General features: G+C 62.1%; 59 protein-coding genes and 1 tRNA gene. 34 read left to right on the forward strand and 26 right to left on the reverse strand.

Going from position 1 to position 54923, the window contains the following annotated elements; translation table 11 throughout:
• Window positions 1–304 precede the first annotated feature (304 nt).
• Window positions 305–472 (reverse strand): hypothetical protein, encoded by a 168-nt coding sequence (locus tag NKI79_RS27645; RefSeq protein WP_352806034.1) that lies wholly within the window; start codon window positions 470–472, stop codon window positions 305–307.
• Between the two features lie 158 nt (window positions 473–630).
• On the opposite strand from NKI79_RS27645, the gene NKI79_RS27650 reads away from it, so the two are divergent.
• The 6 genes from NKI79_RS27650 (at window position 631) to NKI79_RS27675 (ending at window position 3891) form a co-directional block, all read left to right on the forward strand.
• Window positions 631–706: transfer RNA gene (locus NKI79_RS27650), tRNA-Thr, on the forward strand.
• 1006 nt (window positions 707–1712) lie between these two features.
• Window positions 1713–1952 carry a hypothetical protein gene (locus NKI79_RS27655; protein ID WP_352649911.1) on the forward strand — a complete coding sequence of 80 codons (240 nt, stop codon included), beginning with the start codon at window positions 1713–1715 and terminating at the stop codon, window positions 1950–1952.
• A 31-nt stretch (window positions 1953–1983) separates the two neighbouring features.
• Window positions 1984–2109 (forward strand): hypothetical protein, encoded by a 126-nt coding sequence (locus NKI79_RS27660; RefSeq protein ID WP_302894114.1) that lies wholly within the window; start codon window positions 1984–1986, stop codon window positions 2107–2109.
• A gap of 147 nt (window positions 2110–2256) precedes the next feature.
• On the forward strand, window positions 2257–2655 hold the full coding sequence (locus NKI79_RS27665) for a GFA family protein (RefSeq protein ID WP_352508546.1): 399 nt from the start codon (window positions 2257–2259) through the stop codon (window positions 2653–2655).
• A gap of 265 nt (window positions 2656–2920) precedes the next feature.
• Window positions 2921–3118, forward strand: a complete 198-nt coding sequence (locus NKI79_RS27670) for a hypothetical protein (protein ID WP_084641813.1) — start codon at window positions 2921–2923, stop codon at window positions 3116–3118.
• Between the two features lie 134 nt (window positions 3119–3252).
• Window positions 3253–3891, forward strand: coding sequence for a cupin domain-containing protein (locus NKI79_RS27675; protein WP_352806038.1), 639 nt, complete (start codon window positions 3253–3255; stop codon window positions 3889–3891).
• A gap of 64 nt (window positions 3892–3955) precedes the next feature.
• On the opposite strand, the gene NKI79_RS27680 is transcribed toward NKI79_RS27675, so the two are convergent.
• Window positions 3956–4522 (reverse strand): DUF2569 family protein, encoded by a 567-nt coding sequence (locus NKI79_RS27680; protein ID WP_352806041.1) that lies wholly within the window; start codon window positions 4520–4522, stop codon window positions 3956–3958.
• A gap of 135 nt (window positions 4523–4657) precedes the next feature.
• On the opposite strand from NKI79_RS27680, the gene NKI79_RS27685 reads away from it, so the two are divergent.
• Window positions 4658–4858, forward strand: a complete 201-nt coding sequence (locus NKI79_RS27685) for a DUF2905 domain-containing protein (protein ID WP_254817120.1) — start codon at window positions 4658–4660, stop codon at window positions 4856–4858.
• A gap of 55 nt (window positions 4859–4913) precedes the next feature.
• On the opposite strand, the gene NKI79_RS27690 is transcribed toward NKI79_RS27685, so the two are convergent.
• Window positions 4914–5528, reverse strand: a complete 615-nt coding sequence (locus NKI79_RS27690) for a TetR/AcrR family transcriptional regulator (protein WP_254817119.1) — start codon at window positions 5526–5528, stop codon at window positions 4914–4916.
• A gap of 91 nt (window positions 5529–5619) precedes the next feature.
• On the opposite strand from NKI79_RS27690, the gene NKI79_RS27695 reads away from it, so the two are divergent.
• The 6 genes from NKI79_RS27695 (at window position 5620) to NKI79_RS27720 (ending at window position 11412) form a co-directional block, all read left to right on the forward strand.
• Entirely contained in the window at window positions 5620–6726 is a 1107-nt protein-coding gene (locus tag NKI79_RS27695) for a polyamine ABC transporter substrate-binding protein (protein WP_352806046.1), read from the forward strand.
• A 13-nt stretch (window positions 6727–6739) separates the two neighbouring features.
• Window positions 6740–7582 carry an ABC transporter permease gene (locus NKI79_RS27700; RefSeq protein ID WP_352806049.1) on the forward strand — a complete coding sequence of 281 codons (843 nt, stop codon included), beginning with the start codon at window positions 6740–6742 and terminating at the stop codon, window positions 7580–7582.
• A 2-nt stretch (window positions 7583–7584) separates the two neighbouring features.
• On the forward strand, window positions 7585–8367 hold the full coding sequence (locus NKI79_RS27705) for an ABC transporter permease (RefSeq protein WP_352806052.1): 783 nt from the start codon (window positions 7585–7587) through the stop codon (window positions 8365–8367).
• Entirely contained in the window at window positions 8364–9428 is a 1065-nt protein-coding gene (locus tag NKI79_RS27710) for an ABC transporter ATP-binding protein (RefSeq protein WP_352806055.1), read from the forward strand. The genes NKI79_RS27705 and NKI79_RS27710 overlap by 4 nt, the downstream gene beginning before the upstream one ends.
• Before the next feature lie 2 nt (window positions 9429–9430).
• A complete protein-coding gene (locus tag NKI79_RS27715) occupies window positions 9431–10189 on the forward strand; it encodes an MBL fold metallo-hydrolase (RefSeq protein ID WP_352806057.1) in 759 nt (252 codons plus the stop codon).
• Between the two features lie 449 nt (window positions 10190–10638).
• On the forward strand, window positions 10639–11412 hold the full coding sequence (locus NKI79_RS27720) for an NAD kinase (protein ID WP_352649923.1): 774 nt from the start codon (window positions 10639–10641) through the stop codon (window positions 11410–11412).
• 74 nt (window positions 11413–11486) lie between these two features.
• On the opposite strand, the gene NKI79_RS27725 is transcribed toward NKI79_RS27720, so the two are convergent.
• A complete protein-coding gene (locus NKI79_RS27725) occupies window positions 11487–12143 on the reverse strand; it encodes an outer membrane protein (protein WP_352477471.1) in 657 nt (218 codons plus the stop codon).
• 68 nt (window positions 12144–12211) lie between these two features.
• On the reverse strand, window positions 12212–12508 hold the full coding sequence (locus tag NKI79_RS27730; protein ID WP_352806061.1) for a hypothetical protein: 297 nt from the start codon (window positions 12506–12508) through the stop codon (window positions 12212–12214).
• Here NKI79_RS27730 and NKI79_RS27735 point away from each other — a divergent pair.
• The gene (locus NKI79_RS27735; RefSeq protein ID WP_352477469.1) at window positions 12495–14090 is read left to right on the forward strand and encodes a DEAD/DEAH box helicase; all 1596 of its coding nucleotides are present in this window, start codon (window positions 12495–12497) and stop codon (window positions 14088–14090) included. The two genes, NKI79_RS27730 and NKI79_RS27735, sit on opposite strands and share 14 nt — an antisense overlap.
• A gap of 45 nt (window positions 14091–14135) precedes the next feature.
• Here the strand turns inward: NKI79_RS27735 and NKI79_RS27740 are convergent, their stop codons facing one another.
• On the reverse strand, window positions 14136–16148 hold the full coding sequence (locus NKI79_RS27740) for a BTAD domain-containing putative transcriptional regulator (protein WP_352477468.1): 2013 nt from the start codon (window positions 16146–16148) through the stop codon (window positions 14136–14138).
• Between the two features lie 252 nt (window positions 16149–16400).
• Between NKI79_RS27740 and NKI79_RS27745 the strand changes: the two genes are divergently transcribed.
• Complete coding sequence (locus NKI79_RS27745; RefSeq protein ID WP_352578265.1) at window positions 16401–16565, forward strand: YjiS-like domain-containing protein; 165 nt, start codon at window positions 16401–16403, stop codon at window positions 16563–16565.
• A gap of 25 nt (window positions 16566–16590) precedes the next feature.
• On the opposite strand, the gene NKI79_RS27750 is transcribed toward NKI79_RS27745, so the two are convergent.
• Window positions 16591–17484 (reverse strand): LysR family transcriptional regulator, encoded by an 894-nt coding sequence (locus tag NKI79_RS27750; RefSeq protein WP_352477465.1) that lies wholly within the window; start codon window positions 17482–17484, stop codon window positions 16591–16593.
• A gap of 119 nt (window positions 17485–17603) precedes the next feature.
• On the opposite strand from NKI79_RS27750, the gene NKI79_RS27755 reads away from it, so the two are divergent.
• Complete coding sequence (locus NKI79_RS27755) at window positions 17604–18488, forward strand: NmrA/HSCARG family protein (protein WP_352806064.1); 885 nt, start codon at window positions 17604–17606, stop codon at window positions 18486–18488.
• Between the two features lie 47 nt (window positions 18489–18535).
• On the forward strand, window positions 18536–18808 hold the full coding sequence (locus NKI79_RS27760) for a DUF2798 domain-containing protein (protein ID WP_023679921.1): 273 nt from the start codon (window positions 18536–18538) through the stop codon (window positions 18806–18808).
• Between the two features lie 90 nt (window positions 18809–18898).
• Here NKI79_RS27760 and NKI79_RS27765 read toward each other — a convergent pair whose 3' ends face one another.
• The 7 genes from NKI79_RS27765 to NKI79_RS27795 all read right to left on the reverse strand — a co-directional run bounded on the left by NKI79_RS27765 (window position 18899) and on the right by NKI79_RS27795 (window position 26360).
• Window positions 18899–19546, reverse strand: coding sequence for a YiaD family glycine zipper/OmpA-like lipoprotein (locus NKI79_RS27765; RefSeq protein ID WP_254817106.1), 648 nt, complete (start codon window positions 19544–19546; stop codon window positions 18899–18901).
• Between the two features lie 174 nt (window positions 19547–19720).
• A complete protein-coding gene (locus tag NKI79_RS27770; RefSeq protein WP_352477463.1) occupies window positions 19721–20089 on the reverse strand; it encodes a GFA family protein in 369 nt (122 codons plus the stop codon).
• 195 nt (window positions 20090–20284) lie between these two features.
• Window positions 20285–20671: a hypothetical protein gene (locus NKI79_RS27775; protein WP_352477462.1), complete on the reverse strand. Its 387-nt coding sequence runs from the start codon at window positions 20669–20671 to the stop codon at window positions 20285–20287.
• 457 nt (window positions 20672–21128) lie between these two features.
• Window positions 21129–22260, reverse strand: a protein-coding gene (gene prfB, locus NKI79_RS27780) for a peptide chain release factor 2 (protein WP_352451084.1) whose coding sequence is annotated in 2 segments (ribosomal slippage) — window positions 21129–22193 and window positions 22195–22260 — 1131 coding nt in all. Because the reading frame shifts where the segments join, the coding sequence is not laid out codon by codon here.
• A gap of 166 nt (window positions 22261–22426) precedes the next feature.
• Window positions 22427–24883, reverse strand: a complete 2457-nt coding sequence (locus NKI79_RS27785) for a penicillin-binding protein 1A (RefSeq protein WP_352508562.1) — start codon at window positions 24881–24883, stop codon at window positions 22427–22429.
• 30 nt (window positions 24884–24913) lie between these two features.
• A complete protein-coding gene (locus tag NKI79_RS27790) occupies window positions 24914–25096 on the reverse strand; it encodes a hypothetical protein (protein WP_352806067.1) in 183 nt (60 codons plus the stop codon).
• Window position 25097: 1 nt separating this feature from the next.
• Window positions 25098–26360, reverse strand: a complete 1263-nt coding sequence (locus tag NKI79_RS27795) for an N-acetylmuramoyl-L-alanine amidase (RefSeq protein WP_352806070.1) — start codon at window positions 26358–26360, stop codon at window positions 25098–25100.
• 668 nt (window positions 26361–27028) lie between these two features.
• On the opposite strand from NKI79_RS27795, the gene NKI79_RS27800 reads away from it, so the two are divergent.
• Window positions 27029–30007, forward strand: coding sequence for an Rne/Rng family ribonuclease (locus NKI79_RS27800; RefSeq protein WP_352806072.1), 2979 nt, complete (start codon window positions 27029–27031; stop codon window positions 30005–30007).
• Window positions 30008–30103: 96 nt separating this feature from the next.
• Here NKI79_RS27800 and NKI79_RS27805 read toward each other — a convergent pair whose 3' ends face one another.
• Both NKI79_RS27805 and NKI79_RS27810 read right to left on the reverse strand, forming a co-directional pair.
• The gene (locus tag NKI79_RS27805) at window positions 30104–31069 is read right to left on the reverse strand and encodes a glutaminase (protein WP_254817099.1); all 966 of its coding nucleotides are present in this window, start codon (window positions 31067–31069) and stop codon (window positions 30104–30106) included.
• Window positions 31070–31080: 11 nt separating this feature from the next.
• Window positions 31081–32229: a pyridoxal phosphate-dependent aminotransferase gene (locus NKI79_RS27810; protein WP_352806075.1), complete on the reverse strand. Its 1149-nt coding sequence runs from the start codon at window positions 32227–32229 to the stop codon at window positions 31081–31083.
• Window positions 32230–32374: 145 nt separating this feature from the next.
• Here NKI79_RS27810 and NKI79_RS27815 point away from each other — a divergent pair, with 145 nt between their 5' ends.
• The 6 genes from NKI79_RS27815 (at window position 32375) to aat (ending at window position 37723) form a co-directional block, all read left to right on the forward strand.
• Window positions 32375–33769: a M48 family metalloprotease gene (locus NKI79_RS27815; protein ID WP_352806076.1), complete on the forward strand. Its 1395-nt coding sequence runs from the start codon at window positions 32375–32377 to the stop codon at window positions 33767–33769.
• 70 nt (window positions 33770–33839) lie between these two features.
• Complete coding sequence (locus NKI79_RS27820; RefSeq protein WP_352806079.1) at window positions 33840–34643, forward strand: DsbA family protein; 804 nt, start codon at window positions 33840–33842, stop codon at window positions 34641–34643.
• Between the two features lie 164 nt (window positions 34644–34807).
• Window positions 34808–35242, forward strand: coding sequence for a type II 3-dehydroquinate dehydratase (aroQ, locus tag NKI79_RS27825; RefSeq protein ID WP_031211260.1), 435 nt, complete (start codon window positions 34808–34810; stop codon window positions 35240–35242).
• A gap of 26 nt (window positions 35243–35268) precedes the next feature.
• Complete coding sequence (gene accB / locus NKI79_RS27830) at window positions 35269–35727, forward strand: acetyl-CoA carboxylase biotin carboxyl carrier protein (RefSeq protein ID WP_352477448.1); 459 nt, start codon at window positions 35269–35271, stop codon at window positions 35725–35727.
• 19 nt (window positions 35728–35746) lie between these two features.
• Complete coding sequence (gene accC / locus NKI79_RS27835) at window positions 35747–37090, forward strand: acetyl-CoA carboxylase biotin carboxylase subunit (protein ID WP_352477446.1); 1344 nt, start codon at window positions 35747–35749, stop codon at window positions 37088–37090.
• Window positions 37091–37105: 15 nt separating this feature from the next.
• Window positions 37106–37723 carry a leucyl/phenylalanyl-tRNA--protein transferase gene (aat, locus tag NKI79_RS27840; protein ID WP_292662502.1) on the forward strand — a complete coding sequence of 206 codons (618 nt, stop codon included), beginning with the start codon at window positions 37106–37108 and terminating at the stop codon, window positions 37721–37723.
• A gap of 96 nt (window positions 37724–37819) precedes the next feature.
• Here aat and NKI79_RS27845 read toward each other — a convergent pair whose 3' ends face one another.
• From NKI79_RS27845 to NKI79_RS27855, 3 genes are all read right to left on the reverse strand, one after another.
• Complete coding sequence (locus NKI79_RS27845) at window positions 37820–38170, reverse strand: hypothetical protein (RefSeq protein ID WP_352806131.1); 351 nt, start codon at window positions 38168–38170, stop codon at window positions 37820–37822.
• Between the two features lie 88 nt (window positions 38171–38258).
• Entirely contained in the window at window positions 38259–38741 is a 483-nt protein-coding gene (locus NKI79_RS27850) for a DUF2155 domain-containing protein (protein ID WP_352739736.1), read from the reverse strand.
• A 156-nt stretch (window positions 38742–38897) separates the two neighbouring features.
• Window positions 38898–39296, reverse strand: coding sequence for an NADH:ubiquinone oxidoreductase subunit NDUFA12 (locus NKI79_RS27855; protein WP_254817092.1), 399 nt, complete (start codon window positions 39294–39296; stop codon window positions 38898–38900).
• 253 nt (window positions 39297–39549) lie between these two features.
• On the opposite strand from NKI79_RS27855, the gene NKI79_RS27860 reads away from it, so the two are divergent.
• The 5 genes from NKI79_RS27860 to NKI79_RS27880 all read left to right on the forward strand — a co-directional run bounded on the left by NKI79_RS27860 (window position 39550) and on the right by NKI79_RS27880 (window position 44563).
• A complete protein-coding gene (locus tag NKI79_RS27860) occupies window positions 39550–40710 on the forward strand; it encodes a helix-turn-helix transcriptional regulator (RefSeq protein ID WP_352739734.1) in 1161 nt (386 codons plus the stop codon).
• Between the two features lie 207 nt (window positions 40711–40917).
• Entirely contained in the window at window positions 40918–42318 is a 1401-nt protein-coding gene (locus NKI79_RS27865; protein WP_352806083.1) for an ArnT family glycosyltransferase, read from the forward strand.
• Between the two features lie 94 nt (window positions 42319–42412).
• Entirely contained in the window at window positions 42413–42712 is a 300-nt protein-coding gene (locus NKI79_RS27870) for a hypothetical protein (RefSeq protein WP_352646745.1), read from the forward strand.
• 146 nt (window positions 42713–42858) lie between these two features.
• Complete coding sequence (locus tag NKI79_RS27875) at window positions 42859–44070, forward strand: hypothetical protein (protein WP_352806086.1); 1212 nt, start codon at window positions 42859–42861, stop codon at window positions 44068–44070.
• Between the two features lie 151 nt (window positions 44071–44221).
• Window positions 44222–44563, forward strand: coding sequence for a hypothetical protein (locus NKI79_RS27880; protein ID WP_254817087.1), 342 nt, complete (start codon window positions 44222–44224; stop codon window positions 44561–44563).
• A gap of 16 nt (window positions 44564–44579) precedes the next feature.
• Here NKI79_RS27880 and NKI79_RS27885 read toward each other — a convergent pair whose 3' ends face one another.
• The 4 genes from NKI79_RS27885 to NKI79_RS27900 all read right to left on the reverse strand — a co-directional run bounded on the left by NKI79_RS27885 (window position 44580) and on the right by NKI79_RS27900 (window position 48060).
• A complete protein-coding gene (locus NKI79_RS27885; protein ID WP_352806089.1) occupies window positions 44580–45068 on the reverse strand; it encodes a GNAT family N-acetyltransferase in 489 nt (162 codons plus the stop codon).
• 1 nt (window position 45069) lies between these two features.
• On the reverse strand, window positions 45070–46569 hold the full coding sequence (gene gatB / locus NKI79_RS27890) for an Asp-tRNA(Asn)/Glu-tRNA(Gln) amidotransferase subunit GatB (RefSeq protein ID WP_352806091.1): 1500 nt from the start codon (window positions 46567–46569) through the stop codon (window positions 45070–45072).
• A 188-nt stretch (window positions 46570–46757) separates the two neighbouring features.
• Window positions 46758–47189, reverse strand: coding sequence for a CBS domain-containing protein (locus tag NKI79_RS27895; protein ID WP_023717464.1), 432 nt, complete (start codon window positions 47187–47189; stop codon window positions 46758–46760).
• A 100-nt stretch (window positions 47190–47289) separates the two neighbouring features.
• Window positions 47290–48060 (reverse strand): rhomboid family intramembrane serine protease, encoded by a 771-nt coding sequence (locus NKI79_RS27900; protein ID WP_352806094.1) that lies wholly within the window; start codon window positions 48058–48060, stop codon window positions 47290–47292.
• Between the two features lie 392 nt (window positions 48061–48452).
• Here NKI79_RS27900 and NKI79_RS27905 point away from each other — a divergent pair, with 392 nt between their 5' ends.
• From NKI79_RS27905 to NKI79_RS27915, 3 genes are all read left to right on the forward strand, one after another.
• Entirely contained in the window at window positions 48453–49091 is a 639-nt protein-coding gene (locus tag NKI79_RS27905) for a PAS domain-containing protein (RefSeq protein ID WP_352508577.1), read from the forward strand.
• A gap of 117 nt (window positions 49092–49208) precedes the next feature.
• Window positions 49209–49826, forward strand: a complete 618-nt coding sequence (locus NKI79_RS27910; RefSeq protein ID WP_254817716.1) for a PilZ domain-containing protein — start codon at window positions 49209–49211, stop codon at window positions 49824–49826.
• Between the two features lie 250 nt (window positions 49827–50076).
• Complete coding sequence (locus NKI79_RS27915) at window positions 50077–50685, forward strand: transglutaminase-like cysteine peptidase (RefSeq protein ID WP_352806099.1); 609 nt, start codon at window positions 50077–50079, stop codon at window positions 50683–50685.
• Window positions 50686–50987: 302 nt separating this feature from the next.
• On the opposite strand, the gene NKI79_RS27920 is transcribed toward NKI79_RS27915, so the two are convergent.
• Window positions 50988–51884 carry a LysR family transcriptional regulator gene (locus tag NKI79_RS27920; RefSeq protein ID WP_352806101.1) on the reverse strand — a complete coding sequence of 299 codons (897 nt, stop codon included), beginning with the start codon at window positions 51882–51884 and terminating at the stop codon, window positions 50988–50990.
• A gap of 96 nt (window positions 51885–51980) precedes the next feature.
• Between NKI79_RS27920 and NKI79_RS27925 the strand changes: the two genes are divergently transcribed.
• Both NKI79_RS27925 and NKI79_RS27930 read left to right on the forward strand, forming a co-directional pair.
• A complete protein-coding gene (locus NKI79_RS27925; protein ID WP_352806104.1) occupies window positions 51981–53168 on the forward strand; it encodes an MFS transporter in 1188 nt (395 codons plus the stop codon).
• 30 nt (window positions 53169–53198) lie between these two features.
• Window positions 53199–53945: an SDR family oxidoreductase gene (locus NKI79_RS27930; RefSeq protein ID WP_254817713.1), complete on the forward strand. Its 747-nt coding sequence runs from the start codon at window positions 53199–53201 to the stop codon at window positions 53943–53945.
• Window positions 53946–54002: 57 nt separating this feature from the next.
• On the opposite strand, the gene NKI79_RS27935 is transcribed toward NKI79_RS27930, so the two are convergent.
• Both NKI79_RS27935 and NKI79_RS27940 read right to left on the reverse strand, forming a co-directional pair.
• Entirely contained in the window at window positions 54003–54530 is a 528-nt protein-coding gene (locus tag NKI79_RS27935; RefSeq protein ID WP_352806106.1) for a gamma carbonic anhydrase family protein, read from the reverse strand.
• An 18-nt stretch (window positions 54531–54548) separates the two neighbouring features.
• On the reverse strand, window positions 54549–54893 hold the full coding sequence (locus NKI79_RS27940) for a DUF6949 family protein (RefSeq protein WP_352508582.1): 345 nt from the start codon (window positions 54891–54893) through the stop codon (window positions 54549–54551).
• Between the last annotated feature and the right edge of the window lie 30 nt (window positions 54894–54923).

Below are 54923 nucleotides of genomic sequence, written 5' to 3' on the forward strand. Positions count from 1 at the left end.
TTGATGCTCCGCGGCCGGGGGGGCGCCCGCGCCGGGGTTGGGGGGGGGGGGCGGCCCCGCCCCCCCCCCCTCTTGGCGGGCCCCGCCACATCCCCCCCCCCCCTCCCGGGGCGCGCGCCGCCCACCTCTCCGCCGCTTCGCGGAGGGCGAGGAACCCAGGTCCCAAGAGGTCGGAGGAACAACCCCTCTGCCCTGCCACTCAGACACGCAGAAAAAGGGGGCAGTGGAGTGCCAGTCTGATACTGTTAGCCGCGACCACGAACGGTCGCGCTGGTCGACAGTTCACCGGACCGATCGGCAGGCCTCAGCCCATGCCGGTGATATGGCGAAGCCAGAACGCGAGCGCGATGAAGCCGATGATGGTGATGACGCCGGTCCAGTCGATATTGGCGCGCTTCAGATCCTTGACGAGTTTCACCAGGAGAACCCAGGCCACGACGACGAGCGGGAGAATGATGACAAACCTGATCATGCGACTGCCTCGCTGATGCGATTGCACCTTCGATCAATACAGGGAGCGAATTGGCCGTTTTCAGGACGCCCTGGCGGCAGAGCCGGTGCGATCGCCGGGAACCGAAAAACGGAGTTTTGTCTTTACTGGCGCAGCAAATATGCTAACCGGAGCGCCGTGCCCTTGTAGCTCAGCTGGTAGAGCAGCGGTTTTGTAAACCGAAGGTCGGCGGTTCGATCCCGTCCGGGGGCACCAGTTTCCACCCGACAAACCCCAGAAATCAAGGAACTCAAGGGTTTCAACGTCCCCCGAGGTACACCAAAAGGTACACCGAGGGTCCACCAAGGATGAAAATGACACTGGAGCATGTCCAACCGCGCGGCAATCGGAAGGTCTACCGAAGGAAGGTGCCCAAGGTCGTTCATACACTTACGCCATTCGTTTTGTATCTGGTGAAGTATCATCATCCATTTGATGCCGAGCGACAGCAATACACTCGTTAAGATTGTCCCGAAGCCGAGTAGCCGCTTCAAGGCTAAAGTTCATGTAATTTGTAGGGGAACCTTCCGCACCAGCGTAACCATCGGGCCTCATCGAAAGACCTATGTAGACGTCTCGCTGGTCTATTGACCTCTTAACGCGCCATTCGAGGAAAGAATCGCTAGCACTTCCGACGACCGGGGGTGTCTTGAAGACGACATCTCCGAGCAATGCATTCATTGTTTTTGATTTCGCGAGTAGCTTTTTCCCAAAGGTCCACATCAAGCGATACCCTCCTGACATCTGCAGCATCTACACTTCGACGAGCGTCCGCAATGGGGTCGAACTCGGTCGTTCTGAGTGATTGGGTTTTGATCCCAGAGGGTTGGATAGTGGGAAGGTGTTCCTGAGCTGCACTGCGCACTATGCGACTACGAACGGCAGCGGGTAATGGTCAACGTCCACGCCTAACAAGGGTGACAGAAGGTACACCGCTCGGGCACAAAGAGGTACACCGAGCTTAACCTCTTCAGGGGAAGATACTCTCGTATTCCCTTGATTTTTAGGGGTAAAATTCGGGTGGACTGCTCCAGTTGGATTTGGCCCTTAGCGCCGTCCGGGGGCACCAGCACGGGCTTCTTGAGACCTCCGGGGCGCTTGAGATCTGCTCATCCCCGATATCCACAGGCCGGGGCCGTCAAGATCGGTAGCACATCAGCTTCAACGCATATATTCCCTAGCGGAAACCATAGTTCCCTACCGGAAAACCTAGGAGTTGTCGTTGGAGCAGAAACGCACGACCGCCCCCTTCATCAGCGGCATGTTTGGTGGCGTTGTCGTCTTCGCCTTCGCGTTCGGCTTTCGTTTCCTGGTAAGTCCCGATCCCGATCCTGCATCAAGAGCAACGACAAGCCTTTCGGTACTGGCATTCGCCATTTGCTTCGGCGCGGCATTCCTTCGCGAGCATCGACGCCAGATTGCCGCCGCCAGAGAATTCTTAAGCCGCCCAAGATCGTATTAGGCTGAGGACTCATAAGCGAAGCGACGATCTGATGATCGCCAAGGCCATGCTCGACAAGAAGGCGCCGCTGGCACTTTCATCGGTATTGACGGGCTTTGGCGCCAGCGGCCTGGCGGAGAAACTCTACGAACATTTCAATATGCCGCAAAGGCGATAGTGAAGGCAGCTTGGAGGCAACGCCTCGCGCGGGCGAGGACAATCGCCAGCGCCGAATGTCGGAATTGGGCGCCAGCTCGGTGCATTTCATGGCGCCTCCCTCACGCCCAGGCATGAAGCTGTCCTTGTTGACTCGAGGAGTATTTGCATGCGTGGTCATTGCTTATGCGGCGCTATTGCCTTTGAAGTCGATGGCCCGGCACAGGCCTGCGTGGTCTGTCATTGTGAAAGTTGTCGGCGGCAATGTTCTGCGCCGATGACCACCTATATTGGCGTCTTGAACGGCCAATGGCGATGGTTGGGCAAGCTACCGAAGGTATTCAACTCTTCTCCCGGTGTGGAAAGAACATTTTGCGATCACTGTGGTACGCCGCTGTCCTTCCGCTCAAAGAACATGTCTGATGTCATGCATTTTTTTGCGGCGGCGATGGAGGAGCCAGAAAAATTTGCACCTACGCTGCATGTCGCTTTTGAGGAGAAGCTCCCTTGGCTGAAACTCGCCGACAACCTGCCGACCCGTTTTGGGCCTGACTATACGAAAGATTAGGACGGTACGGACCGGGAGCGTCGGGATCGCCAGAAAGTTCCCGTGAAATTGCCGGCTTAGCCTGAACCAGATCGGGCTCAAGCATCTCCTACCAGGAGACGCCGAGCTCATTCCTGTCTTGCTTTTTGCTGGGCCATAGGTTCGTCCCGCCTCCCGACGGCCACTTAACAGCATTCGATTAAATTGCTCCAGTGTATATTAGCACTCGCTCAATTAAGCGCGCCGACAATGCCCGTGCGGCGGGCCAAAAACCAAAGGTGTTGTCATGCGTAGTGATTTCGCCGCGGCGCGCGAGCTTTTGGAGTGCGCACAAAACCGCCTCTGCGGCGCGGATGAAACGAGCCGACGCGTCAACGAGGCCCTCGACGCGCTGATTGAAGAAATAGCCATCGCGGAATTCCGCAAGGCGCCACTGACGGTCGTGCCGTTTCCGCGAGCGCGCCCGCCTAAGCATGTCCGGTAGAGAGCACCGGTCGCGCCCGTGTCGACGGAGCCGGCGCAGGAGTTTCACAACCGCTCGTTCGAGCGGTCGTTGAACCGCCAACCCTTTAACCGTAAGCTTGCCGGCAGCGGTGCTCTGAAACCCGGAGCTGATCCATGTCACGCTGTGGAGATGTCTACGAGAACAAGGTGACCGGCGAATATGCGGTCATCCTGCGTGGCACCGAAGACCGCGGCCAGGGACCTGGCATCGCTCATCTGACCGCCCGGCCGGGGGCCGCAGTGGTGGGCGAGCACTACCACCCGAACCTGACAGAGCGGTTTACCGTCCTCCGTGGCCGGCTCGACGCTTGCATCGCCGGGAAGACTTTGTCCCTGGGGCCAGGCCAATCCGCCACGGTCGAAGCAGGCGTCGCACATGATTGGTGGAACAGCAGCAAAACCGAAGAAGCGCATGTGCTGGTCGAAGTCGACCGGGCGCCAGGTGCGGACAATGTCGACCCGAACCGTTTCGAGCTGCTGATCGGCATGCTCTTCGGCCTGGCCAATGCCGGCAAGGTGGACAAAAAAGGCAGGCCGTCGCCGCTTCAGGCGGCAGTCATCGCCAGAGAATTTGCCGACGTAATCGTCTTCACGTACCCGCCACCTGCGATTCAGCGAGTGGCGCTGGGGATCCTGGCGCCACTCGGCCATCTGCTCGGCTATCGCGCGATCGACCCCGGCTACTGCAAGCCGCACGGGCATGTCACGCCGGCGCCTGAAATCCTCGCTCGAGCAGGCCTACAGGCCGGGTGATCCGGGTCGATGCAGCGCGCCCGGCATTTTTGTCAGCAGCCACACATAGGGCTCGCGGCAAGCTCTATGAAGCACTCGTGACCTGACCGGATATCGCGGCCCTGTCGAACGTGTTTCTCACCCTGACCGACTTGTAAACGTAGGCGACCCAGATCCCGGTCAGGACAAAAGAAACTGCGGGCAGTACCAACGCATCCCCTGCAAGCACCAAGCTCACAGGAGCGCTCATAACCGCTGAGATCCATACCGCGTCCAGAAAAAACACGACTGGAATTGCAAACCACTGATACAGGAACAGCTGCTTGAAGCGGTAACTCCGCCGGAGCATTGCAACGAACACAACCAGCTGGAGCACCAGAAACGCCAGCAACAGGGCGATCTCGCCGTAGACCGCCAAGGCGCCGTTGGGGAGCGTCATTAGCTGTCGATAGGTCCCGCTCGAAGAGAACAGCTCAGCCAGCGTGCGGAAAGGTGCCAAGCACTGTCCAATCGCCAGCAGCATAAGCCAGCCTCCAAAACCTACGAGAGCCGAAGGATCCTGTAATGGCTTTGCGGCTGACCGAACGGCAAAGAAAACAGGCACGCCGATCAGCAGCAGCAGTATAGCCCAATGCCAGATGGAAATCCGCATCCGATCCCTCCTTTGATGCCCGTTCAGGTTGTAGCAGATTTCAATCTCAACTCAAGAGGCAACATCGAGAGGAAGCGCTGCTTGCGAGACCCGTCAACACTATATTTCTGGCACGACACTTTCCGGCAGGATGCCATGTCGCGAACTCTGATCGTCGTTGGTCTCAGCATAGTCGCCATAGGCCTGCTGTGGCCTTGGTTGGCCCGCTCCGGCCTTGGCAGGCTGCCCGGCGATATCGTAATCGAGCGTGAGAACTTCAGGCTTTATGTCCCTATCACCACGGCGATACTGGTCAGCATCGTGCTCTCGGCCATTCTATGGCTGATCAACCGTTAGGCGATGCTCCGGCAACGGCGATTTGTGTTGCTGGCCCTACTCGCCCTTGATCTTCTTACACTCCGATCGCCGCCACCAATATCCGGTTCTGCCTGCGTATCGCCGTGCGCAACTCTGCAATCCTCGCCTCCTCGCGCTTCACGAACTCGATGAACATCATGTTCATGTTGTTGAAGATGAGTTCGCCGAGCGCCGGACCATCGATGTCGCGGCGCACCAGGCCGAGCGCCTGTAGCCTGGCGATCAGCGCGCGGATCTGCTCGGTCAGTGCCCGGTCGAGCGCCGTGTAGGCCTGGCCGAACGGGCTGTCCGGCAGTTGCGTCGAGATCGCCATCGCCTGCCGCCACATCTCCTTGCTGAGATAATGCAGCGAATGTTCGATATAGATGCCGAGCAGCGTATCGAGAGCGTCGCCGACATTGGCTGGCGGGTTGGCGACGACGCCGCGCCCGGCATTCAGCACCTCGTTGACCTCCATCGAAACGATGGCGCCGAGGATGTCGCCCTTGTTCTGGTAGTAATTGTAGATGGTGCCGACCGAGACTTCGGCCTGCGCGGCGATGGTTTCGATCTTGGCGCCTTCATAGCCGGCATCGCGGAAAAGCGCCGCCGCCGCCTCGATGATGCGGCGGTGCCGATCCGCCTTCTGCCTTGCCCGCAATCCGCTCATAGCGGCTGTTTGCCACAAAAACAGAATTGACTCAATTTTAGAATTGGTTCAATTTTTTGCTACAAGCCAAAAAGGCAAGGGAGAACACCCGATGTCCGTCAATCCAAAGACCCCCAATCCAACCGTCAGGAGTCCGCTTTCCTTTCTGAAGAGCTATCTCCAAGGCGCGTGCGCCGCCGCAGCACTGCTGCTGGCGGCTGGCAGCCTCGCTCAGGCGCAGGACCTCAACGCGCTGATCTGGTGCGATCACGCCGATCCGGTGCTGTTGCAGCCGTTCGAGGAGGCGAACGGCGTCAAGGTCAATGTCAAGGAGTTCGAAGGCACCGGCGCCGGCCTGGCGATCGTCGAACAGTCGCAGCCGGGCGACTGGGACGTGATGGTGATCGACAGCATCGACATACCGCGCGGCGTCGAAAAAGGCCTGTTCGAACCGCTACCGGAAGATAAGCTGCCGCTGGCCGATCTGTTTCCGCAGGTGAAGATGGATAGCTCCACCGTCGTCGACGGCAAGCGTTACGGCATCACCGAAAAGTTCGGCTACAACACGATCGGCTACAACAAGACCAAGGTCGACCCGGCCGACATGCAGTCGCTTGCCGCGCTGACCGGCGACAAATACAAGGGCAAGATCGCCATCTACGATTATTACCTGCCGGTCATCGGCATGGCCGCACTGGCGATCGGCAAGAAGACGGCGGAACTGACGGAAGCCGACCTTCCTGCCATCAAGGAAGAGCTGCTCAAAATGAAGGCCAACGCCAAGCTGGTCGGCGAAGTGACCGCCAGCCAGACGGCACTGGCGACCGGCGAAGTCGACATACTGGTCGGCGGCGGCGAATGGGTGACGGCGGGGCTGGCCAAGGAAAACCCTGCCCTCGACTTCTCTATTCCGAAAGAAGGCGCGGTGCTGTGGTCGCAGTCGCTGGCAATGTTCAAGGATTCCAAGAACAAGGAGCTGGCGCTTAAATTCATCCAGTACATTATGAGCCCCGAAGGGCAGGCGCGGCTCGCCACCTCGTCCTGCTATTGGGGCATGCCGGCCAACAGCAAGGCGGCCCTGAGCGACGAGCAGAAGAAGATCCTGCGCTTCGACGAGCAGCCGGAATTCCTCGCCCGCGCCCAGGCCTATCCGGCGCCGAATGCCGATCTCGACAAGAAGATGCAGGACGTCTGGACCGAAATGCTGCAGGCGCAATGACCGGCTGCCAGTCGTGAACTCCGTCAACAGCGGGCGTGCCCTGCCCTGGGCGCTGGTCACGCCGGCGCTCGGCTGGACGTTGCTGTTCTTCGTGCTGCCCTTCGTCGCCATGGCGGTATCCAGCCTGACGGCGCATGAAGGCGGCGGCTTCACGCTGTCTAACTACAGCCAATTCTTTGCCAATCCGTCCTACTGGCAGGCGATGGTGAACTCGCTACAGGTCACAGCGATCGTCACCATTATCTCGGTGCTGCTTGCCTATCCCTTTGCCTGGATTCTGGCCGAACAGGTGCCGGAGCGCTGGCAGCGGCTGGCGCTGATGCTGGCGGTGCTGCCCTTCTGGACCTCCTATGTCGTGCGCTCCTATTCGTGGCTGCTGGTGCTGGCACAGAACGGCGTCGTCAACCGCGCGTTGACCGGCTCCGGCCTGTTCGGCGAACCGCTGCAACTCGCCAATACCCGGCTAGCGACCGTCACCGGCTTCGTGCATTTCTTCGTCATGCTGTTGACGCTGACGATCTTCGCCAATCTGAAGCAGCTCAGCCCCAGCTACCGCAAGGCCGCCGCCGACCTCGGCGCCGGGCCGGTTCGGACTTTCCTGCATGTCGTTCTGCCGCTGACGCTGCCTGGCATCATGGTCGGCGCCTTCCTCACCTTTGTGCTGTGCATCGGCGATTACATCACGCCGCAGATCCTCGGCGGCAACAACGAGCTTTTGATGCCGCAGCTCGTCATGATGCAGATCGGCCGGCGCGGCGACTTTCCGCTCGCCTCGGCGCTGTCGATCATCCTGATGGCGGTGGTCACCATCGCCTACCTCGCCTGCGCCCGCTGGCTGAAGATCGACCGGGCCTGACCATGCGCGCTTTCATCCGCCTCGTCTCCGGCCTTTACGCCATCGCAATCTACGGCTTCATCTTTCTGCCGGTCGTCGTTCTGGTGCTGTTTTCGCTGCAGGCAACCTCGTTTCCGATCCCGCCCTTCACCGGGCCGTCGCTGCGCTGGTACGAGGCCGTGCTCGCCGACACGCGGCTGACTTCGGCGCTGGTCAATTCGCTGCTGGTGGCGGTCGTCTCCTCGGCTGTCGCCGTCACGCTCGGCTTTCTCTCCGCCTGGGGTTTTGCGCGCTTCGCCTTGCCGGGCTCGAGCCTGATGCGCGGGCTGATCACCTTGCCCTTGACCGTCAGCTATCTCATCATCGGCATGGGGCTGCTGGTGCTGTTCAACTGGGCCGGCGTGCCGAAGTCGCTCATGGCCGCCGGCATCGGCCATGTGGTGATCAACCTGCCGCTCTGCTTTGCCATCATCTACAGCCAGATGGGCGACCACCAGATCAATATCGAGCGCGCCGCGCGCGATCTCGGCGCCGCCGAATGGAAAGTGCTGCTTTTGATTACCGTACCCGTTATGGCGCCGGCGATCTTCGCCGGTTTCTTCCTGTCGATGACCTTCTCCTGGGACGAATTCGTCATCTCGTTCCTGCTGACGCGCTTCGACACGACGCTGCCGGTCGAGATCTGGAACCTGCTGCGCTCCGGCCTCAATCCCAAGACCAACGCCGTCGGCTCGCTGGTCTTCGCCGTCTCCATCGTACTGGTGGTATTGTTCGAGCTGATGCTGTTGCGGAGGAAGCCGGCATGAGTGCGCCACTGGTCGATATAAGCTCTGTCTCGCATCGCTTCGGCCAGCTCACCGTGCTGAAGAACGTCTCGCTGACGATCGAGCCGGGCAGCTACACGATCCTGCTCGGGCCATCCGGCTCCGGCAAGACGACGCTTCTGTCCATCCTCGGCGGCTTCGTCACACCGAGCGAAGGCAAGGTGCTGATCCGCGGCGAGGACTGCACCGCAGTGCCACCGGCGAAGCGGCCGACGACGACCGTGTTCCAGGACTATGCGCTGTTCCCGCATATGAGCGTCGGCAGCAATGTCGGCTTCGGGCTGCGCATGCGGGGTGTCGATGGCGAAACCCGGGCAGCAAGGGCGCGCGAGGCGCTGGCGCTGGTCGGGCTGGCCACTGCCTTCGACAAGAAGCCGCATCAGCTTTCGGGCGGTCAGCGGCAGCGCGTCGCGCTGGCGCGCGCCCTGGTGGTCGAGCCGGCGGTGCTGTTGCTCGACGAGCCGCTCGGCGCGCTCGACCTGAAATTGCGTCGGCAGATGCAGGATGAATTGAAGGCGATCCAGAAACGCGTCGGCACCGCCTTCATCCACGTCACCCACGACCAGGAAGAGGCGATGGCGCTGGCCGACCATTGCGTGGTGATGAATGACGGGCGCATCGAGGACGAAGGACCGCCCGAGCGCGTCTATGCACGGCCGGCGACGCGCTTTTCCGCGACCTTCATGGGCGAAAGCACGCTGATATCGGGAACGGTGACCGAGGCGAAGAGCGGCAAGATCACCGTCACCACGAAGCTTGGGTCGCTCTCCGTGCCTGGCACATTGCCGGCCGGCTCGACCGTTGCGCTGGCCATCCGGCCGGAGCACCTTGTCCTCGGCGCGGCCGGCGGTGCTGTCGCGCTCGGTACGGCCAATGTCAGCGACGTCGTCTTTCAGGGCAGCTTCAAGCGTGTTCTGGGGACCTCCGCGGCCGACCCGGCGCTGCACTTCATCGCCAAGGTCCCCGCCGTATCGGCCGTCCAGCCGGGCGACGTGGTCGCGGTATCGTGCGATGCTGGCGACATCATCCTGCTTGCGGACTGAACATGAGCACGCTTCCAACCATCGACGCCGGCCACTGGTACGAAACCATCCGCATGGGCGATGGCGTGACGCTGATCCACGAGCCGTGGATCAAGCCGTTCTTCCGCTGCAACATCTGGCATGTGCGCGGCCGCGACCGCGATCTTCTGTTCGACACCGGCCTTGGCCATTTCAGCCTGCGCCGCCACGTGCCGCTGGTCACGGAGCGCAAGCTCATCTGCGTGGCCAGCCACACGCATTTCGATCATATCGGCTGCCATCACGAATTCCCCGACCGCTGCGTGCACCCGGCCGAAGCCGGGATCCTCGCCGACCCGCGCAAGGAATGGACGGTTGCCGACCGCTATGCCACCGACGAGATGTTCGACGGCATGCCGCAAGGCTGGGACACGAAGCGCTACCGGATCCTGCCCGCACCAGCCGACCGGTTGGTCGAGCAAGGCGATATCCTCGATCTCGGCGACCGTGCCTTCGAGGTGATCCACACGCCCGGTCATTCACCCGGCGGCATTGCGCTCTACGAAAACAGGACGGGCATCCTGTTTTCCGGCGACATCATCTATGACGGCCCGCTGATCGACGACGTCTATCACTCCGATATCGACGAATATGTCGAAACGCTACTGCGCATGCGCGATCTCGATGTCTCGGTCGTGCATGGCGGCCATTTCCCGAGCTTCGGGAGAGTCCGCTATCGCCAGCTTGTCGACGAGTATCTCGCGCAAAAGCGCCAGGCCGGCTGCCATCTGCTCGCCCGATAAGCAATAGTATGTGGCGTCAAAGTGCCCTTTGCGGACAGGGCGTTCCGGCCGCGTCGCCGCAGCGTGAGGCGGTGGGCTGCGGTCTAAAACTCTTCTCTTCCGACTGGCGCACCAGTTCCGCGAAAGCCAGGGCAAAACTTGCCAGCATCAGGAAGACGATAATCAAGCGTGCCAGCGGCAATAGATCGGCCTCGACTGGTTAGCCCCCACGCCGCCCATTCACTGCCGGCTAACATGATCGATCCGGCTTTACGAGGGTTTAAGGCGGGCCTTAACCATCACATCATTTTGTCCCGCGACATGATGCGCGAGTGCGCCCTGTTCGGCCGCCATATCAAGACACCTCCCTCCCTTTGCAGAAATGCCCACCCATGCTAACCCGGCGCTGGCGCGGCCCAGCAACCGGTCGCCGCCAATCGATCGCTGCCAATCGGTTGTCGTTGAGAGCCATGAGCAAAACCGCCAACCGTTTCGCCTTCGTCTCATCCGGTACAGCCGACGCCAACGCGGCGCTGGAAAGCCTTTCTGCGCGTTACGGCCAGGCATCCGTCGAAGAGGCTGGGATCGTCGTGGCGCTCGGTGGTGACGGCTTTCTGCTGCAGACCTTGCGTGAGACGATGAGCACGGGAAAGAAGGTCTACGGCATGAACCGTGGCACCATCGGTTTCCTGATGAACGAATACCGCGCCAGCGGCTTGACCGGGCGCATCGCGGCGGCCGTTGCCGAAACGATCCGCCCGCTGGAGATGCAGGCAGTTACGGCGGAGGGCGAGACGATTTCGGCGCTGGCGATCAACGAGGTCGCGCTTTGGCGCCAGTCCTACCAGACCGCCAAGATCCGCATCACCGTGGATGGGCAAGAGCGGCTGGAGGAATTGCACTGCGACGGCGTGATGATTGCGACGCCGGCCGGCTCGACCGCGTACAATCTGTCCGCGCACGGGCCGATCCTGCCGCTCGACGCTCCGCTGCTGGCGCTGACCCCGGTCAGCCCGTTTCGCCCGCGCCGCTGGCGCGGCGCGCTGCTCTCCAACAAGGCGAGCGTGCGTTTCGACATTCTGGAGCCGGAAAAGCGGCCGGTGAACGCCGCCGCCGACCACACCGAGGTCAAGGCGGTGACGACGGTCACGGTAAGGGAATCGCCGACGGCAACGGCGACGCTGCTGTTCGATCCCAACCATTCGTGGAACGAGCGCATTCTCGCCGAACAGTTCAGGTATTAAACGACAAAAGTAAAACCCGGCACGAGGCCGGGTCCAGTGCAACACAAAGTCTCGCCGCAACCGATCCTTACGATTTAGAACTTGTAGTTCAGGCCGACAACTCCGGTGTGTATCCGGACCTTTGCCTCGACATTCTCGCCGCCGTCGACCGTATAATCGCCCTTGCCTAGATCGAAATACTTGTATTCGCCCTTGAGCGACCAGTGATCATTAAAGGCATATTCCAGGCCCGCACCCAGCGTCCAGCCTGCTTTGGTCTTCGTGGTATCGTTCGTCCCGACGGGACCACTGGTGCCAATCTCTATGGTTCCATAGCCGAGACCACCGGTACCGTAAATCAGCAGCCTGTCCATCGTGTAGCCAATTCGACCCCGCAACGAACCGAGCATCTTTACATCGGACTCGCAAGTGTAGGCTGGGTTTGGGCAAGATGTGTCCCCATCGATCTTGGCGGCCGCGATATCCGCCTCGATACCATAGACTATATTTCCGCTCTGGAAATTGTAGCCGGCCTGAACGCCGCCTAGAGCACCGCTGCCATCGTGATCAGCCGTCGCCCCGTTAAGGCTATATTCCCAGTCCACCTTGCTTTTGCCGCCGCCGACATGCGCGCCTAAATAAAAGCCCGTCCAGTTGTATGTTGACGCAACCGGCAACTCCACGACGTCGGCCGCCATCGCCGGCATCAAGGCAAGTGCCACAAATGCGGCAGAGAGAAGAATTTTTTTCATGATGTGGCCCCTCGACTAAGAAAAATGGATGAATCATTCGTGTCAAGGTTTCTGCTCCAACTCAAATCCTAAATGCAATTTTGCCGTGCAATCGGGATGAATGCAGCAAGGCGTTGCTGATCCGCAACACTTGCGCTGGTGCGGAAAAAACTGTTGCCTTCCTGGAAAGTCGGCATCGGCGATGCGGTAACCATCGCGATTAAGGTTACGACTTCACAATCGTGCCAATGCCGCCCGTTTGTGTTGACAAATCGTGGGCTTGCGCCTACCTGCAATACCAATCTTGCAGGCGCGCGGCGCTTGCCGCGACTGCTTATGTTGCGCCCCCGAACCAGCCAAAGACCGCCAAACTTGTCCTCAGACACCCAGATCGCTCAAGAAGCGTTGACCTTCGCAGACCTCGGCCTGTCGCCGAAGGTCCTTTCCGCAGTTACCGATGCCGGCTACACCGAGCCGACGCCGATCCAGGCTGGTGCTATCCCGCACGCCTTGCTCGGCAAGGATGTGCTGGGCATTGCCCAGACCGGCACCGGCAAGACGGCGTCCTTCGTCCTGCCGATGCTCACCCGGCTGGAAAAGGGCCGCGCCCGCGCCCGCATGCCGCGCACGCTGATCCTCGAGCCGACGCGCGAGCTCGCCGCGCAGGTCGAGGAAAACTTCGTCAAATACGGCAAGAACCACAAGCTCAATATCGCGCTGCTGATCGGCGGCGTGTCCTTCGACGAGCAAGACAAGAAGCTCGAGCGCGGCGCCGACGTGCTGATCGCGACGCCAGGCCGCCTGCTCGACCATCGCGAACGCGGCAAGCTCCTGCTCAACGGCGTCGAGATCCTCGTCATCGACGAGGCCGACCGCATGCTCGACATGGGCTTCATCCCCGATATCGAGCGCATCTGCGAAATGATCCCGTTCACCAGGCAAACGCTGTTCTTCTCGGCGACGATGCCACCGGAAATCACCAAGCTCACCGAGAAATTCCTGCACGCGCCGGTGCGCGTCGAAGTGTCGAAGGCAGCATCGGCCGCCACCAACATCACCCAGCGGCTGGTGAAATCCGGCCCGAAACCCTGGGACAAGCGCGAGACGCTGCGCAATCTGATGAAGGCCGAGGATGCCGAGCTGAAGAACGCCATCATCTTCTGCAACCGCAAGGTCGAGGTGTCGGAGCTGTTCCGTTCGCTGCTCAAATATGATTTCGACGCCGGCGCTCTGCACGGCGACATGGACCAGCGCGCGCGCATGCAGATGCTGGCCAATTTCCGTGACGGCAAGCTGCGCTACCTCGTCGCTTCGGACGTCGCGGCGCGCGGCCTCGACATTCCCGACGTCAGCCATGTCTTCAACTACGACGTGCCGATCCACGCCGAGGATTATGTCCACCGCATCGGCCGCACCGGCCGCGCCGGACGCTCCGGCAAATCCTTCACCATCGCGACCAAATCGGACACCAAATACATCGACGCCATCGAACGGCTGATCGGCACCAAGATCGAGTGGCATGACGGCGACCTGTCGACAGTCGTCGCCAGCGAGGGCGGCGAGGACGAGGCCCCGCGCCGTGGCCGTGGTGCGCCACGCCGCGCCGGGCGTAAGGACGACGCCAAGGACAGGGGCGAGCGCAAGCCGCGTGAACGCCACGCCAAGCGCAGCGAAGAAGCAGCGCCGGAAGCGGTTAGCGAGGAACAGCCGGTCGTGGCCGAAGCCGCCGTCGCCGATATTGGCGAGCGGCGTACCCGCAAGGAGGCGATCCGCTCGGAAAACAGCGAGCGCCAGGCTTCACCTGAACGGAAGGCTTCGCCCGATCGCAACGAACGGCGTGCGCCCGAACGCGGCGACACCAGGCCGCAGCGCGAGCGCCCTGCCCGCCAGCGCCAGGAAGACAATGACGCGACCGTCGGCTTCGGCGACGACATGCCGGCCTTCATGCGGATCGTCGCCAAGGTCTGATATCCAGCTTGCGCGTCCCATGGCCGCGCGAAGCGTTGCCGCCAGTCAGTCCGGCAGCCCCGCCTTGCGAAGGCCTTCGATATATCTGCTGCGATCGTCCGGTCGATAAAACGGCGGCAGCACCTCGGCGAGATTCGAGAGCCGCAGCGAGGGATCGACCTCGCAGACCCGGGCCATAGTCTGCTGCGCTTCCGACAGGCGTCCCGCCAGGGCATGACTCGCCGCCACTACACGCATCGCGCTCACGTAGTTCGGTTGGTACCGTAGCGACTTTCCCGCCCAAGCGGCGGCGTCATCGTAGTGGCCGGCACAAAAATGAGCGAGCCCGGTGTTGAATTGCCAAGCGAACAGACGTGGATCCAATGGGCTTAGGCGCATGGCAAGCGCGGCGTGCTCGACGGCCTTGCCTGGCTCGCCAAAGCAAGCCTTGACCCAGCTGCTTAGGCCCCACGCGGCCGCTAGATTCGGGTTGAGAACGAGCGCGCGATCGATGCAAGCCGCACTGTCGTCAAGGTCGCCACCTACGTAGCCGAGGACGTATCCACCGAAGGAAAGCGCAATCGCATCGTCCCTTCCGAGTTCGACCGCTCTCCTGGCCAGTCGAGTAGCCTCGGCATTCTCTTTCGCGCGGTCGACCATCCAGCCGTTGCTTTTTCGGGTGGCGTAGCACCGCGCCGCCCGCGCATAGGCTGCGGCAAACTCCGGGTCACGGTCGATCGCTTTCATGAAGAGGCGCAAGGCATCGTCGATGGCCGATCTACTAGTGATCGTCCGGTCAAAGGCCGCCAGCCCGCGGAGGTAGTAATCATAAGCGTCGAGGCTTTCTGTCGGCTTGCGTTTGGCACGCTCGATCTCAGCCTCCTCCATTTTCGGTGTGATTGCGCCGACAATACTCGAGGCGACCTGGTCCTGCAGATCGAAGACTTCGGCGAGCATCCCGTCAAAACGGTCGGCCCAGAGATAGGCCTCCGTCGAGGTGTCGATGAGCTGCCCGGCGATGCGCAGGCGGTCGCCCGCCCGGCGAACACTTCCCTCGACCACATAGCGCACGCCCAGCTCACGCCCGACCTGCTTTATGTCTATGGACCGTCCCCTGTAGGTGAAGCTCGAATTCCGTGCGACTACGAACAGGTGACGAAAGTGAGCCAAGGCGGTGACAATGTCTTCCACCATGCCGTCGGCAAAATATTCCTGCTCGATATCACCGCTTAGGTTCTGAAACGGCAGCACCGCAATCGATGGCTGGTCGTCGCGCCTCGTCGGGACTGCCAGAACCGGCGCCAGTGATGCGGCGCCAGAGCTTGGCTCCGGCCGCTGATGTTCAGGTCGTTCACGGGACTGCAGGGAAGCCGCCAGCGAGCTTGTCTGCTCTTCAGGCTCGGCGTTCAGATGTTTCCTTAAAGCTGCCCGACACAGCTCGAACTGACGCAAGGCGGCGTTTTCGTGGCCTCGATGAGCGTGGATGCGGATAAGCGCCCGATGGGCTGCCTCCGCCGTCGGATCCGAGGCGAGCAATCTCTCCGCGAGCCCTTCGCAGGCCGTCTCTTCGGCTGAGCCGGGTGCGGGCAGCGCCAGGCTCAGCCGGTCGACCAATTGCAGCGCCTTGCGCTGATACTTGCTCAGATACGGTCCAAACCACTCGTCCAGTTCGTCAGGGATGGCTTGCCCGGCAAGCAGCTCGCCGCGGTAGAGATCGGCGGCGAAGGCGAGATCGGCGGTTCGGCCCTGCTCCAATTTCCTGTCGAAGATCGAGATGTCCGCCTCATCCGGACCGGCAATCAGCGCAACGGTTTCCTGATCCCCATAGATGTAGACGGCTGCATCCGAGCTGGCGGGGAACGTGCGCCTGATGTCGACCAGCGCTTGCCGCAAACTATTGCGGGCCTGCCCGTTGCTTCGCCCCGGCCAAAAGGCTTCGGAAAGCTGCTCGCGACCATGGCCGCGGCGGCCCGCGAGAACCAGAGCAGCAAAAAGGAGCGAAGTCTTGCGTGTGGCGAACCGGACAGGCCGATGCTCCGGGGAAGTAACCGCCAGGCCACCAAGCAACCGGATGCGCACAAATCGTCTCCAGGCTTCTATGCAGCGACAGAATAGCATCTCGGCGGATCGATTTAACACCGATTTAACGGCGGATCGCCGGACTTCTCCCAGTTGTTCACGCACAGCCGAACAGCCCGAAAACCCCTGCGTGGCACGCTCCCATCCGCAAACTCGAAATGGGAGACCAAAACAATGGCTCACACGGCAACTCGCGCTGCCCGCAGCATGTCCAAACGCTTGCTTGGGTCTAGCCTGAAAGGCGCAGCAATGATGATCGCTGCCTTCACGGGATGGCGGCGGACCGTCGCGAGACGCAGAGCACTGGCAGATCTGACGACCGAACAGCTGAAGGACATCGGTCATTCGGAGGTTCATCAACCCGCACTCGATGCCGCCACGGCTGTTCTCATCACGAACTTGATGTCGATGAGGTAAGATCGGCGTTGAGTTTGGTCTGCGCCTAAAGGTTCTTGAGTTCCAGGCGGGATGCCAACAGGTCCAGAAAAGCGCGGACTTTGGCCGAGGATGATCTGCCTTCCGGCCACACGGCGTGTATCGGCACCGGCACTGGCTCGAAGTCGGTCAGAGCCAGCTCCAGGCAGCCGTCGTCCACCAAGTGTTTTACCTGCCAAAGCGGCGAGTAGCCCAATCCCAATCCGTGAACCGCGGCTGCATAGATCGATATCATCAAATTCGACCGGAAGGTGCCCGCGACCTTCACCGGCCGGGGCTTGCCTTCAATCTGAAACACCCATTCGCCTGGGCGGCCGTCGACGGTTCGTACGATGCATTCATGCTCACGCAATTCGAGCGGATGGGCCGGTCGGCCGTGTTGCTGGAAGTAGGCAGGTGCGCCGAACACCACGCGTCGCAGCGCGCCCAGGCGCTTCGCACGTAAATTGGAATCCGGCAAATTGCCGATTCTTACCGCCAGATCGAGACCCTCGGCATCAAGATCGACAAATTCATCGGAAAGCTTGAGGTCAACCTCGACCCGGGGATATGTCCGCATGTAGTCGGCGATAACCGGCACGAGGAAGTCCGGGCCGAACAAAACAGGGGCACTCACACGCAGGATGCCCGATGGCTCCGACCGTCGATTGGCCGCCTGAAGCCTGGCTTCGTTAATTTCCTCGACGGCGGGTTTGATGCGCTGGAAAAAGGCCGCTCCGGCTTCGCTCGGCCTCGAGCGGCGTGTCGTCCTGTGCAGAAGCTCGACCCCGATTGATTCCTCCAATGTCGCCAGGGACCGGCTGACCGACTGCAGCGAGCGGTTCAGCCGGCGCGCGGCAGCCGTCAGGCTGCCATGCTCGACAATGGCAATGAAGGCTTCGAAATCATCTATCCGGCTCATCGCTCATTCTCCCGAAAATCGGGAGAAACTATCGCAAATTCGATTAATTGTAACGCAGTTCGCTAGATTTTATCTTCCCTGCACAGGCCGAAAGGCAGACTCGAGGGAAGGAGATCGTCATGCGAACGTCCAGTCCAACCATCCTGGTCGTAGGCGCCGCAGGCCGCGTTGCCGGTTTGGTAGTGCCTGAACTCGTCGGCCGCAATGCCAGGATTCGGGCGCTTGTTCGTGACGCCGCGAGTGCCGAAAAAGCCCGGAAAGCCGGCGCATCCGAGATCGCGATCGGAGATCTGCGCAACCATCAGAGCCTTGAGCAGGCCGTGAAAGGTGTCGACGGTGTCTTTCACATCGGACCGGCCTTTGCTCCCGACGAAGCCGCCATGGGGGTTGCCATGGTTGAGGCGGCGGCGCGAGCAGGCGTTCGAAAGTTCGTCTTTTCGTCGGTGATCCAGCCGACCAATACGAGGCTGGAAAACCATGCAAGCAAGGTACCCGTCGAAGCTGCCCTCTATTCGACGAACATGGAATACACCATTCTGCACCCGGCCAATTTCATGCAAAATATTGCGGGGGCCTGGCCGTCCGTCGTCGAGCACGGCGTTTTCGCCGAGCCGTTTCCAAGGACGGCGAAGCTCGCCCGCGTCGACTATCGCGATGTGGCTGAAGTGGCGGCAATCGCATTGACCGAAGCACGTTTGTCCTATGCGACCCTCGAGCTGTGCGCCGACGGTATGCACAGCCGCGAAGAGGTCGTCGCCATGATGAGCGAAGCGCTTGGCCGGCCGGTTTCGGCGGGCGAGCCGACATTTAAGGACTGGGCGGCGAAGGCCCGCCTTCCCTATACCGACCGGCAATTGCAGATGCTGGCCAAGGTACACAGCCACTACGCCAAATACGGCCTCGGCGGGAACAGCCTGACGTTGCGTGCCGTGCTTGGCCGCGAGCCGCGTTCGCTGCGAAGCTTCATTCGGGAATTGGCGCTGCAGACGGCATATGCCGCCTGATCGTCCTCACAATAACGCCTATGCATATTTCTGATTAGGAGATTTCGATGCAAGCATCACCGGACCGAGCCTTCAAGTTGAGAAAGCTGCCGCCCTCCTACGGCGCGGTGGTGATGCCGCTGGTTCTTTCGATTCTGATGTCCTCGATTGTCTCGGCGGTTTCGACGGCAATCGGCGCAGGCTGGACGAACGGGTTTATAGCAGCCTGGAGCTATGCATGGGGCGCTTCATGGCTTGTCGCGTTTCCCAGTCTGCTGATTGTGCTTCCGATCGTGCGCCGGATCGTTGCCGCGATTGTCGATCAGCCGGCCCGGTCCTGACATCACGAACGAAGGGTGCCGGCGGCCAGAGGGCCGGCATAGCCATTAGAGCGGCCCCTTGCGGGGCCGCTGCCGGTTCGTGCGCTTGCCTCAGGTAAGCGGCGACAGCTGTATCTCGACGCGGCGGTTCTGAGCCCGGCCGGCAGCGGTCGCGTTGGAGGCGATCGGACGCGTCTTGCCGAAGCCGGTGACGGCGAAGCGGCGGGAATCGACGCCCTGTCCGGACAGATAGTTGGCGACCGCCAAAGCACGGCGCTGCGAAAGGTCGAAATTGTGCTCGTCGCTGCCGGTCGAGTCGGTGTGGCCGAACACGTCGACCGTGGTCTGGCGGAACTTTTTCAGCACAAGGGCCACTGAATTCAGCACCGGATAGAAACCGGCCTTCACCGCGTCCTGGTCGACGTTGAAGGTAATGTCGGACGGCATATTGAGGATGATCTGGTCGCCGGTGCGGGTGACGCTGACGCCGGTGCCCTGAAGCTGTCGGCGCAGTTCGGCCTCGTTCTGGTCCATGGTGGCACCGATGGCACCGCCGGCAAGCGCGCCGATGCCCGCGCCGATCAGCGCGTTGCGGCGGTCGTTACCGCCGGCAAGCATGCCGAGCCCGGCACCCGCCAAAGCACCGAGACCGGCGCCGGCAGCGGTGTTGGAAACCTTCTGTTCCCCGGTGTAGGGATCGGTGGTGCATGCGCTCACGAGCACAGCCGTCGCCACGACGGCGAGCACAATCTTTTTCATACGGTGGTCCCTCTCCATTCCACGGCCGCGCAACGGCGCACCGCATCAGCCCTTCCAGCGACTTGTAACATGAAATGCGGCGAAAAGCGGACCAGCAAAAGCCGTTGCCGCGGCTTTCCCCGGCTCAATTCCACACGCCTGCAGCGGCTCGCGCGACCACCGCAATTCGATCGGCTACCAGAGATTCTTGCCGTCGATGACCACCACTTCGACCGTGTCGAGATCGAAATCGTCGAACAGCCGCGAGTTCACGCTGATCTTCGGATTGTCGAAATTCGGCTCGCCTGTCGACCAGTCCGGCGTCTCGGTGAAGGTGCCACAGCCGCAGGTGGCGCAAAAACCGTGTTTTATGGTTTTCGATCCCCACAGGTAGAACGAGACATTCTCCGGCGAGCTGGTGAGTCTGAATTGCGATGGGGTGTAATAGGCCCACAACGAACCGCGTTTCGAACAGAAGGAACAGGTGCATCGCGTCACCGTCTGCGGCGCTTGCGAAACCTCGAACGTCGTCGCCTTGCAGTGGCAGCTTGCCTTGATGGTCATGAATTGGTCCCTCACAATGCCGCCGCCCCGTACGGCAAAGGCAGCATAAAGAAGCGCTCCTGACAACTGCCAGTCAGCAGGCCTGTGAGCCTGCGATAGGCAGGTTAAAAGTGCTGGAGTGCCGATCGAAGGCTCATCGAGCCAAAGCCGGCGCACCTTCGGGTCAGCCCGTCGGCAAGCTTTGGGCGTCATGCGCTAATAGGACGATGGCGGCACGAACAGGCAGATGGTCTTTCCGTCATTGGCACCGGCAACGGAGCACCAATGATATTCGCCGTCGGGCGAATTCTTGATCCGCTTGTCGCTATAGGCCACGACCTCCCCGGTTCCTTTGATGACATAGCCCTCCGGACGTTCGCTGATCGATGTCTGAGAGACCTCGCGGCAATCATAGCCCGAGCAGCAGGAGAACGGATAGCTCCAGCCTTGCGGCATGGCCGCGGTCGGTTTGGCATCATGCGCCAGAGCAGGCGCCGCAAATGGAATGGCGGCAGCAATCAAAACCACTGCCGCGACAAGTGAATTCAGGAGTCGGCGCGCCGTGCGGGCGACTGGGGCCGGTCTGGTTGTGAGAGCAAGCATGAGCGCAGTTCCTATCAACGGTTGTCAAGCATCTCGCTTGCCCGTTCCCGGAACGTGTCTTCCCAGTGGCCGGATCGTCAGGTCGCAGATACGCCGCGTCCGGCCATAAATGCTTTTTTCCTCCCCAGCGCATGAATGCTGGGCTGGTAAGCAATTGCTGTCGCAACCGAACGCCGACCTCTGCAGTCGGAACCAACCTGCCGCCCTGATTGACGAAACCTGGTCAAGCCCGGCAACGGGATCGCCAATAACGGGATTTGGCTCGCGCTGGTTCCAGGCTTGGCACCGGCGGCCCGCGACATCCGCGTCAAAAGCGGAAATCGATCTTGAAGAATCCGATGAAAAACAAAGTTGTAGAACGACAGGTAAGTGCGAATTGAGAGCTCGTCACTCTCGCGCGGTGGCCGTAACGCTCGCGTGATGAACCCACGTTCCTGCCGGATTGGTGCCCGGCGCCTCAGTCGATATCGGCCACCGTTTCGCCGGCGCCACCTTCGATCCGCTGCGACAGCGAGGCTTCCATGAAATCGTCGAGGTCGCCGTCGAGCACGCTCGACGGGCTGGTGCTCTCGACGCCGGTGCGCAGATCTTTCACCAGCTGATAGGGCTGCAGCACGTAGGACCGTATCTGGTGGCCCCAGCCAATATCGCTCTTCGACGCTTCGGTGGCGTTCGCCACCGCTTCGCGCTTCTTCAGCTCTTCCTCGTAAAGCCGCGAGCGCAGCATTTCCCAGGCCTTGGCCTTGTTCTTGTGCTGGGAGCGCTCGGCCTGGCAGGCAACCGCGATGCCGGTGGCGAGATGGGTTATGCGCACCGCCGAATCGGTGGTGTTGACGTGCTGGCCGCCCGATCCCGACGACCGATACGTGTCGATGCGGACGTCGGATTCGGAAACGTCGATGTCGATCGTATCGTCGATGACGGGATAGACCCAGACGCTGGCGAAGGAGGTGTGGCGGCGCGCATTGCTGTCATAGGGCGAAATCCGCACGAGACGATGCACGCCCGATTCCGTCTTCAGCCAGCCATAGGCGTTGTGGCCCTTGATCAGCAGCGTGGCGGACTTGATACCGGCTTCTTCGCCGTCATGCACTTCAAGCACCTCGACCTTGAAGCGGCGCCGCTCGGCCCAGCGCGTATACATGCGCAGAAGCATCGAGGCCCAGTCCTGGCTTTCGGTGCCGCCGGCGCCGGCATGGACTTCCAGATAGCTATCGTTGGCGTCAGCCTCGCCCGACAGCAGCGTTTCGATCTGGCGCGCCTTGGCCTCGCCGCGCATCGAGCGGATCGCCGCTTCGGCCTCCGCGATGACGCCCTCGTCGCCCTCTTCCTCGCCAAGCTCGATGAGGCCGATATTGTCTTCCAGGGCCTGGGTGAGGCCTTTGACCGCGGCAATGCCTTCCTCGAGGCCCTGACGCTCGCGCATCAGCTTTTGCGCTTCCAGCGGCTCGTTCCAGAGGCTCGAATCCTCGGCACGGACGTTCAGGTACTCAAGCCGCTTTATGGCTTGGTCCCAGTCAAAGATGCCTCCTCAGCAGGGTGATTGCCTGCCTGATCTCGTCGACAATGTTTTGCGTTTCCGCGCGCATGGCTGGCTGTTATGTCCTGTTGCTGGATGGCGGTTTGGTGGCGCGATACATAGGGACGGCACGGTCTCCTGTAAAGCGCCGGCCCCTTTATGTACCGGCCTCCGTAAAGCGGAATGGACCGGCTCGACCATCATCGTCAAGCCGGTCCGACCCGATGCAGCGATTATCAGTAGAGCCCGCCGCCGCCCGACTGGATGGCCTGGTTGGCCTGCGGCGACAGCGCCCCGCCGGTGGCGTTGGAGCCGTCCGCACCCATGCCGATCACCCAATAGCTGTCGGCGGGACCGGTACCCGGCTTGAAGGCTTCGATGATGGTTCCGGCGTCGCCCGCGTTGGCTCGCATGCCGGTCTTGCGATTGATCGCAATCAGCTTCATGCCTTCCGGAACCTTGAAGTCGACATTGGGCGTGCCGTCCAGCGCCACGCGCATGAAATCCTTGAAGATCGGCGCGGCAAGGCCGCCGCCGGTCGCGCCCTTGCCAAGGCCTTTCGGCTGATCGTAGCCCATATAAAGGCCGACAACGAGGTTCGGCGTATAGCCGATGAACCAGGCATCCTTTTCGTCATTGGTCGTTCCGGTCTTGCCGGCGATGTGACGGCCGAGCTCGTTGATGGTGGCGCCGGTGCCGCGTTGCACGACGCCCTCCATCATCGATGTGATCTGGTAGGCGGTCATCGGATCGAGCACCTGCTCGGAATTGTCGACCAGCTCCGGCTCTGGCTGGTTCTGCCACTCGGCGGCGTTGCAGTTCGAGCAGCCGCGTTCGTCCTGTCTAAAGACGGTCTTGCCGTAGCGGTCCTGGATGCGGTCGATCAGCGACGGCTTGATCGACTTGCCGCCATTGGCCATGATCGAATAGGCCGACACCATGCGCATCACCGTCGTCTCGCCTGATCCCAGCGCCATCGGCAGATACGGCGCCAGATGGTCGTAGACGCCGAAACGCTCGGCATACTCCACGACCAGCTTCATGCCCATGTCGTTGGCAAGCCGCACCGTCATCAGATTGCGCGATTTCTCGATACCGGAGCGCAAGGTCGCCGGGCCGGCAACCGTTCCGTCGTAATTCTTGGGCGTCCAGGTCGTGTTGCCGCTCTGGATGGTGATCGGCCCGTCCATGATCACGGAGGCGGGCGTATAGCCATTGTCGAGGGCGGCCGAATAGACGATCGGCTTGAACGACGATCCGGGCTGGCGCATGGCCTGCGTCGCCCGGTTGAATTCCGACTGCGCGTAGGAGAAACCGCCGACCATGGCCAGGACGCGTCCGGTATGCGGATCCATTGCGATCAGGCCGCCTTCCACTTCGGGAACCTGGCGCAAGCTGTAGCTGTTGTCCGAGCCCTCGTTCTTCTGCACGAAAATCACGTCGCCCGGCTTCAGCACGTCGGCCGGCGACTTCGCCTTGACGGTCCTGCCATCGACGACGTGGCGCATGGCGAAGCTCATGTCTTCCTTGCTGACGGTGCCTTCGACGCGGTCCTTGACGATTTCACCGGAGATCTGGCGCGTCGGCTGCAGGCCGATGGACAGGCCGGTGGCAGAGCTGTCGAGCACGACGGCGAGCGACCATTCCGGCACGTCTTCCAATCGCTTGACGTTGCCCAGCGGCACGCCCCAGTCGCCGGAAATGTCGATGCTCGTGACCGGCCCGCGGTAGCCGCGCAGCGTGTCAAACTTCATGAGACCGTTCTGCATGGCCTTGCGGGCAATCAGCTGCATCTTCGGATCGAGCGTCGTGCGGACGGAAAGGCCGCCTTCGTAGAGCGCATTCTCGCCATAGCGCGCGATGATCTGGCGACGCACTTCCTCGGTGAAATACTCCCCGGCGAAGAGATAGTTGCCGGTGCGGCGCGGCGTGACGCCGAGCGGCTCGGCCTTGGCCTTCTCGCCTTCTTCATGCGTGACGTAGCCGTTCTCGACCATCTGGTCGATGACCCAGTTGCGGCGCTCCAAGGCGCGATCGGCATGCTTGAAGGGATGGTAGTTGTTCGGCCCCTTTGGCAGGGAGGCGAGATAGGCGGCTTCGGCAACGGTGAGCTCATTCACCGATTTGTCGAAATAGGTGAGTGCAGCACCGGCGACGCCATAGGCGCCGAAGCCGAAGAAAATCTCGTTGAGATAGAGCTCGAGAATGCGATCCTTCGAATAGGCCTGCTCGATGCGGAAGGCGAGGATCATCTCCTTGATCTTACGCTCGTAGGTCTGGTCTGAAGACAACAGGAAGTTTTTTGCCACCTGCTGGGTAATCGTCGAGGCGCCGACCTGGCGCTTTCCCGAGCCAACATTCTGCAGGTTGACGACAATGGCGCGGCCAAGGCCGGTCACGTCGATGCCGGGGTGATTGTAAAAATTCTTGTCCTCGGCCGACAGGAAGGCCGCCTTGACACGATCCGGGATCGCCTGAATCGGCAGATAAAGCCGCCGCTCACGCGCATATTCGGCCATCAGCGCGCCATCCGACGCGTGGATGCGGGTGGTCACCGGCGGCTCGTATTTGGCCAGCACCTCGTAATCGGGCAGGTCCTTCGACAAATGGCCGATATAGATCGCCACGCCCGCCGCGACCAAAAGGGCCAGCGTCGTGCCGATGCCGAAGAAATAGCCAATGAGACGAATCATACCCGCTCCAGTCCTTGGTTCGGGAATTTCCTAAACGAAGCCGCCCTTCACGCAAGCTTTCGGGACGATCCCAAACCGTAATCGCAAAATCCATGTCGCGACCATGTGGGCAAAATACGGCAGCGCGGGATTTCGGTTTCGAATGCCGGAAATAAAAGCACAGGGTGTTGTCGTCGTGCAACGCTGCTTCAGGTTGTGGGCGCCGGTGGGCATTTCAGCCTCCGGCCCCCGTTCCGCTTCTGGCCGAAGCAAACAGGGCAACTGCATTGGTTATGCTCTGGGTCGCCTTGTTGCGCCAATCCGCGCTGAGCAACTGCGCTTCGTCCTTGGCGTTCGATAGATAGCCGAGTTCGACCAGCACGGATGGAACGTCCGGCGCCTTCAGCACCTTGAAGCCGGCAGAACGCTGCGGGTTGTTGATCAGACCGACGCTGGTGGAAAGCTGGCCGACGAGAGTATGGGCGAAGCTCATCGAAAAATTATGCGTCTCGCGGCGGATCAGGTCGATCAGGATATCGGTCACTTCCTTGCTGTCGTCCTTGATCTCCATGCCGGCGAACTGGTCGGAAAGATTTTCACGGTCGGCAAGCGCCTGCGCCTCGGGATCGGAAGCCTTGTCGGACACGGTGTAGACGGTTGCACCGCGAATGCCCTTGAGGCTGATCGTGTCCGCATGGATCGAGATGAGCAGGTCGGCCTCATGCTGGCGGGCAATGCGCACGCGGTCGTCGAGCCGCAGGAACTCGTCCGTTTCGCGCGTCAGGAACACGTCGTATTTGCCGCTGGCGGCGAGCTTGTTGCGCAGTTCCATGGCAAAGGCGAGCGTCACGTTCTTTTCGACCGTACCGTTCAGGCCCTCGGCACCGCCGTCGATGCCGCCATGGCCGGGATCGACGACGACGGTGAAACGATGGCCCGGATTGGAGACCGGCCCGGTACCGACCCTGCCGGCCTTGTCGGCGGAGACCGTCGAGCCGGTCGTCAGCGCCTGATTGGCGAGCGCTGCGTCGAATTCTCGCTGCGACGCTGCCGACATGTCGATGGCGATGCGGTAGCCGTTGCCGTCACCGTTCTTGAGCACGTCGAGATTGTCGACGGCGAACGGTCCCTTGCCGGTCAGAATCAGCCGCGATTTCCCCTCGCCGAGCTCGCCGTAACGCACTGCGCGGACAAGCCCGCGTGGCTTTACATCCTTGGCATTGAGGGCGAATCTCGTGGCCGGCAGATCGATGACCAGGCGATCGGGGCCGCGCAGCAGGAACCATTTGATGTCGGGCTCGCGGTCGAAATTGATGACGATGCGCATCTTGGTGGCATCGCCGGCCATCTTGTAGCTCGTGGCACCAAGCGGCGCGTCGGCAGCGCGCGAAAGCGGCGAAAAGACCAGGCAAGCCAGGATCAGCGGCAGCAGGCAGGCGGTGCGGAAGAACCAGCCTCCACGATGACGGCCCTTGTCTGCGAAGCTTGCCAGTCCCATCTTTCTACCAGTCGCTCCCGTTTTGGCGTCATGCCCGACCGCTTGTCGAAGGGCCCTGTTGCTTGTCAAAGTGCCGGCAGGCCGCGAACTCGATTAACGATTGGTATCCAGAGAAGGTTAACCAAGCCTTTTCATGGAAGGCTTGGGACCTGTGCTTCCGCTGCGGAACGGCTTTTTGCCGGCATCGGGAATCGGGGTTGCCTTCCAACCCGCCAAATCATAAAAGCGATGGTGGATCACTGCAATCCTGGAACCGTCCTCCTCCGCAGCTTCCTGCTACAGGTCAGACGCAAGACGGCTCCTTTCGCTTCAGGCGAAGAAGGCATCGGTGATCGCGACGATTTTCGCAGGCGTGCTCCCGTGGCGGGGGAATCGCCTGCGTGAGCAAAACGGCCGGGATTGTCCCGTGCCGGCTCTGTATGAGCAAACAAGCTGGTCCGGTTTTTCCCGGGCTTTGGTTCAAAAGGTTCTGCTGGTGACGATGGCTTCAAGCGCAATCATGGAAAGGTCCGCAACAAACCGCGCCACTACGGCTGCGGGCGGCACCGCCATGGCGCTCAGGCAGCGGCCGGCGGACGTTCAATTGTCCGGCACTCATGTTCCAGGTCCACGGCAGCGGGCATTGCCCCGCAAGCTGTGGCCGACGGCTGCCGGGAGGAAACGAAATAATGCCCAACAAAATGCTGATAGACGCCTCCCACCCGGAGGAAACACGCGTTGTCGTCGTTCGCGGTAACCGAATTGAAGAATTCGACTTTGAATCCCAGGACAAGAAGCAGCTCAAAGGAAATATCTATCTCGCCCGCGTAACGCGCGTCGAACCTTCCCTGCAGGCAGCCTTTGTCGAATATGGCGGCAACCGTCACGGTTTCCTCGCCTTCAGTGAAATACATCCCGACTACTACCAGATTCCGGTCGCCGACCGTCAGGCGCTGCTGCGTGCGGAAGCACAGGAAGCCCAGGACGAAGAGGACGAGGAAGCCGCCGAAGGCGAGGACCGCCAGAGCCGCGACCGTGGCAAGCGCGGACGCCGGCGCGGCGGCAAGAGCCGTGACCGCGGCGAGCACAGGCACGAGGCAGGCGCGTCCGACGGCGAGAACGGCGAAGGTGCCGTCGCAGAAAAGCTGGATGCCGCCACCGACAACGAAACCATGTCGGACGTTGCTGGACAGAGCGAGGGTGCAGCCGGACAGAGCGATGAAGTCGCTGATCGCGGCGAGACCGAGCCGTCCGAAGGCGGTTCCAGTTCCATCGCTGCCAGCGTCGATGCCGACGTAATCTCGGAAGCCGTCCCGCAAGTCGAGCTAAGCGAAGCCGAGACGGGCGGGGCCGAGACAAGCGGCGAGGCAACCTCCGAAGACAATGATCGCGGCATGCTGGAAGAGGTGCAATCCTCGCATTCGGACGATCACGAGGTCGAATCGGTCGGCGCCGAAGACGCGCTGGAAGAAGTGCGCAACCGCCGCAAGCCGGTGCGCCGCCAGTACAAGATCCAGGAAGTGATCAAGCGCCGGCAGATCCTGCTGGTGCAGGTCGTCAAGGAAGAGCGCGGCAACAAGGGCGCGGCGCTGACCACCTATCTGTCGCTGGCCGGCCGCTATTCGGTGCTGATGCCGAACACGGCGCGCGGCGGCGGCATTTCGCGCAAGATCACCAATGCGCAGGACCGCAAGCGGCTGAAGGAAGTGGTCGCCGATCTCGAAGTGCCGCAGGGCATGGGTGTCATCCTGCGTACGGCCGGCGAAAGCCGCACCAAGGCAGAGATCAAGCGCGACTACGAATATTTGATGCGGCTTTGGGAAAACGTCCGCAATCTGACGCTGCAATCCACGGCCCCTGCCCTGGTTTACGAGGAAGGCAGCCTGATCAAGCGCTCGGTGCGCGACCTTTACAACAAGGATATCGACGAGATCCTGGTTTCCGGCGAAGAAGGCTACCGCGAGGCCAAGGACTTCATGCGCATGCTGATGCCGAGCCACGCCAAGGTGGTTCAGCCGTTCCGCGACACGACGCCGATCTTTGTGCGCAACGGCATCGAAGCGCAGCTCGACCGCATGCTGCAGCCGCAGGTGACGCTGAAGAGCGGCGGCTACATCATCATCAACCAGACGGAAGCGCTGGTCGCCATCGACGTCAATTCGGGCCGTTCCACCAAGGAGCACTCGATCGAGGACACCGCACTTCACACCAATCTGGAAGCTGCCGAGGAAGTCGCCCGGCAATTGAGGCTGCGCGATCTCGCCGGCCTCATCGTCATCGACTTCATCGACATGGAGGAGAACCGCAACAACCGCTCCGTCGAGAAGCGGCTGAAGGATCACCTCAAGAACGATCGTGCCCGCATCCAGGTCGGCCGCATCTCGCATTTCGGCCTGATGGAGATGTCGCGCCAGCGCATCCGTGCCAGCGTGCTGGAATCGACGATGAAGCCTTGCCCGCATTGCGGCGGCACCGGCCATGTGCGCTCCGATTCGTCGGTCGCGCTGATGGTGGTGCGGGCAATCGAGGAATTCCTGCTCAAGGATTCGCGCAGCCACATCACGGTGCGGACGCCGGCAGCGACCGCACTCTATGTGCTCAATCACAAGCGCGGCACGCTGGTGGAATTCGAGCACCGCTTCGGTGTCACCATCACCATCGAAGCCGATGATACGGTCGGTGCACAACACTATGCCATCTTCCGCGGTGCGCTGGCCGAAAAGCCGGAAGGCTTCGTCGAGGCGCGCACCTTCCCGGCCTATGTCGAGCCGGAAGAACCCGAGGACGAGATCGTCCTCGAGGAGGAAGACGAGGCACCGGTGCAGGCCGAGCAGCCACGCCCTGCCCAGCAGCCGCAGCAGCCAAGGTCCGGCGAGGACGGCGAAGGTCGCGATCGCAAGCGCCGCAAGCGCCGCAGACGGCGCGGCGGCAAGGATCGTGACCACGGCGATCGTGAACACGGGGATCGTGACCACCGGGACCGCGAACATGGCGCTGCTGTGGAAGGTGCTTCCGTTTCGGCGCCGACAGACGATGCCTTGGTAGCCGACGGCGCCCAAGCCGCCGAAGCGGAACGTGAAGCGCCGGCCGGTGTTGCCGAAACGGCGGAAGCGGCGGACGACGGTCACGGCAAGAAGCGCCGGCGCGGCAAGCGCGGCGGCAAGCGCAATCGCCGTGAAGACGGCGAGGACAGCGTCGAAGCCGGCGCCGGCGAGCCAGCCGCCATGACGGAAGGTGCCGTGTCGGAAGCAGAGCCCGTGACCGGCGAGCCGGAAGGTGCCCCGCCGGCCGAAGAGCTTGCGGTGCTTGCTCCGGCGAACGACGACATGCCGAGCGCCGAAAAGCCGAAGAAGCCGCGCCGCGCCGCCAAGCCGAAGAAGGTTGCGGCGGAAGCAGTTGCCGAGATTGCGGGCGCCGAGACATCGGCTGCCGAGGCCGCCTCAGTGGCTTCCGGCGAGACCCCCGCGCCGTTGTCGCCGGAGACCGAAGTGGCGGCTGCCGAGGAAACGCCGAAGGTCCGGCCGTCGCGGCGCAAGCCCGTACCGGTGGATGCTCCGGTCGTGCCGGTCGTCTCTTCGATCGTCGCCGACGAGGCAAAGACCGAGGAAGCAAAGACCGAGGACAAGCCAAAGCGTGCCGGCTGGTGGCAGCGGAAGGGCTTTTTCTAAGCCTTTCCGTGCATTAGCCAGACTTTCTGATTAGAAAAGTCCCGCGTCGCCGATCGGCTGCGCGGGATTTTTTTGCTCCAATTGCAGGCGACGACACTATGGTGCGAAGATCGACCAGTTCATTATCTTCGCCAGTTTTTCCAGTGCGATCGAGCCCAGCCTGGAATTGCCGTTGGCATTGAGGCCAGGCGACCAGACGGCAAGCGAGGCGACGCCCGGCACGATTCCCAATATGCCGCCGCCAACGCCGCTCTTGCCAGGAATGCCGACGCGGAAAGCGAAGTCGCCGGAGCCGTCATAGTGGCCGCAGGTCAGCATCATCGCGCCGATGCGGCGCGCGCGCTCTGCCGAGACGACGGAATGCCCGGTCGCCGGGTTCTTGCCGCCATTGGCGAGGAAGCGGCCAGCCAGGGCCAGTTGCCGGCAGCTCATGGCGATAGCGCAATGGTGAAAGTAAACGCCCAGCGCCAGTTCCGGCGCATGGTGGAGATTGCCGAACGATTTCATGTAATTGGCGAGCGCGAAATTGCGAAAGCCGGTGGCGCGTTCGGACGCCGCGACCTCGCGGTCGACGATGATCGTGTCGTCGTCGGCCAGGAACTGGATGAAGCGCAGGATCTCGCCGATCGCCTCGCGCGGCTGATGGCCGGCAAGCAGGATGTCTGAGACCACGATGGCGCCGGCATTGATGAATGGATTGCGCGGAATGCCGTTCTCGTGCTCGAGCTGGACGATCGAGTTGAACGGATTGCCCGAAGGTTCGCGCCCAACCCGCTGCCACAGCGCGTCGCCGACATTGCCGAGCGCCAGCGTCAGCGTGAACACCTTTGAGATGCTCTGGATTGAAAACGCCTCGTCGGCGTCGCCCGCGGTCAGCACGCGGCCGTCATTGGTCACCGCGGCGATGCCGAATTTTTTCGGATCGATCTTGCCCAGCTGGGGAATATAGCTGGCGACGTCGCCGCGATCGGTACGCTCCGCCATTTCGGTGGCGACCTCGCGCAAGGCCTGTTCAAGCTGGGGCGCCTGTTCAAGTTGAGACGCCTGTTCAAGCTCCGGCATCGTCGCCCCCGCTACTTCAGCCAGCGTTCGATACGCGCCATCGCCTCGACCATGTCGTCGTGGCTGCCGGCGTAGGAAAAGCGCATCGTGCGATGGCCCTGCAGCGGGTCGAAATCGCGGCCGGGCGTCGCCGCCACATGCGCCTCGGCCAGCATCCGGCGCGCAAACGCCATGCTGTCATTGGTGTGCCTGGTGACGTCGCAGAAGGCGTAGAACGCGCCGTCCATGGGCGCGGCCAAAGCAAAGCCGAGCTCCGGCAGGCGTTGCATCAGGAGCTCGCGGTTCCAGGCATAGCGCGCCTTCACCGCTTCCAGCTCTGGCGTCGCCTTGAACGCCTCGATCGCGGCAATCTGGGACAGCTCGGGCGGCGAGATATAGAGGCTCTGGGCGATGCGCTCGACCGGCCGCACCAGTTCCTGCGGCAGCACCATCCAGCCGATGCGCCAGCCGGTCATGCAATAATATTTCGAGAAGGAATTGATCACCGTCACATCCGCGCCGAAAGAAAGCGCGGTCGTGTCGGGCGCCGCATAGGCCAGCCGGTGATAGATTTCGTCCGAGATTACGGCGATGCCGAGCTCTTGCGCCGTCTTGACCAGCGCCTCGATATCGCCGGTGGGAATGACCGCGCCGGTCGGGTTGGCCGGACTGGCGAACAGCACGCCCTTCAGAGGTTTTTCGCGATGCGCGGCTTGCAGGTGCTCGGCATGGAGATAGGCGGCGCCGTCCAACTCGATCTCGGCGATGTCGATGCCGAGCACGGCCATGATGTTGCGATAGGCCGGATAGCCGGGGGCGGCGATGGCGACGCGATCGCCTGGATCGAACATCGCCAGAAAAGCAAGGTTGAAGGCAGCCGACGATCCGGTGGTGACGGCTATCCGCTGGGGCGAAACGTCAAGCCCGTAATGCTCGCCATAATGCGCCGCGATCGCCTTGCGCAGACCGGCGAGGCCCAGCGCGTCGGTATAGCCGATGCGGCCTGCTTTCAAGGCATTGGCCGCCGCTTCGCGAACCCCGGCTGGCGCCGGATCGGAAGGCTGGCCGACGGCCATGGATACGACTGGCAGGCCCTTGGCTTTCAGCCGATTCGCCTCGGCCAGGATGTCCATGGCGTGGAACGGTTCGACCGCGCCGCGGCGCGAAAGCGAAACAACCATTTTTCAATCCACCACACTTGTCCGCGCGTGCCGGCCATGCTGGCCGCGCCGCACAAATGCCCGATTGGTGTGGGGATCACAAGTTCGGTAAGTTTAGGCTGCCGACTTTTCATCCTTCGCCCACTCGTCTACCAGTGGACCTGCCATGTTGAGCCGACCCAAATCGACGATCGCCAGGACAGCGCGCGCCTTCGCGACGCTTGCGCTTGCCGTGGTGGTCGCCATGGCCGGCTCGGTCGATGCGTTTGCGCAGAATGTGCCGGTGGTGCGCGATGCCGAGATCGAGGCGCTGGTACGCGACTACGCGCGGCCGATCTTCAAGGCGGCCGGCTTGTCGGGCGACGCCATCAACATCGTGCTGGTCAACGACCAGAGCTTCAACGCCTTTGTTGCCGGCCGCCGCATGTTCATCAACACCGGCGCGCTGATGACGGCCGAAACGCCCAACGAGATCATCGGCGTCATCGCCCACGAGGCCGGCCATATCGCCGGCGGGCATCAGCAGAAACTGCGCGAGCAGCTCGAACGTGCCAAGACGATGGCGATACTGGCGACGCTGCTTGGCGCCGGCGCCATGGTTGCCGGCGCCACCAGCAACAGCCGCGGCCTCGCTGGGGCCGGCATGGGCGTGATGGCCGGCGGCGGCGAGATGGCGCAACGCAGTATCCTCGCCTATCAGCGCACCGAAGAGATGACCGCCGACCGTTCGGCAATCGCTTATCTGAATGCAACCGGCCAGTCCGGCATGGGCATGCTGAAGACGTTCGGCCGTTTCCAGAACGCATTGTCGCTCTCGGGCGCGCAAGTCGATCCCTATCGCATCAGCCATCCGATGCCGCAGGAGCGTATCGCCAATCTCGAAGTGCTGGTGAAGCAGAGCCCTTACGTCGACAAGGTCGACCCGCCGGCACTACAGCAGCGCCACGATATGATGCGCATCAAGATCGCCGCCTACATGCAAGGCCAGGCGGCGGCGTCACGATTGATGCGCAAGAACCCAGGCAGCCTCGCCTCGCGCTATGGCGACGCGCAGATGACCTATCTTTTCGGCAATCTGGCTTCGGCGCTCACCAAGACCAACGCGTTGATCAAGGAACAGCCGAAAAACCCGTATTTCCAGGAATTGCGCGGCGACATCCTGATGAAGGCGAACCGGCCGAAGGATGCTGCTGACGCCTATGCCAAGGCGGTCAGCCTCGATCCGGCGCGATCCGGGCTGCTGCCGGTGTCTTACGGCCAGGCGCTGATGGCCATCGGCACGGAGGATTCGCTGAAGAAGGCAGTGGCGCAGATCAACACCGGCCTCGGACGGGATCGCGAAAACGCCGACGGATACCGCTATCTGGCACAGGCTTATGGGGAACTCGGCAACATCCCGGCCGCCGAGCTTGCAACCGCCGAAGGGCATTTCTATTCCGGCGACTACAAGAATGCGAAGATCTTCGCCATGCGGGCGCAGCAGAGTATGAAGCGGGGCGAGCCGGGCTGGCTTCGCGCGCAGGACATTATAAACTACGCACCATCAGGTAAGAAGAAGTGAACCTTTCGGACGCAGGCTGCGACACAGCCAAAGCGAGCGGACCGGAACACGGGCAAGAGGATCGAGGATCATGACCAAGGCAATTCTGCTGGGCACTGCCGGAGTGGCAGCGGCTCTCGCCATGCTGGCGTTCGGCTTCGTCGCCGGCAATCCGCAGATGGCGAAGGCCGGCACGGCGCAGCTTGCCCAGACGGCGTCCTCGGGTACCAAGCTCGACCGCACCGAAGTCGAAGGCATCGTCCGCGACTATCTCCTGAAGAACCCGGAAGTGCTTCTGGAGGCACAGCAGGCACTCGAGGCCAAGCAGAAGGAAGAACAGCGCGTCGCCAGTCTCGGCGTCATCAAAGACGCCAAGGACCAGATCTTCAATTCCTCCTTTGACGGCGTTGTCGGCAATCCCAACGGCAAGGTCACCATCGTCGAATTCTATGATTATAATTGCGGCTACTGCAAACGCGCCATCGACGACATGCGCGCGCTGACCAAGGCCGATCCGGACCTGCGCTTCGTGCTCAAGGAATTCCCGATCCTCGGCCCGGATTCGCAGAAGGCGAGCGTCGTCTCGATGGCCTTCCATTTGATGAAGCCGGAGAAATACGGCGAATTCCATAATGCGCTGCTCGGCGCCCAGGGGCGCGCCACCGAGGCGGCGGCAATCAAGGTGGCGCTGTCGCTCGGCGCCGACGAGACGGCGCTGCGCGAAAAGATGAAGGACCCGAGCATCACCGAGGCCTTCTCCAAGACCTATGATCTCGCCACCAAGCTCGCCATCACCGGAACGCCGTCCTACGTGGTCGGCAACGAGGTTGTGTTCGGCGCGCTTGGCCAGGAAGTGCTGGCCGAAAAGATCGAGGCGGCGAAGGCGGCGCTCTGATTAGCGTTCGGGTTTCGATTAGGGCTGCGGGTTTCCGGCGCGGGCCGTTTTCCGGCTGTTGTGGACGGCGAAAGAACGCACTTGCGCTCTTTTCGCCAGCGTCTATGCCCATTATAGAGGGTCCGGCGCGCCGGCTTAGCCGCGCCGGGAAAGGTCGGCATTTTTTGAAAACGGTTTTCGTCCTGAACGGCCCCAATCTCAACGCGCTCGGCAAGCGCGAGCCGGGTATCTATGGCGGCAAGACGCTTGCCGCGATCGCCGACGACTGCAAGCAGGCAGGTGCCGCACTTGGGCTGGAGATCGATTTCCGCCAGTCGAACCATGAGGGCGACCTCGTCGACTGGATCCAGGAGGCCGCCGACAAGGCCGCCGCAATCGTCATCAATCCGGGCGCCTACGGCCATACCTCGATCGCCATTCATGATGCCATCCGCGCCGTCGCGCCGCTGCCGGTGGCTGAGGTGCATCTCTCCAACATCCACGCGCGGGAACCATTCCGCCACGTCTCCATGGTCGCGCCGGTCGCCGTCGGCATGATCTGCGGGTTCGGGCCGCTCGGCTACACGCTGGCGCTGCAGGCGCTGGCTGCACGCCTATGACCGGCCAACAAACAGAAGGCTCGAAAATGTCGATAAAGAAGAACGGTGTTGACCAGCAGCTGATCCGCGATCTGGCGGGCATACTGAACGACACCAACCTGACCGAGATCGAGGTCGAGCTGGGCGATCTGAAGGTGCGCGTCTCGCGGCAGGCGCCGGCCGTCCATGCCGTCGCCGCAGCGCAGCCGGCCCACGCGCCGGCAGCCGCGCAGCCCGCGGCAGCCGCCGTGCCGGCGGCGCCCGACGTGTCGAAGAACGCCGTCGCCTCCCCGATGGTCGGCACAGCCTATCTGGCGCCGTCGCCCGACGCCAAGGCATTCATCGAGGTCGGACAGAAGGTCAAGGAAGGCCAGACGCTGCTGATCATCGAGGCGATGAAGACGATGAACCAGATCCCCTCGCCGCGCGCCGGCACGGTGACGGCGATCCTGTTCGAAGATGCGCAGCCGGTCGAATATGGCATGCCGCTTGTCGTGATCGAGTAGAGCCGGGAACAGGCGAAAGATGTTCCAGAAAATCCTCATCGCCAATCGCGGCGAAATCGCCCTCAGGGTGCTGCGCGCCTGCAAGGAGCTCGGCATCCAGACGGTGGTGGTGCATTCGACCGCCGACGCCGACGCCATGCATGTGCGTCTCGCCGACGAGAGCGTCTGCATCGGCCCGCCGCCGTCGCGCGACAGCTATCTCAACATCCACCAGATCGTCGCCGCCTGCGAGATCACCGGCGCCGACGCAGTGCATCCCGGCTACGGTTTTCTGTCGGAGAACGCCAAGTTCGCCGACATCCTCGCCGCGCACAACATCACCTTCATCGGCCCGACCGGCGACCATATCCGCATTATGGGTGACAAGATCGAGGCCAAGCGCACGGCAAAGCGCCTCGGCATCCCCGTGGTGCCCGGCTCCGACGGCGCGGTCACCGAGGACAAGGAAGCCAAGCGCATTGCCGCCGCGATCGGCTACCCCGTGATCATCAAGGCGTCGGCTGGCGGCGGCGGGCGCGGCATGAAAGTGGCGCATAGCGAGGCCGACCTCGAGGTGGCGCTGCAGACGGCACGCTCGGAGGCGGGTGCGGCCTTCGGCGACGACGCCGTCTACATCGAGAAATATCTGCAGAAGCCGCGCCATATCGAAGTGCAGGTGTTCGGCGATGGCGCCGGGCGCGGCGTGCATTTCGGCGAGCGCGACTGCTCGCTGCAGCGCCGCCACCAGAAGGTCTGGGAAGAAGCGCCCTCGCCGGCGCTCAATGCCGAGGAGCGCGCGCATATTGGCGGCGTCTGCGCCAGGGCGATCGCCGATCTCGGCTATTCCGGCGCCGGCACCATCGAATTCCTCTATGAGGACGGCGAGTTCTATTTCATCGAGATGAACACGCGCCTGCAGGTCGAACATCCGGTGACCGAGGCGATCACCGGCATCGATCTCGTGCACGAGCAGATCCGCGTCGCCTCGGGCGGCGGGCTTTCGGTGCGCCAAGAGGATATCCGCTTCCACGGCCATGCCATCGAATGCCGCATCAACGCCGAGGATCCGCGCACCTTCACCCCCTCGCCGGGCACCATCACCCACTTTCACACGCCGGGCGGCCTCGGTATCCGCGTCGATTCCGGCGTCTATTCGGGCTACAAGATCCCGCCCTACTACGACAGCCTGATCGGCAAGCTGATCGTGCACGGCCGCAACCGCGTCGAATGCATGATGCGGCTGCGGCGCGCGCTCGACGAATTCGTCGTCGACGGCATCAAAACGACGCTGCCGCTGTTTCGCGACCTCGTTGGCAACGCCGACATCGCCAATGGCGACTACGATATCCACTGGCTTGAAAAATACCTGGCCGAAGGCGAGTGATACAGGGGCGAAGCGATGACCCGTCCCTACGCACCCGGTTATCGCATCCCGACCGACCTTTTGCTCAAAGCCTATGCCTCCGGCGTCTTCCCGATGGCCGAAAGCGCCAATGACCCCGAAGTATTCTGGGTGCGGCCCGAGACGCGCGGCATCATTCCGCTCGACGGGTTCCACATACCGAAAAGCCTGAGAAAGACGATCCGCAAGAACCTGTTCGAGTTCCGTATCGATTTCGACTTCGAGGCGACGATCGAGGCCTGCGCCGAAAGGCGCGAGGAACGTCGGTCGACCTGGATCAACGCGCCGATCCGCGAAGCCTATATCGAGCTGCATCGGATGGGCCATTGCCATTCGGTCGAGGCCTGGCACGACGACCGGTTGGTCGGCGGGCTCTACGGCGTATCGCTCGGCCGCGTGTTTTTCGGCGAGAGCATGTTCGCTAGGGAGACCGACGCGTCAAAGGCCTGCCTGGTTCACCTCGTCGAACGCCTGAAGGCGCGCGGCTTTGCACTGCTCGACACGCAGTTCACCACCGAGCATCTCAAACGCTTCGGCGCAATCGACGTGCCGCGCGGCAAGTACGAGAAGATGCTGGCCGAGGCGCTGAAGGGCGAGGCGGTGTTTTTTCCATAACCTGGAGAATGGTTCATCGTTTTTCACAGAATTCCGGACGGAAACCGTTCACTTTTCGTGGAATTGCTCTAGCGGCCAGTCAGCTTTTTGCTGCCGTCACAGCGGCGTCTGTGCGTGGAACATCATCTTCCAGCCATTGACGCGGTGGACATAGCCAGTGCTGACCAGCGCCGCATAGGCTTCGCCATTTTGCCGGGTCGCACGCGCCTCGTAGGTCAGCATGACGATGTCGCTGCCCGGCTCGATGATGCCCTTGAGGTCGATGTCGAGATCGCGCCAGCGGTTCCGGTCCGTGGCGGTTTCGGCCAGATCGGAATTGCTCATCACCCGCGCCATCTGCGGGAAGGCCACCAGGCATTCGGTATCGGCATTGGCCTTGAAGTAGTCGGCGTCGCCGCTCCAGAATCCCCTTTCGATGTCGAGAAGTTCGTTCTTGTTGGCCATCATCATGGCAACCTCCTCCGTAGAGAGGCACCAACGCTCGGGCAACGCGGCGGTTCCGCGGGGCGCGGTATCCGCCGCGCGCTGACAGATTCTAGTTGGTTTTGGGGGCGGCGGGTGCCGGCACGTCGGACTTCTGCTTGCAGCCCTTCAGCCAGATATCATAGACGGCATGCTCGACGGCGTTGATCCCGGGGCTTTCGGCAAACATCCAGCCGGTGAAGATACGGCGTATCTTCCGGTCGAGCGTGATCTCGTCGACCTCGACGAACGAATCCGTCTTCGGCTCTTCGTTTTCGGGCCGCGAATAGCAGATGCGCGGCGTCACCTGCAAAGCGCCGAACTGCACCGTCTCGTCGATATAGACATCGAAGGTGATGATCCGGCCGGTGATCTTGTCGATGCCGGCGAATTCAGCGACGGGATTGGTGAGGCGTTCGGATACTGCCGGTGCTGCAGGCGCTACCGACGCGTCCGGCGCAGGCGGCGCCAATTCCTGCGCAGCGGCAAGCGCCACCATGGAAGCGAGAACGACCGCGGTTAATCCGCCCGTCAAAATTCGGCTGAACATGCTCATGCAAGGTCCGGTGATTTGCGCCCGGGTGATTCTCTTAACGCCAAGGCTAGTTGCTGCTGTCGGATCAGCAAACAGCTAAACAGTAATTGTGGCGACAAAGGACCGCCCGCGTGGGGACCGCCTCCGTGGGGGACCGCGGGCTGTCGCGGCGATCGATCACGAACCGGGCGTCCAGGCGTCGTAGTCGCCCGTCACCTGCGGACGATGCCGGTTGGTCAGCACCGACCCCTTCGGCCGATAGGCTGCGGGGCTGCCGGTGAGGTTCGGCACATGCGGCTTTTGCCAGTCGCGTGGCTTGTAGTCTTCGCTTGGCGGCGGAACGTCTACACGGTGATGGATCCAGCCATGCCAGCCGGGCGGAATCGCCGAGGCTTCCGAATAGTCGCGGTAGATGACCCAGCGGCGGGTGCGGCCTTCCGAATCGACGCCGCCCTCATAGTAGACGTTGCCGACCTCGTCCTGCCCGACCTTCTTGCCATGCCGCCAGGTGTGAAAGCGCGTTCCCAATGTCTGGCTGTTCCACCAGGTGAAAAACTGCAGAAGGAAAGTCTTCATCCAAATCCTCGTGGCAAGTCCTTGTGGCAAGTCCTCGCGGCGGCTGCGGCGCCTGTACCTGCTTATGGCGTCACGGCATTGCGAAGGCAAGGGTCTTGCCGCAACCGGCGAGCAAATGGCTGACGGAAAAGCGATACGTTCATGCTATTTTCGCGGCCGTCCGAAGCAGATGAAATAAGTTGTTGGCAACCTTACGCAGCGTTATTCTAACAGTTGATGCTTCGTTGCCTAGGACGGCAAATGAGAGGGGTTTATGTCATCGCTGGCGGGCACGGCCGGTCGCGCATTGCCGCAGGTCGTTGAGGCGATCTACGATTCGATTGCCGACGTCGACCGCTGGCAGGCGACACTCGAGGCCATCTGCAATCTGGCGGAAGGCCGGCTTGCCATGCTCGCCGTCATCGACACGATCAGCAGCTCTGCGCGGTTTTCGGTGTCCTGCGGCGATCCCGCAGTTCTTGAGCCGTTGAAGCATGACTACGGCTCGCAAGTACCGTTCTATGCGGCGGTTCCCAAGATGGAGATCGACGTGCCCTTCACCGTCGATTCGATCTACGCCCTGCAAGGCCCGGATACACGACAGAGATGGCTCGAAAGCCGCATCGTGCGCGAATGGGTACAACCCAACCGGCTGGACGATTTCTTCTGGGTGGCGTTGATGAAGCGGCCGACCCGGATCGGTACGCTAATGGTGGTGACCGACAAGGACAGACGCCAGATTTCCCGCGAGGATCTCGAGCTTGTCTGCCTGCTGGCGCCGCATGTGCGGCGCGCAGTGACCATCGGCGACCTGTTCGAGGCCGAGCGGCGCAAGGCCGAAATCTTCCGCTCCATCATCGAAAGCCTCGACCATCCGGTACTGATCGTCGCCGAAGACATGACCATCATCTTCGCCAACCCGTCAGCCGAAGCGCTGCTCGCCGAAAACATTTCGGTCGCTTGCGTGCGCGGACAGCTGTCCTTCACCTATGCCAACGCCAACGCCGCGATCGGCCGTGCCGTCCAGCTCGGCACGCGCGACGAATTCGCACTCGGACCTTGCGGCATCAACATTCCCCTGGCCAAGACGGCCGTTCCGGCGGTGGCCCATGTTATGCCGCTGGCGCGGCGTGAAATCTCGGCGCGCATCTCGCAGCGCGCCGCCGCAGCGATCTTCATCGCCGCGGCCGGTTCCACACCGACCCCGGCGCTGGACGCCATTGCGGCGCTGTTCGGACTGACCGCGGCAGAAAGGCGAGTCGCCGGTCACGTTGCCGCCGGCCTGACGCGAAAGGAAATCGCCGCGGCCGGCGGCGTCTCGGACGGCACCGTCAAGTCGCAGTTGGCGACGATCTTCGACAAGACCGGCACCGGCGATCAGCGCGAGCTCGAACTCTTGATGCGCGAATTGTCACCGCCGTTGCGCTCCAGTTGATTTGCGCAGATTCTCGAACCGGCGGTGGTCCAAAGGACTCGGTCGGTAAGTTTTTCAAACCTTTGACACCATCGTCGGCAAAATCTGGGAAACGAAACCCGGCATCGTTGCAATTCGGCCAAAATCGTGGTGCGGTCGTTCGCGGTCCAGAAACGCGGCACTCTGCTCGGCTGGAAAGAAAATGGTTTCTGGCGCGGATCTCAATCTTTGACACCGACATCTACAGAGCGGCTGCTCCCCTACCTCTTTTTGCTTGGGCTGATCGTAATCGCAGTCGCTTTCCGGCCTCTGCTGCCCGTCGACGAAACGCGATATCTCAGCGTCACCTGGGAAATGTATCTGAGCGGACAGATCTTCGTCCCGACGATGAATTTCGCGCCCTATCTGCAGAAGCCGCCTCTGCTGTTTTGGCTTATCGACCTTGTCTGGAAGATTTTCGGCGCCAGCCGGCCGGCCGCGATGCTGGTCATCTTCGCCGCCTCCTCGCTCGTCATCTGGCTGACGACGGCTTTGGCAAAGACCCTGTTTCCGGGCCGCGACGACATAGCACGGCGCATCCCCTGGCTGGTTGCCGGAAGCTGCGTGTTCGTCATCTATTCGACGCTGATCCTATTCGACCTGTTGCTGACGGTGTTTGTGCTCGCCGCGCTGTTGTCGTTGATTGCCTTTGCCCGGAGCGGCAATCGCTGGCAGGCCGTTCTGGCCGGGCTGTTTATCGGCATGGGCGTGCTGACGAAAGGCCCAGTGGTGCTGATCCATATCGGCGCGCCCATCCTGTTCTACCCGTTCTGGCGCGACCGACGGGCGGGACTGACGACACCGAACTTCCTCGCTGGAGTGGGCCTGGCGGTGCTTGCCGCGCTGATTCCGGTGGCGATCTGGCTGGTGCCGGCGACGATCCTGACAAAGGGCAGTTTCGTCTATGATCTGGTCTGGAACCAATCGGCGGGGCGCGTCACCGGCAATTTGCGCAATTCGCACGGCCGGCCGTTCTATTTCTATCTGCTGCTGCTGCCGGTCATGTTCATACCGTGGATCTTCATGCCCGAGGTCTGGCGGTTGAAGCTGCGCACGCGGATACGCAGCCTGATCGAGACGAAGTCGCCGGATCTGCGCGCCTTGCGCCTGCTGTCGTTCTCGTTCGTTGCCGTGTTGCTGGCGTTCAGCGCGATATCCGGCAAGCAGCCTCACTATGTCGTGCCGATGTTGCCGTTCGTGACCATCCTGTTCGGCTATTTCATGGCGGAGATCCCGCTCGCCAGGCTGAAAAGCTCGGCCGTCGTCATGCTTGTCATTTTCGGCATCGGCCACGCGGTGGCATCGGCAACCGCGTTCAAACGCTATGACCTGACGCCGCTCGCCAACTTCATCGACGAGCGAAAGGATGCGGACTGGGCCGTGGCTTTCGACTATCAAGGCGAAGTCGGCTTCCTGGCCGGGTTGCAAAGGCCGTTCGAAAGCACCGACAAACCGGAAGAATGGCTTGGCTCGCATCCCAGCGGCTATGTCATCGACAAGGTTTCCAAGGATCCCGGCACTGCAGGGCAAATCGCGTTCCGGCTTCGCGTCGAACGCGGCTATCTCGTCGTGCTGAAGGGACAGCATTGACGATCGTCACCGGTATGCGAGTTCGTCCCCCGCGCGGGAGATGAAGGCGTTGCTGCTTCGTGGTTCCATCGCTCGATAGAACCGGGAGGTATTCATGCGCAAGCTCATCTCGACGACGCTTTTTGCCTTATCGCTCGCTGTGGCCGGCCTTGCCGCCGATCCGGCATGGAGCTTCAAATGTCAGTCCGGAACGATCGGGCAAGGCAGTTGCTCCTGCTCCGGGACCGCCGACTGCACCGATATGCGGCACTCCAAAATGTGCAAGGGCGACCTGAACTGCGGTTCGGGCAAGTGCTCCTGCACGGCTGCATTGGTAGTCGACCCCGGCCCGAAAACCCCCAAGCCCAAGGTCGTCGCGCCGAAGGCGACAACCAAAGGCGTCGTGAAGCAGTAGATGTCCGATCCGAAAGGACGGCGGCTCGACGTCGCTGGGCCGGCCCGACGTTTCGCGGTTCATCCCCCGTGCGGGCGATGAACCGCCATCGAAGAAGTGCTGCTGTCTAGCCGGAGGGTGGTTTCCAACGACAGAGCGAGGATACCATGTTGAAAACCTGCATGATGCTGTTCTTCTGCCTGATGGCGGCCACCGCGGCCGCCCAGCCGCCGCCTTCAGGGCCGCCGGTTCCCAGTGCGGCACTTGCCCCATGCAACGCCACACAATCGAACAGGCCCTGCAAAGCCGAACTCGGCGTGTTCCTGATCACCAACACCGTCCGCAACCTGGCGCAGGCCAAGGTCGACGCCACCAACGCACAGTTGGCCGCCCAGGGACGATCGTCGCGCGCATCGATCGAATCGCTGAAGCAATGGCGGCCGTCGCGCTTTGCGACGCAGATGCTGAACCAGCCGAACAGTTGGTTTGTCGAAGTTCCTTACATCCTGACCATCAAAGTCTCGATCCCGGTGACCTCCGACCGCCACATCGGCATTCCCATCGACGTCAACGTCTTCTGCAGCGGCTGGCAGACCGATTCCAGCCAGGTCATCATCCGCTCGCAACCCGGCCCGGCGAGCTTCGAGGGCGGCAACATCCTCGAGGACGTTTTCAACGTCGGCAATTACATCGACGCGCAGGTACGCAACTCGTTTTCGGCACCCCTACCGGTGACGACGCCGGTTCCAAATTCGAAATGCTCGGCAATAGACGGCTCCGATGCCGGCACGCAGGCTACCGGCGATGATCTCATCTTCTGGACGGTGCCGCGGCGCAACCTGGTGGTGACGGACGCCATAGCCAAGCCGACGGTTGAAGTCACCTTCGACAGCCTCACACGCCTGCCAGCCCGCGACTTCCACAACAATGTGGTCTATGCGGAATCCGAGGCTATAAACCTCAACGTCTACGCCAATGAGGACGGCCTTCAGAGGGCGCTGACGATGCGCGAAGGCGACGCGGCTGCGCTGAACCTTCCCGCAGTACGGCTCGACGCGCGAAAATACGATTCGCTGGTGGTCATCGGCAATGTCGACCAGCCGCCGAACGATCCCAGAGACAGCGCCTTCGCAGTAGCGGCCAAGACTGCGGGATTCGGTGCCGGTTCCAAGATCATGCAGATCCCGAAGTGGTATTCGAGGCCTCCGGACCAGTTCAATCCCAAGCCTACATGGATAAGAGTTCCCGCCTATGAGCTGCACTATACGGTGCGCTATCTCAACAGCGGCGAGCTGGCCGTCGATGGTGGAACCAGTACGGTCCGGCCCCCAAAAGTCGCCGTTCCGATAAAGACGCTCATCAAGCCGAAAACGCCCTGACGCGGCCGCTCGCGGATGGCGGCGGCGGTTCAGACCGCTGCCGCCATCCCCCGCGCGGCAGATGCGGCAGCGCTGGCTTCATGGCCTGATCTTGCGGGAACAAACCCGCCGCTGCGCCACGAGCGAGCGGCGCCATCGATGGAGACGCACGATGCTGCACTTTCCCCACACCATGCCCGCCGTCCGGATCATTGCGGCAATCTCGCTGCTTGCCTTCCCGAACTTCCTGCCGCCGGTCACGATCCCGGCGAACGCGCTGCCGGTCAGCCAATCCTGCCGGATCACCACCTATTACAAGACGGCGGCAAAGGCGACGGAGGTTGGCGTGCGCTCGACGTGCCAGGGCGTTAAAAAATGGGGCGTCACCTCGAAATATTACGAGGTCGAAAAGATCGAAGCCGCTACGCCCCCGCACACGTCGGGCGGCGGCGGCAGCCTGCCGTGCGAGTTTCTCGCCGCCGGCTGCTCCAACCTGCCCGTGAAACGCAACTGAGCGCCAGGCGAACGCGCTAGCCGATCGCCTTCTCCAAAACCAGCGCCGGCAATCCCGAGGCGCCGCCGCAATCGGCCGTGTTGCCGGCGGGCGTGAACCCTCTCGAGCGGTAAAAGGCAACGGCCGGAGCATTTGCTTCCTCGACCTCGACGCGCAGCGTTCGGGCCTCCGGAAAGCTGGCCTCGATCTCGTCCAGCAGGGCCTGGCCGATGCCTTGCCTCTGCCAGGCCGGATGGACGTAGAGCTGGTTCAGCATGACGACCCCGGCATCCGTCGTGGCGGCCGCGAAAGCCATGCCGCCGATGCTTTTGCCGTCGTCGGCGACCAGGAATTCCGAGTTCGGTCGTGTCAACCGCGCTTTGAGCGCGGCGACCGAATGCCATTCGTCGGTGATTTCGGTGACCCGCGCCGCGCCGTAGATGGCGTCATAGGTGGCGTGCCATGTCTCGACCAGCAATGCGCGCACCGCCGCAAGATCGCGCTCGCCGGCGGTGCGGACGAACATCCTATTCGATCCCGAGCTTGGCCTTGACCAGCTCGTTGACCACCTGCGGGTTGGCCTTGCCGCCGGTCGCCTTCATCACCTGGCCGACGAACCAGCCGGCCATGGTCGGCTTGGCGCGCGCCTGTTCGACCTTGTCCGGGTTGGCTGCGATCACCTCGTCCACCGCCGTTTCGATAGCCCCGGTATCGGTGACCTGCTTCATGCCGCGGCTTTCGACCAGCTGACGCGGATCACCGCCCTCGTTCCAGACGATCTCGAACAGATCCTTGGCGATCTTGCCGGAGATGGTGCCTTCCTTGATCAGGTCGATGACCGCGCCAAGCTGGTCGGGTGAAACAGGAGCATTTTCAATATCCTTGCCGGCCTTGTTCAAGGCTCCCAGAAGGTCGTTGATGACCCAGTTGGCGGCAAGCTTGCCATCGCGCCCGGCCGCCACCTTCTCGAAATAATCGGCAATCGCCTTTTCCGAAACCAGGATCGAGGCATCGTAGGTCGACAGGCCGAGCGAGGAGATCAGCCGTGCCTTCTTGGCGTCCGGAAGTTCAGGCAAGTCCTTTGCCAGCGCATCGACATAGGCCTGGTCGAATTCCAGCGGCAGAAGGTCGGGATCCGGGAAATAGCGATAGTCGTGCGCTTCTTCCTTGGAACGCATCGAGCGCGTTTCGCCCTTGTTGGGATCGAACAGCCGCGTTTCCTGGTCGATCTTGCCGCCGTCCTCGAGGATGGCGATCTGGCGGCGCGCCTCGGAGTCGATGGCCTGGCCGATGAAGCGGATCGAGTTGACGTTCTTGATCTCGCAGCGCGTGCCGAATTCACCGCCGGGCCGGCGTACCGAGACGTTGACGTCGGCGCGCAGCGAGCCTTCGTCCATATTGCCGTCGCACGTGCCGAGGTAGCGCACGATGGTGCGCAGCTTGGTGACATAGGCCTTGGCTTCATCGGCGGAGCGCATATCCGGCTTCGAAACGATCTCCATCAGCGCCACGCCGGAGCGGTTGAGATCGACATAGGACATCGTCGCATGCTGGTCGTGCATCGACTTGCCGGCATCCTGCTCCAGATGCAGGCGCTCGATGCCGACCTCGATATCCTCGAACTCGCCCTGCCGGTCGGGGCCGACGGAGACGATCACCTTGCCCTCGCCGACGATCGGTTGCTTGAACTGCGAGATCTGGTAGCCCTGCGGCAGGTCGGGATAGAAATAGTTTTTCCTGTCGAAGACCGATTTGTGGTTGATCTCGGCCTTCAGGCCCAGACCGGTACGGATCGCCTGCTTGACGCATTCTTCGTTGATCACCGGCAGCATGCCAGGCATCGCCGCATCGACCAGGCTGACATTGGCATTGGGCGCGGCGCCGAAAGTGGTCGAGGCGCCGGAAAACAGCTTTGCCTGCGAGGTCACCTGCGCGTGGACCTCGAGGCCGATGATGATCTCCCAGTCGCCGGTGGCGCCGGGAACCAGGCGCTTGGCGTCGGGCGTGCGGGTATCGATGATGCTCATAAGGGCCTGCGTATTGGAATTGTGGATATGCGGAACGCATATTTTGGGTGTGCAACTTCGCTAGTGCAAACCGCTTCGCGAGACAAGCGCCAAGCCGCAGGCGCCGACGCGGCACAGGCTCGCAGCTGCCGCGATGGACTGCTATAGCAGCTTGAAAAATTCAAATGGCCGGCAACCCGGCCGCCGCCTCATGCCGTGGCGATATAGGCCCTGATCTCCTCGGCCTCGCGCTCGACATCCTCGATGCGCCGCTTGACCACATCGCCGATCGACACGATGCCGTCGAGCAGCCCGTTCTTTTCCACCGGCAGATGGCGGAAGCGGCCCTTGGTCATGATCTCCATAACCTCGTTGACGGTGTGGTTCTCATTGCAGATCTTCACCTTGGGCGTCATCGCCGAGCGGATGGCAAGGTCGAGCGCCGCGGCTCCCTCCTTGGCGAGAACCCGCACCACATCGCGCTCGGAAAGAATGCCGACGATCTTGTGATCGCCGTTGGTGATGACCAGCGCGCCGATCCTGTGTTCGGAAAGCATGCGGATGGCTTCGCTGAGCTTTTCGTTCGGCCCGAGCGTCACCACGTCGTGGCCTTTCGCCTCGAGAATTGCCTTAACAGTCATGGCGTCCTCCTCTGCATTTCCTGCCGGCTCCTGCCCTGGCCGGCTTTCCCTGGGATGAACATGGTGCGCCGCGATCGGTTGCTTTTCAAGTGCGGAGGTCTCAGCTCTCCGGCTCCTCCGTCTGCCGGGGCACCTGCTCTCGCCGATCAAAAAACCGCAGGCCGAAGAAGCCGGCAACAAAGCCGCCAATATGGGCTTCCCAGGCGATCTGGCCGTCAATGCCGGGCGCCAGGCCGAAGAGGCCGGTCGCCAGGTTGATCACCATCCACATGGCGAGAAAGGTGACGACGCCACGCGAGCGCAGGACCGCCGCCATCGGTAAGGGCCGGCCGGCGAAGGCGGCCCTGCCCGACGAGCGGTCGATGCGGAAGCCGTAGCGCGCCGCCGCGCCCATCATGCCGGAAATCGCGCCGGAGGCGCCGACCAGCGGTGCCTCGCCAAGCGGGTGCATGGCCCAGAACAGCGCCACCGCCGCCAGTCCGGTGGCGGCGAAGAACAGGCTGAAGCGCAGGGCGCCGAAGCGGTTGGCCAACGGTGAGCCGAAGGCCGCAAGCCACACCATATTGATGGCAAGATGGGCAAAGCCGCCATGCAGGAAGGCATAGGTAAAAGGGCTTGAAAACGCAAAGAAATCCAGGTCGAAGCGGCCGGAATAGCGAATCGGCACGAAGGCAGCCCGGACAAGCAGTTCGAAGTCCTGGTCGTCGGTCAGCCAATAGACCCGGATCAGATGGACCGCGACGCAGATGCCGATCACCGCCAGCACCACGGGCGGCAGGTTGAACACCGGCTCGCGGCGCTGCTCCGGTTCGCGGGCGACAGGCCCACCCTGGCCCTGCTCGATCTCCGGTGGGCTTTCTGGGTCACTCATATGGCTTGCACTCAGTCGCTGGATTGGACTTCGCGAGCATGTAGATCACGGCCAACCGAATCACAAACGACGAATCAGCAGGCCCGAATCGAAAAAGAAGCCGTCCAAGGTTTCCCTTGAACGGCTGGTCGAGCCCCCTTGCTCCCCCTGAACTCTTGACTGAAGTGCTGCCGATCGTCGCAAAACGACCGCTTCTGAAGTGGTTTTGGTGTGCCACAGGGCTGGCAGGCGCGCAACGTAAACCAGTTGTTAACCTTAACCGCCCCGACCCGTGAACAAGTATTAACGATGCTGGCACGCATCCTGCTCCGCAACGCATGTAGGTCTTCGGAGGGCGCCCTTCTGTTCACCGATGGGACATCAGAAGACAGAATGCGCGGAGCAGCATCAGCATGAACCAGACCGGATCGATCACGCTGTTCCATTATTGGAACCGGTTGCGTGACGGACGCCCTGCCCCGAAGCGCTCGGAAGTCGAACCGGCCGACATCAAGTCGCTGCTGGCCGACACGTTCATCCTGGAAAAGGACACGCGCGGCGAAGCGGTGTTCCGGCTGGCCGGCACCAGGCTTTGCGCAGTCTATGGCCGCGAACTCAAGGGGTTTTCATTCCCTTCGCTGTGGCGCGAAAAGGACCAGCGGCTGATCTCGAAGCTCACCGACGGAGTCTTCGACCTGAAATCGGCAGCCCTCATTACCTATGAGGGTTTCAGCCGCAATGGCCGCTCCAACAGGTTTGAGCTGCTCGCGTTGCCGCTCGACGGCGGGGTCGAGAGCCCGCGTTGCCTCGGCGTGATAAGCGCCGTCGAAAAGCCCTTCTGGCTGGGCGCCGACCCGGTTTCCGACGCGTTGATCGATTCGATCCGTGTCGTCGATCCCGACAAGGAGCCGATGTTCCTGAAGAACCGGCCGGCGATAGAGGTTCCTTCGCTCGCCCCGTCGGAATTCGACCCGCCCGAGACGATTTCGGCGCTCGGCCAGGCCCGCCGCATCCGTCACCTGGTCGTCTTCGACGGCGGACGCGAGGAATGATGGCCAAAGCTTAAAGCAACAGCGCCGGGTTTTCCCCTTTGTTAACCTGCTTTGTTGTAGTTTTCCGCTGAAATTCCCCGCATCCATGCGCGGAATGCCGAACGGGGTATGGCAGTGATGAGGTCAGCGGCGGTCGACCATGCACCGTCCCAAGCTGAAAGGCGTAACTTTCAGCGCGTCCGCGTGAAGATTTACGGACGCTTCATGCTGGAAGACCGCACCGAACATCCCTGCCAGGTAGTCGACATGTCGCCCGGCAACGTTTCGCTGCGCACCGAGCGCGCCGGCCTGGCTGGCGAAAAGGTCATTGCCTATATCGATCATATCGGACGCATCGAGGGCGTCATTACCCGCACTTTGCAGGATGGCTTTGCGATGACCGTCATCGCGTCGGAGCGCAAGAGGGACAAGCTCGCCGCGCAACTGACCTGGCTTGCCAACAAGCACGAGCTCGACCTGCCGGAAGACCGCCGCCATGAACGCGTCGCGCCGCGCAACCCGACGAGCGTGCTGCAGCTTGCCGACGGACGCCAGTACCAGTGCCGCATCATCGACCTGTCGCTGTCGGGCGCGGCGATCGAGATCGACGTCAAGCCGGCCATCGGCGTCCAGGTGACGCTGGGCACCATGCGCGGCCAGGTGGTGCGCCATTTCGAAGATGGCATCGCCATCGAGTTCGCCGTCATCCAGCGGCCCGAAACGCTCGATACCGAATTCAGCTCACCGCGCGGCTGACGCGGAAGCGTTAGCGCCATCGGGAAGAGAGGCTGGCGATCCTTCGCGCCCTCCGTCCCGCCATCCTAGCTGTTCGAACGGCGCGACCAAGCATGGGAACATGCCCGGCTGGAATCCTTAAACAATTCTATGCTCAATTGCATCAAATTTGAGGTTTATTCTATTGGCGTTTTACTTAATGTCTACTTCGCGCTTTTGCGTCAAATAAATCCAGCCGTGTCACTGTCTCCTCAAACGGGGAGACTGAATAATGAAAAGGATAAGGGGCAAGCTGTTGCTGGCGGCAATAGCGATGCAGCTTTTCGGCTGGGGGACTGCAAACGCGGCGGAGCCGGCCTTCATGCACACCGGCGGCCGCACCACACAGCCGGTCGGTCACTACGAATTGTGCCAGCAGCTTCCGCGGGAATGCAATCAGAGGACGCCTGACCGGGCACCGGTCGAGCTCACCCGCAAGCTGTGGGCGACGATCGTCAAGATCAACAATTCGGTCAACAGCAAGGTCGCGCCGCGCACCGACATGGAAATGTGGGGCAAGGAGGAAGTCTGGTCCTTTCCCAATAACGGCTTCGGCGACTGCGAGGACTATGCGCTGGAAAAGCGCCGCGAGCTGATGAGCATCGGCGTGCCGGCCGGCGATCTGCTGATGACGGTCGTGCGCCAGCGCAACGGCGACGGCCATGCTGTGCTGGCCGTGCGCACCAGTCTTGGCGAGTTCATCCTCGACAATCTCCAACCCAAGGTGCTGTCCTGGACCAATACCGGCTACACCTACCTGAAGCGCCAGTCCGAGCGGAATTCCGGCGCCTGGGTGACGATCAACGACGGCCGCTCCGACGCGGTTGCCAGCGTCCGCTGAGGACGCCAATGCATGTCGCCCAAAAGCGCGTAGCGGTTCTGGGATAACCACATGCATAAAACAGAAGTTAAGTGCGTCGCATGACTTCGCGCTTTAGGAGAAACCCGGTCGAGTCCCCACCCTCCCCGTCCCCAACGACCGGGTTTAAGGAGCCGGCCCCGTCCCCGGGCCGGCTCCACCATTTCCGGCGGAACAACATCTCGATACAGTTATCTCGGCTTTGCCTCCAACTGCGCTTCGTCATCCAAGCTGTCTCACGATCGTTTGTGGAATATGAGCTGCCGTTTGCCGTCGAAACGCTGTTACTTGCCCCTGATACGGAACGCGTCGACAAAGGCGGAAAACGCCGGAGAGGGATGGCGTCGGCTTGGATAGTACAGGTGGTAACCCTGGAACGTCGGGCACCATTTGGTCAGGACTTCCTGAAGAAGGCCACTCTCAATATGTGGCAGGACGAGTTCGCGCGGTAGATAGGCCAAGCCCACTCCGTCAAGCGCGGCCTGGATCGCCGGCCCCATGTTGTTAAGCGTCAGTTGCCCCTCGACCCGAGCACTGAACTCGCGCGCTCCTTCCCGCAATTCCCATGCATAGACCGATCCTGACGTCGGCAGCCGGTAGTTGATGCAGTTATGGTCGGTCAGCTCCTGCGGCGTCTGCGGCGGTGTCCGGTGGGCGAAGTAGTGGGGTGAGCCGACGACAGTGTAGGTCACGTCGGCTCCGATGCGCACGGCTACCATGTCCCGGGCAATGGACTCGCCCAGCCGAACACCGGCGTCGAACTGGCGCTCGACGATGTTGGTGAAGGCGTTATCGACCACCAGCTCGACATTGATATCGGGGAAGTCGCTCAGGAACTTTGGCAGCCGGGCGCGGAAGACAATGTCGACCGAATCGTCGGTGCACACCAGGCGAATGTTGCCGGACGGCCTGTCGCGCAGGACGCCGAGAGCGCTGACCTCAGCCGCGATGCCTTCGAAATGCGGTTCGATGCCTTCCTTGAGGCGTTGACCGGCCGCCGTCGGGGCCACGTCGCGCGTGGTGCGAGACAGAAGACGGACGCCAAGCCGCGACTCCAGCGACTTGATGGTGTGGCTAAGAGCCGAAGGAGTGACGCCGAGCTTGGCGGCTGCTCGGGTGAAGCTCCGCGTCCGGGTGATCTCCAGGAACGCGCGCATTTCGGCGAACTCGTCGCGTGGCATTGATGAGCCTCATTCACAACCACATCAAAATTATACCCGCTAGTCGCATTTGGCCAGCCCGACTACTTAATTCGGGAACGGACAGGAGACTGCCTTATGACCATTGAACTCGCGCTGGGCGAGGCCGCCGCTGCTGACAGCACGACGACCCCATGGTCTGCGGTGGTCTGCCTGTCGCTGCTGACCTTCCTTCTAGTCGGACTGGAGTTCCTGCCGGTGAGCCTGCTCACCCCGATCGCTCAGGATCTGGCCGTCTCCGAGGGTCAGGCCGGCCAGGCAATCGCGGTATCCGGATTCTTCGCCGTGGTTACCAGCCTCTTCGGCAACTCGCTGTCGCGAAACGTCGATCGACGGACGGTGGTTCTGCTCTATACGGCAGTGCTGGCCGCATCGAGCCTGGCGGTGGCGGTTGCTCCCAACTTCCTGGTCTTCCTGGCCGGGCGGGCGCTGGTCGGCATCGCGATCGGCGGTTTCTGGTCACTGTCGACGGCCATTCTGGCCCGCTTGGCCCCGGGACCCGACCTGCCCAAGGCCATTGCCTTGCTCCAGGGTGGCACTGCGTTCGCATTGGTGATCGCCGCGCCCGTCGGCAGCTTCCTCGGATCGCTGATCGGATGGCGGGGAACCTTTTTCGTCACTGTCCCCATCGGCCTTGCGGCGCTCGTGTGGCAGTTGGCCGTTCTCCCGAAGATGCCACCGATGGAGGCCGCCTCGGTGTCGAGCATGTTCCGCTTGCTGCGGAATCGCAGATTCGCCATCGGCATGGGCGCAACCGGGCTCGCGTTCATCGGGCAGAACGCGCTCTCGATCTACCTGCGGCCGTTTCTGGAAAACGTGACGGGCCTCGAGGTCAACACCCTCTCAATGGCTCTGTTGGGCGTCGGCCTCGGCGGCCTGGCGGGACTGTCGATCATCGGCCTCATACTCCGGCGGCACCTCACAGCCGTGCTGATCGGGCTGCCGAGTGCACTCGCGGTCTTCGCTCTACTGCTGATTGCCTTTGGACCGTTTGCACGCGCCACGGCCGGCCTGCTGGTTCTTTGGGGACTGTTCGCGACCCCGATCCCGGTGGCGTGGAACACCTGGATGACCACGCTCATCCCTGAAGAGCTGGAGGCCGGGGGCGGACTCCAGGTCGCCCTGATCCAGTTCGCGATCGCGGGCGGCGCTATCGCGGGAGGCCTGCTGTTCGACGCGGCCGGCTGGTGGAGCGCCTTCCTTCTCGCCGCCGTCCTGCTCACGGGTTCGGCCTTGCTCGCCGCCTCGGCCGGCCCCCGCACCTGAACTCTTTCAATTCTTGTCTAGGAGAATCTCATGTCCGAAGGAATCGAGAACAAGGTCGTCGTCATCACCGGTGCCAGCAGCGGCCTCGGTGAAGCGACGGCACGCCATCTTGCCGCGCGAGGCGCTTCCGTGGTCCTGGGTGCACGCCGGTCACACCGCATCGACGCCCTTGTCCAGGAACTGACCGCCGCTGGGCTCAAAGCCAAGGCCGTCACTACGGACGTCACCGACGCCGGCCAGGTCCAGAACCTGGTGAACACGGCGGTCCGGGAATTCGGCCGCATCGACGTGATGCTCAACAATGCGGGCCTCATGCCGTTGGCCCCGCTCGAACGGCTCAAGGTCGACGAATGGGACCAGATGATCGACGTCAACATCAAGGGCGTTCTTTACGGCATCGCGGCCGCGCTTCCGTACATGAAGGAGCAGCGATCGGGGCACATTATCAATGTCTCGTCCGTATACGGCCATGTGGTCGACCCGGGTGCGGCGGTCTATTGCGCCACCAAGTTCGCCGTGCGTGCGCTGTCCGAGGGTCTGCGGAAGGAGGTGAAACCCTACAACATCCGCACCACGGTGATCTCGCCGGGCGCTGTCACCACAGAGTTGCTTGAGCACATCAGCGAGAAGGATATCCAGCACGACACCAGGGACTTCGTGAGCAAGATCGCCGTGGGGCCAGATACGTTTGCCCGCACGGTCGCCTTCGCGATCAACGAGCCCGACGACGTCGATATCAACGAGATCTTGTTCCGGCCGACCGCCCAGCCGGTTTGACTTGGAAGGGGCTATGCTTTCGGTATCCCAAGGCCGGCTCCACCATTTCTGGATCGGCTAGACCTTCTTCAGCCCAGCCCTGAATCGCCTGCCGTTGGCCACATAATGCTCGGCCGAGGCGCGCAGCCTGGCCATTGCGGCTTCGTCGAGCGTCCTGACGACGCGCGCGGGCGAGCCGACGATCAGCGAATTGTCGGGGAATTGCTTACCTTCGGTGACCAGCGCGCCGGCCCCGACCAGCGAGTTGTTACCGATCTTCGCGCCGTTCAGCACGATGGCACCCATGCCGATCAGGCTGTTGTCGCCGATCGTGCACCCATGCAGCAAGGCACGGTGGCCGATCGTGCAGCCTTGGCCGACGGTCAGCGGAAAGCCGGCGTCGGTGTGCATGATTGTGTGCTCCTGCACGTTTGTGTCGGCGCCGATGACGATCGGCTCGTCGTCGCCGCGGACGACGACGCCGAACCAGAAGCCGGCATTGCGGCCGATCCTGATATTGCCGATCAGCGTGGCATCGGGCGCGATCCAGTTGCTGTCGACGTCCTCGAAGGCGGGCGCTTTTCCGTCAATCGCGTAGATCGGCACTGCTGTCTCCAGATCGTCTCACACCGACAAGCTGCCAGACCCTAGAAGCGAAGCCGCCCAGGACGCAATAGCGATCACCACCATGCCCAGCGCCAGCGCCCAGATGGTCGCCGTACAGCCGCAGGAGATCAGCCCCAGCACCGAGATGCGACGCTCGCGCCAGGCGTCCAGCGCCTCGTTGGCGAACATCAGCGGCCCGGCGCAAGCCGTCGCGGCGAGCGAGCGCAGCATGTGCTTCGACGACACATAGGGCTGAACGAAGGCAAGCTTGCGGCCGGCGATCAGTTCCATCGCCGAACCGGCCAGGCCGCAAGCCGTCAGCCCGGCCATAAAACTGAATATGATTTGTTCGACCGGACCCATCTTTACCCTCCGTTTACCATAAAATCGCAC

This window comes from Mesorhizobium sp. M0340 (assembly GCF_040321535.1).
Classification (GTDB): domain Bacteria; phylum Pseudomonadota; class Alphaproteobacteria; order Rhizobiales; family Rhizobiaceae; genus Mesorhizobium.

Excerpts from the sequence above, each read along its gene's own strand:
- NKI79_RS27790 (WP_352806067.1), bottom strand. The coding sequence starts at position 25,096 with ATGCCCACCGGCGCCCACAACCTGAAGCAGCGTTGCACGACGACAACA.
- NKI79_RS27720 (WP_352649923.1), top strand. The coding sequence starts at position 10,639 with ATGAGCAAAACCGCCAACCGTTTCGCCTTCGTCTCATCCGGTACAGCC.
- NKI79_RS27725 (WP_352477471.1), bottom strand. The coding sequence starts at position 12,143 with ATGAAAAAAATTCTTCTCTCTGCCGCATTTGTGGCACTTGCCTTGATG.
- NKI79_RS27670 (WP_084641813.1), top strand. The coding sequence starts at position 2,921 with ATGCGTAGTGATTTCGCCGCGGCGCGCGAGCTTTTGGAGTGCGCACAA.
- NKI79_RS27795 (WP_352806070.1), bottom strand. The coding sequence starts at position 26,360 with ATGGGACTGGCAAGCTTCGCAGACAAGGGCCGTCATCGTGGAGGCTGG.
- NKI79_RS27880 (WP_254817087.1), top strand. The coding sequence starts at position 44,222 with ATGCTGCACTTTCCCCACACCATGCCCGCCGTCCGGATCATTGCGGCA.
- NKI79_RS27940 (WP_352508582.1), bottom strand. The coding sequence starts at position 54,893 with ATGGGTCCGGTCGAACAAATCATATTCAGTTTTATGGCCGGGCTGACG.
- NKI79_RS27715 (WP_352806057.1), top strand. The coding sequence starts at position 9,431 with ATGAGCACGCTTCCAACCATCGACGCCGGCCACTGGTACGAAACCATC.
- NKI79_RS27895 (WP_023717464.1), bottom strand. The coding sequence starts at position 47,189 with ATGACTGTTAAGGCAATTCTCGAGGCGAAAGGCCACGACGTGGTGACG.
- NKI79_RS27675 (WP_352806038.1), top strand. The coding sequence starts at position 3,253 with ATGTCACGCTGTGGAGATGTCTACGAGAACAAGGTGACCGGCGAATAT.
- NKI79_RS27885 (WP_352806089.1), bottom strand. The coding sequence starts at position 45,068 with ATGTTCGTCCGCACCGCCGGCGAGCGCGATCTTGCGGCGGTGCGCGCA.
- NKI79_RS27770 (WP_352477463.1), bottom strand. The coding sequence starts at position 20,089 with ATGACCATCAAGGCAAGCTGCCACTGCAAGGCGACGACGTTCGAGGTT.
- NKI79_RS27805 (WP_254817099.1), bottom strand. The coding sequence starts at position 31,069 with ATGCCGGAGCTTGAACAGGCGTCTCAACTTGAACAGGCGCCCCAGCTT.
- NKI79_RS27680 (WP_352806041.1), bottom strand. The coding sequence starts at position 4,522 with ATGCGGATTTCCATCTGGCATTGGGCTATACTGCTGCTGCTGATCGGC.
- NKI79_RS27695 (WP_352806046.1), top strand. The coding sequence starts at position 5,620 with ATGTCCGTCAATCCAAAGACCCCCAATCCAACCGTCAGGAGTCCGCTT.
- NKI79_RS27820 (WP_352806079.1), top strand. The coding sequence starts at position 33,840 with ATGACCAAGGCAATTCTGCTGGGCACTGCCGGAGTGGCAGCGGCTCTC.
- NKI79_RS27760 (WP_023679921.1), top strand. The coding sequence starts at position 18,536 with ATGCAAGCATCACCGGACCGAGCCTTCAAGTTGAGAAAGCTGCCGCCC.
- aat (WP_292662502.1), top strand. The coding sequence starts at position 37,106 with ATGACCCGTCCCTACGCACCCGGTTATCGCATCCCGACCGACCTTTTG.
- NKI79_RS27815 (WP_352806076.1), top strand. The coding sequence starts at position 32,375 with ATGTTGAGCCGACCCAAATCGACGATCGCCAGGACAGCGCGCGCCTTC.
- NKI79_RS27875 (WP_352806086.1), top strand. The coding sequence starts at position 42,859 with ATGTTGAAAACCTGCATGATGCTGTTCTTCTGCCTGATGGCGGCCACC.
- NKI79_RS27765 (WP_254817106.1), bottom strand. The coding sequence starts at position 19,546 with ATGAAAAAGATTGTGCTCGCCGTCGTGGCGACGGCTGTGCTCGTGAGC.
- NKI79_RS27860 (WP_352739734.1), top strand. The coding sequence starts at position 39,550 with ATGTCATCGCTGGCGGGCACGGCCGGTCGCGCATTGCCGCAGGTCGTT.
- NKI79_RS27785 (WP_352508562.1), bottom strand. The coding sequence starts at position 24,883 with ATGATTCGTCTCATTGGCTATTTCTTCGGCATCGGCACGACGCTGGCC.
- NKI79_RS27855 (WP_254817092.1), bottom strand. The coding sequence starts at position 39,296 with ATGAAGACTTTCCTTCTGCAGTTTTTCACCTGGTGGAACAGCCAGACA.
- NKI79_RS27810 (WP_352806075.1), bottom strand. The coding sequence starts at position 32,229 with ATGGTTGTTTCGCTTTCGCGCCGCGGCGCGGTCGAACCGTTCCACGCC.
- accC (WP_352477446.1), top strand. The coding sequence starts at position 35,747 with ATGTTCCAGAAAATCCTCATCGCCAATCGCGGCGAAATCGCCCTCAGG.
- NKI79_RS27800 (WP_352806072.1), top strand. The coding sequence starts at position 27,029 with ATGCCCAACAAAATGCTGATAGACGCCTCCCACCCGGAGGAAACACGC.
- NKI79_RS27900 (WP_352806094.1), bottom strand. The coding sequence starts at position 48,060 with ATGAGTGACCCAGAAAGCCCACCGGAGATCGAGCAGGGCCAGGGTGGG.
- NKI79_RS27930 (WP_254817713.1), top strand. The coding sequence starts at position 53,199 with ATGTCCGAAGGAATCGAGAACAAGGTCGTCGTCATCACCGGTGCCAGC.
- NKI79_RS27755 (WP_352806064.1), top strand. The coding sequence starts at position 17,604 with ATGCGAACGTCCAGTCCAACCATCCTGGTCGTAGGCGCCGCAGGCCGC.
- NKI79_RS27705 (WP_352806052.1), top strand. The coding sequence starts at position 7,585 with ATGCGCGCTTTCATCCGCCTCGTCTCCGGCCTTTACGCCATCGCAATC.
- NKI79_RS27645 (WP_352806034.1), bottom strand. The coding sequence starts at position 472 with ATGATCAGGTTTGTCATCATTCTCCCGCTCGTCGTCGTGGCCTGGGTT.
- NKI79_RS27915 (WP_352806099.1), top strand. The coding sequence starts at position 50,077 with ATGAAAAGGATAAGGGGCAAGCTGTTGCTGGCGGCAATAGCGATGCAG.
- NKI79_RS27660 (WP_302894114.1), top strand. The coding sequence starts at position 1,984 with ATGATCGCCAAGGCCATGCTCGACAAGAAGGCGCCGCTGGCACTTTCA.
- NKI79_RS27910 (WP_254817716.1), top strand. The coding sequence starts at position 49,209 with ATGAGGTCAGCGGCGGTCGACCATGCACCGTCCCAAGCTGAAAGGCGT.
- NKI79_RS27710 (WP_352806055.1), top strand. The coding sequence starts at position 8,364 with ATGAGTGCGCCACTGGTCGATATAAGCTCTGTCTCGCATCGCTTCGGC.
- NKI79_RS27925 (WP_352806104.1), top strand. The coding sequence starts at position 51,981 with ATGACCATTGAACTCGCGCTGGGCGAGGCCGCCGCTGCTGACAGCACG.
- NKI79_RS27845 (WP_352806131.1), bottom strand. The coding sequence starts at position 38,170 with ATGATGGCCAACAAGAACGAACTTCTCGACATCGAAAGGGGATTCTGG.
- NKI79_RS27775 (WP_352477462.1), bottom strand. The coding sequence starts at position 20,671 with ATGCTTGCTCTCACAACCAGACCGGCCCCAGTCGCCCGCACGGCGCGC.
- NKI79_RS27745 (WP_352578265.1), top strand. The coding sequence starts at position 16,401 with ATGATCGCTGCCTTCACGGGATGGCGGCGGACCGTCGCGAGACGCAGA.
- NKI79_RS27685 (WP_254817120.1), top strand. The coding sequence starts at position 4,658 with ATGTCGCGAACTCTGATCGTCGTTGGTCTCAGCATAGTCGCCATAGGC.
- NKI79_RS27870 (WP_352646745.1), top strand. The coding sequence starts at position 42,413 with ATGCGCAAGCTCATCTCGACGACGCTTTTTGCCTTATCGCTCGCTGTG.
- NKI79_RS27850 (WP_352739736.1), bottom strand. The coding sequence starts at position 38,741 with ATGAGCATGTTCAGCCGAATTTTGACGGGCGGATTAACCGCGGTCGTT.
- NKI79_RS27920 (WP_352806101.1), bottom strand. The coding sequence starts at position 51,884 with ATGCCACGCGACGAGTTCGCCGAAATGCGCGCGTTCCTGGAGATCACC.
- NKI79_RS27905 (WP_352508577.1), top strand. The coding sequence starts at position 48,453 with ATGAACCAGACCGGATCGATCACGCTGTTCCATTATTGGAACCGGTTG.
- accB (WP_352477448.1), top strand. The coding sequence starts at position 35,269 with ATGTCGATAAAGAAGAACGGTGTTGACCAGCAGCTGATCCGCGATCTG.
- gatB (WP_352806091.1), bottom strand. The coding sequence starts at position 46,569 with ATGAGCATCATCGATACCCGCACGCCCGACGCCAAGCGCCTGGTTCCC.
- NKI79_RS27750 (WP_352477465.1), bottom strand. The coding sequence starts at position 17,484 with ATGAGCCGGATAGATGATTTCGAAGCCTTCATTGCCATTGTCGAGCAT.
- NKI79_RS27690 (WP_254817119.1), bottom strand. The coding sequence starts at position 5,528 with ATGAGCGGATTGCGGGCAAGGCAGAAGGCGGATCGGCACCGCCGCATC.
- NKI79_RS27665 (WP_352508546.1), top strand. The coding sequence starts at position 2,257 with ATGCGTGGTCATTGCTTATGCGGCGCTATTGCCTTTGAAGTCGATGGC.